General features: G+C 72.3%; 44 protein-coding genes (1 of these 44 running past the window's edge). 19 read left to right on the top strand and 25 right to left on the bottom strand.

Features of this window, described 5'->3' with window-relative positions; genetic code table 11:
- The 8 genes from eccE to ACZ7J0_RS32965 form a co-directional block, all read left to right on the top strand.
- Window positions 1–158, top strand: the end of a protein-coding gene (gene eccE, locus ACZ7J0_RS33000; RefSeq protein ID WP_470893631.1) for a type VII secretion protein EccE. It extends 1138 nt beyond the left edge of the window; only the last 158 of its 1296 coding nucleotides appear in the window; the start codon falls outside the window, past its left edge; its stop codon occupies window positions 156–158.
- Entirely contained in the window at window positions 158–889 is a 732-nt protein-coding gene (locus ACZ7J0_RS32995) for a hypothetical protein (RefSeq protein ID WP_470893629.1), read from the top strand. Before eccE ends, ACZ7J0_RS32995 begins: the two co-directional genes overlap by 1 nt.
- Window positions 890–1211: 322 nt before the next feature.
- A complete protein-coding gene (locus ACZ7J0_RS32990; protein WP_470893628.1) occupies window positions 1212–4505 on the top strand; it encodes an SCO5717 family growth-regulating ATPase in 3294 nt (1097 codons plus the stop codon).
- A gap of 174 nt (window positions 4506–4679) precedes the next feature.
- Window positions 4680–6527 (top strand): ABC transporter substrate-binding protein, encoded by a 1848-nt coding sequence (locus ACZ7J0_RS32985; RefSeq protein WP_470893627.1) that lies wholly within the window; start codon window positions 4680–4682, stop codon window positions 6525–6527.
- 3 nt (window positions 6528–6530) lie between these two features.
- Window positions 6531–7598 carry an ABC transporter permease gene (locus tag ACZ7J0_RS32980; protein WP_470893625.1) on the top strand — a complete coding sequence of 356 codons (1068 nt, stop codon included), beginning with the start codon at window positions 6531–6533 and terminating at the stop codon, window positions 7596–7598.
- Window positions 7595–8482, top strand: coding sequence for an ABC transporter permease (locus ACZ7J0_RS32975; protein ID WP_470893624.1), 888 nt, complete (start codon window positions 7595–7597; stop codon window positions 8480–8482). The genes ACZ7J0_RS32980 and ACZ7J0_RS32975 overlap by 4 nt, the downstream gene beginning before the upstream one ends.
- The gene (locus ACZ7J0_RS32970) at window positions 8479–9618 is read left to right on the top strand and encodes an ABC transporter ATP-binding protein (protein WP_470893622.1); all 1140 of its coding nucleotides are present in this window, start codon (window positions 8479–8481) and stop codon (window positions 9616–9618) included. Before ACZ7J0_RS32975 ends, ACZ7J0_RS32970 begins: the two co-directional genes overlap by 4 nt.
- Window positions 9615–10610, top strand: coding sequence for an oligopeptide/dipeptide ABC transporter ATP-binding protein (locus ACZ7J0_RS32965; RefSeq protein ID WP_470893620.1), 996 nt, complete (start codon window positions 9615–9617; stop codon window positions 10608–10610). Before ACZ7J0_RS32970 ends, ACZ7J0_RS32965 begins: the two co-directional genes overlap by 4 nt.
- 46 nt (window positions 10611–10656) lie before the next feature.
- On the opposite strand, the gene ACZ7J0_RS32960 is transcribed toward ACZ7J0_RS32965, so the two are convergent.
- Window positions 10657–11820, bottom strand: coding sequence for a type III polyketide synthase (locus tag ACZ7J0_RS32960; RefSeq protein WP_470893618.1), 1164 nt, complete (start codon window positions 11818–11820; stop codon window positions 10657–10659).
- Between the two features lie 306 nt (window positions 11821–12126).
- On the opposite strand from ACZ7J0_RS32960, the gene ACZ7J0_RS32955 reads away from it, so the two are divergent.
- The gene (locus ACZ7J0_RS32955) at window positions 12127–13344 is read left to right on the top strand and encodes a cytochrome P450 (RefSeq protein WP_470893616.1); all 1218 of its coding nucleotides are present in this window, start codon (window positions 12127–12129) and stop codon (window positions 13342–13344) included.
- 102 nt (window positions 13345–13446) lie between these two features.
- Here ACZ7J0_RS32955 and ACZ7J0_RS32950 read toward each other — a convergent pair whose 3' ends face one another.
- From ACZ7J0_RS32950 to rimP, 9 genes are all read right to left on the bottom strand, one after another.
- Window positions 13447–14400: a bifunctional riboflavin kinase/FAD synthetase gene (locus tag ACZ7J0_RS32950; RefSeq protein WP_470893614.1), complete on the bottom strand. Its 954-nt coding sequence runs from the start codon at window positions 14398–14400 to the stop codon at window positions 13447–13449.
- A gap of 41 nt (window positions 14401–14441) precedes the next feature.
- Window positions 14442–18164, bottom strand: a complete 3723-nt coding sequence (locus ACZ7J0_RS32945) for a serine protease (RefSeq protein WP_470893612.1) — start codon at window positions 18162–18164, stop codon at window positions 14442–14444.
- A gap of 234 nt (window positions 18165–18398) precedes the next feature.
- The gene (truB, locus tag ACZ7J0_RS32940; RefSeq protein ID WP_470893610.1) at window positions 18399–19331 is read right to left on the bottom strand and encodes a tRNA pseudouridine(55) synthase TruB; all 933 of its coding nucleotides are present in this window, start codon (window positions 19329–19331) and stop codon (window positions 18399–18401) included.
- Complete coding sequence (rbfA, locus tag ACZ7J0_RS32935) at window positions 19328–19780, bottom strand: 30S ribosome-binding factor RbfA (RefSeq protein WP_470893609.1); 453 nt, start codon at window positions 19778–19780, stop codon at window positions 19328–19330. Before rbfA ends, truB begins: the two co-directional genes overlap by 4 nt.
- Window positions 19781–19808: 28 nt before the next feature.
- Window positions 19809–20102 carry a DUF503 domain-containing protein gene (locus ACZ7J0_RS32930; protein WP_468706352.1) on the bottom strand — a complete coding sequence of 98 codons (294 nt, stop codon included), beginning with the start codon at window positions 20100–20102 and terminating at the stop codon, window positions 19809–19811.
- Between the two features lie 138 nt (window positions 20103–20240).
- Window positions 20241–23336, bottom strand: coding sequence for a translation initiation factor IF-2 (gene infB / locus ACZ7J0_RS32925; protein ID WP_470893607.1), 3096 nt, complete (start codon window positions 23334–23336; stop codon window positions 20241–20243).
- Window positions 23337–23482: 146 nt separating this feature from the next.
- Window positions 23483–23764, bottom strand: coding sequence for a YlxR family protein (locus ACZ7J0_RS32920; RefSeq protein WP_470893605.1), 282 nt, complete (start codon window positions 23762–23764; stop codon window positions 23483–23485).
- Window positions 23765–23864: 100 nt separating this feature from the next.
- Window positions 23865–24866, bottom strand: a complete 1002-nt coding sequence (gene nusA / locus ACZ7J0_RS32915; protein WP_470893603.1) for a transcription termination factor NusA — start codon at window positions 24864–24866, stop codon at window positions 23865–23867.
- A gap of 2 nt (window positions 24867–24868) precedes the next feature.
- A complete protein-coding gene (gene rimP, locus ACZ7J0_RS32910) occupies window positions 24869–25366 on the bottom strand; it encodes a ribosome maturation factor RimP (protein WP_469119544.1) in 498 nt (165 codons plus the stop codon).
- Window positions 25367–25541: 175 nt separating this feature from the next.
- Between rimP and ACZ7J0_RS32905 the strand changes: the two genes are divergently transcribed.
- The 4 genes from ACZ7J0_RS32905 (at window position 25542) to ACZ7J0_RS32890 (ending at window position 28872) form a co-directional block, all read left to right on the top strand.
- On the top strand, window positions 25542–26105 hold the full coding sequence (locus ACZ7J0_RS32905; RefSeq protein WP_470893601.1) for a hypothetical protein: 564 nt from the start codon (window positions 25542–25544) through the stop codon (window positions 26103–26105).
- Window positions 26106–26379: 274 nt separating this feature from the next.
- Complete coding sequence (locus tag ACZ7J0_RS32900) at window positions 26380–26796, top strand: DUF4439 domain-containing protein (RefSeq protein ID WP_470893599.1); 417 nt, start codon at window positions 26380–26382, stop codon at window positions 26794–26796.
- Window positions 26797–26838: 42 nt separating this feature from the next.
- On the top strand, window positions 26839–27747 hold the full coding sequence (locus ACZ7J0_RS32895) for an aminoglycoside phosphotransferase family protein (protein ID WP_470893597.1): 909 nt from the start codon (window positions 26839–26841) through the stop codon (window positions 27745–27747).
- Between the two features lie 126 nt (window positions 27748–27873).
- Window positions 27874–28872 (top strand): slipin family protein, encoded by a 999-nt coding sequence (locus ACZ7J0_RS32890; protein ID WP_470893595.1) that lies wholly within the window; start codon window positions 27874–27876, stop codon window positions 28870–28872.
- Here the strand turns inward: ACZ7J0_RS32890 and ACZ7J0_RS32885 are convergent, their stop codons facing one another.
- The 9 genes from ACZ7J0_RS32885 to ACZ7J0_RS32845 form a co-directional block, all read right to left on the bottom strand.
- A complete protein-coding gene (locus ACZ7J0_RS32885; RefSeq protein ID WP_470893593.1) occupies window positions 28873–30567 on the bottom strand; it encodes a proline--tRNA ligase in 1695 nt (564 codons plus the stop codon). It lies immediately after the preceding gene.
- Window positions 30568–30635: 68 nt separating this feature from the next.
- Complete coding sequence (locus ACZ7J0_RS32880) at window positions 30636–31175, bottom strand: GNAT family N-acetyltransferase (protein WP_470893592.1); 540 nt, start codon at window positions 31173–31175, stop codon at window positions 30636–30638.
- Between the two features lie 41 nt (window positions 31176–31216).
- Window positions 31217–32062: a GNAT family N-acetyltransferase gene (locus tag ACZ7J0_RS32875; RefSeq protein WP_470893591.1), complete on the bottom strand. Its 846-nt coding sequence runs from the start codon at window positions 32060–32062 to the stop codon at window positions 31217–31219.
- 121 nt (window positions 32063–32183) lie between these two features.
- The gene (gene ispG / locus ACZ7J0_RS32870) at window positions 32184–33341 is read right to left on the bottom strand and encodes a flavodoxin-dependent (E)-4-hydroxy-3-methylbut-2-enyl-diphosphate synthase (protein ID WP_470893589.1); all 1158 of its coding nucleotides are present in this window, start codon (window positions 33339–33341) and stop codon (window positions 32184–32186) included.
- Between the two features lie 150 nt (window positions 33342–33491).
- Window positions 33492–34796, bottom strand: coding sequence for a M50 family metallopeptidase (locus ACZ7J0_RS32865; protein WP_470893587.1), 1305 nt, complete (start codon window positions 34794–34796; stop codon window positions 33492–33494).
- The gene (gene dxr, locus ACZ7J0_RS32860) at window positions 34793–36049 is read right to left on the bottom strand and encodes a 1-deoxy-D-xylulose-5-phosphate reductoisomerase (protein WP_470893585.1); all 1257 of its coding nucleotides are present in this window, start codon (window positions 36047–36049) and stop codon (window positions 34793–34795) included. The genes ACZ7J0_RS32865 and dxr overlap by 4 nt, the downstream gene beginning before the upstream one ends.
- Before the next feature lie 91 nt (window positions 36050–36140).
- Window positions 36141–36890: a hypothetical protein gene (locus ACZ7J0_RS32855; RefSeq protein ID WP_470893584.1), complete on the bottom strand. Its 750-nt coding sequence runs from the start codon at window positions 36888–36890 to the stop codon at window positions 36141–36143.
- A gap of 49 nt (window positions 36891–36939) precedes the next feature.
- Complete coding sequence (aroA, locus tag ACZ7J0_RS32850) at window positions 36940–38184, bottom strand: 3-phosphoshikimate 1-carboxyvinyltransferase (RefSeq protein WP_470893582.1); 1245 nt, start codon at window positions 38182–38184, stop codon at window positions 36940–36942.
- Between the two features lie 152 nt (window positions 38185–38336).
- Window positions 38337–40343, bottom strand: coding sequence for an acyl-CoA dehydrogenase family protein (locus ACZ7J0_RS32845; protein WP_470893581.1), 2007 nt, complete (start codon window positions 40341–40343; stop codon window positions 38337–38339).
- A gap of 298 nt (window positions 40344–40641) precedes the next feature.
- Between ACZ7J0_RS32845 and ACZ7J0_RS32840 the strand changes: the two genes are divergently transcribed.
- Entirely contained in the window at window positions 40642–41817 is a 1176-nt protein-coding gene (locus ACZ7J0_RS32840; RefSeq protein WP_470893579.1) for a UDP-N-acetylglucosamine--N-acetylmuramyl-(pentapeptide) pyrophosphoryl-undecaprenol N-acetylglucosamine transferase, read from the top strand.
- A gap of 221 nt (window positions 41818–42038) precedes the next feature.
- Here ACZ7J0_RS32840 and ACZ7J0_RS32835 read toward each other — a convergent pair whose 3' ends face one another.
- Both ACZ7J0_RS32835 and ACZ7J0_RS32830 read right to left on the bottom strand, forming a co-directional pair.
- Window positions 42039–43484: an aldehyde dehydrogenase family protein gene (locus ACZ7J0_RS32835; RefSeq protein WP_470893577.1), complete on the bottom strand. Its 1446-nt coding sequence runs from the start codon at window positions 43482–43484 to the stop codon at window positions 42039–42041.
- Window positions 43485–43611: 127 nt separating this feature from the next.
- Window positions 43612–44568 carry an EamA family transporter gene (locus ACZ7J0_RS32830; protein WP_470893575.1) on the bottom strand — a complete coding sequence of 319 codons (957 nt, stop codon included), beginning with the start codon at window positions 44566–44568 and terminating at the stop codon, window positions 43612–43614.
- 302 nt (window positions 44569–44870) lie between these two features.
- Here ACZ7J0_RS32830 and ACZ7J0_RS32825 point away from each other — a divergent pair, with 302 nt between their 5' ends.
- The 3 genes from ACZ7J0_RS32825 to ACZ7J0_RS32815 all read left to right on the top strand — a co-directional run bounded on the left by ACZ7J0_RS32825 (window position 44871) and on the right by ACZ7J0_RS32815 (window position 48274).
- Window positions 44871–45296 carry a helix-turn-helix domain-containing protein gene (locus ACZ7J0_RS32825; protein WP_470893574.1) on the top strand — a complete coding sequence of 142 codons (426 nt, stop codon included), beginning with the start codon at window positions 44871–44873 and terminating at the stop codon, window positions 45294–45296.
- Between the two features lie 5 nt (window positions 45297–45301).
- Window positions 45302–45718 (top strand): VOC family protein, encoded by a 417-nt coding sequence (locus tag ACZ7J0_RS32820; protein WP_470893572.1) that lies wholly within the window; start codon window positions 45302–45304, stop codon window positions 45716–45718.
- A 144-nt stretch (window positions 45719–45862) separates the two neighbouring features.
- The gene (locus tag ACZ7J0_RS32815) at window positions 45863–48274 is read left to right on the top strand and encodes an ATP-binding cassette domain-containing protein (protein WP_470893570.1); all 2412 of its coding nucleotides are present in this window, start codon (window positions 45863–45865) and stop codon (window positions 48272–48274) included.
- 524 nt (window positions 48275–48798) lie between these two features.
- Here the strand turns inward: ACZ7J0_RS32815 and ACZ7J0_RS32810 are convergent.
- Window positions 48799–50361 (bottom strand): PucR family transcriptional regulator, encoded by a 1563-nt coding sequence (locus ACZ7J0_RS32810; RefSeq protein WP_470893568.1) that lies wholly within the window; start codon window positions 50359–50361, stop codon window positions 48799–48801.
- A gap of 96 nt (window positions 50362–50457) precedes the next feature.
- Window positions 50458–52548, bottom strand: coding sequence for a type IV secretory system conjugative DNA transfer family protein (locus ACZ7J0_RS32805; protein ID WP_470893566.1), 2091 nt, complete (start codon window positions 52546–52548; stop codon window positions 50458–50460).
- Window positions 52549–52853: 305 nt separating this feature from the next.
- On the opposite strand from ACZ7J0_RS32805, the gene gabT reads away from it, so the two are divergent.
- The gene (gene gabT, locus ACZ7J0_RS32800) at window positions 52854–54197 is read left to right on the top strand and encodes a 4-aminobutyrate--2-oxoglutarate transaminase (RefSeq protein ID WP_470893564.1); all 1344 of its coding nucleotides are present in this window, start codon (window positions 52854–52856) and stop codon (window positions 54195–54197) included.
- 88 nt (window positions 54198–54285) lie between these two features.
- Window positions 54286–55074 carry a phosphatase PAP2 family protein gene (locus tag ACZ7J0_RS32795; protein ID WP_470893562.1) on the top strand — a complete coding sequence of 263 codons (789 nt, stop codon included), beginning with the start codon at window positions 54286–54288 and terminating at the stop codon, window positions 55072–55074.
- On the opposite strand, the gene ACZ7J0_RS32790 is transcribed toward ACZ7J0_RS32795, so the two are convergent.
- Window positions 55025–56869, bottom strand: coding sequence for a chitinase (locus ACZ7J0_RS32790; protein ID WP_470893660.1), 1845 nt, complete (start codon window positions 56867–56869; stop codon window positions 55025–55027). The two genes, ACZ7J0_RS32795 and ACZ7J0_RS32790, sit on opposite strands and share 50 nt — an antisense overlap.
- A 37-nt stretch (window positions 56870–56906) precedes the next feature.
- Window positions 56907–57377 carry a bifunctional DNA primase/polymerase gene (locus ACZ7J0_RS32785; RefSeq protein WP_470893560.1) on the bottom strand — a complete coding sequence of 157 codons (471 nt, stop codon included), beginning with the start codon at window positions 57375–57377 and terminating at the stop codon, window positions 56907–56909.
- Window positions 57378–57671 lie beyond the last annotated feature (294 nt).

The following is a 57671-nucleotide window of genomic DNA, read 5'->3' as shown; positions in this document are numbered from 1 at the left end:
GGTACGTACGGGTCGTCGCGCGTGGCGCCGAGGAGTTGGTCGCCGCGCGTCATGAACTGGAGCGGACCGCCCGGGAGGCGGGGACGGGGCTGGTGCGGCTCGACCGCGAGCAACTGCCCGCGCTGCTCGCGACGCTTCCGCTCGGGGGTGCCCGCTGATGCCCTTCCTCCCGGTGCGCGCGCGCACGCTGTCGGCGGGCGGTCGCGGTCTGATCGGACCACGCCGTGAGCCCCACACGCTTCCCGTGGAGGACCTGGAGGCACTGGCGCTGCCCGTCGGCGACGACGGTGTGGTGATCGGCGTCGACGCGGCGGGGCAGCCCGCCGTCCTCGGCGTCAACCGCCCCGCTCCGTACGAGATCACACTGATCGGCGGCGTGTGGACCGCGCAGGTGCTGGCGCTGCGGGCCGCCGCCACGTGCGCCCGGATCGCCGTGGAGACCGGCCGCGCGCAGGCCTGGACGCCACTCGTTCACGCGGTGGGCGCCGACCGGCCGTGCGTCACGCTGCACGACGTCGGTCGGGTGCCGCCGCTGGGCGCCTCGGTCGGGAGTCCGGCGCTCGTGGTGCGGGACTGCGGGATGCGGCCGCCGCGCGGGCGTGTGGTGTCGGGCCCCTGGCAGTCTGTGGTCACCCTGCTCCCCTACCTGAGCCCGGTGGCACCCAGGCTGATGCGGAAGTCGGGCCTGGTCGGCGTGCAGCGGGTGTCCCCGGACGAGGCCGCGCGGATCGGCCGCATCATGAACCTGCCGCGCGGCGAGACCGAAGCGCTGTCGACGCTCGCCGACGGCGTGACGCTCTGGTGCACTCAGGGCGACCGCCGGTTCGTGATGACGCGGCCGACGGATGCCGAGACCGGATTGTTGGGCAGCGCGCGCCGGATGGACTGAGAGGCCCTCCTGCGAGGAACACCTCCGACGGACGGACTGATTCCGCACGAGATGGCCCGATTCGACCGGGCATCTCTCTCATGTTTCCGCACAGAGGCTTCACTTGGGCGTCTCATGTGGAGGGATACGTGACGAACGGGACAGGCGAGGGGACCGGCCGCCCTGACGTACGGCCGCCGTTGACGATTAGGGTGGGAAGAGCGCGGCGAGAACCTGTGAGCGGGATCGCGGCGTCACAAGGGGAGAGCCGGGCGGCTCGGACGACGGAACGGTCGCCCCGCCCACGACGGCACAAGGGTGCTCGACCACACCAGGAGGCAAAGTGAACGGCGATCGGGACGAGATCCGCGAGGGCTGGAACACGCCCGTCGATGATCAGTCCGACGCGGATCCCGCCGAGATGACGGGTGAGTTCACCATCGACTACACCCCGCCGGCCTGGTACACGCAGAACGCGTCGGGGGACGCTGCGGGGGCCGCGTCGCATGGTGCGGTGCCGCAAGGCACGGGACCGAACGGCGCGATCCCGAACGGCGCTGCGCCGGGGGCCGGTGACGTGAATCCGCCGCCGTCCGGGGCGCCCGTGGCTCTGCCGGGGCTTCCGGCGGGCAGTGGCTTCGAGCCCACCTGGACGCCGGGCGCGCAGGTGCCGCCGGCTCCTCCGGCGCCGGTGGCCCTGCCCGCGACCGTGCCTCCGCCCGCGCCCGACGCCGGCGTGTCCGCTCCGCCAACGGTCGCCGCGCAGTCGGCGGAGCCGTTCGGCGCCGGTGACGTGGAGAGCGGCGCGACCATGCGCTTCTCCCCCGCCGCCCTGAAGCGCGAGATGGCGGAGATCGCCGAGCGCGAGGCCGCGGAGGCGAAGGCGGCGGAGGCCGCCCAGCAGTCGGAGCCGGACACGTCGGCGGCCGGTCCGGTGGGCGGGACCGCCGAGGGCCCCGCCGAGGACGACGAGCCGGGCGAGAGCTCCCCGGCCCCGTCCGACGAGGCCACGGAGCCGGCCGACAGCGCGCCGGAAACCCCCGTGGCCGACGCTCCGGAGGCGGCTGACGAGGACTCCGACGCCGGGACCACGGACGGCGGTGCGGCCGAGGAGTCGGCCGACGCGCCGGAGGTGCCTGCGGACGAGGTTCCCGAGGACTCCGTCGTGGACGTCCGGGACGCCGTGGAGGTCGCGGACGGCACGGATACGGCTCCGAGTGACGCCGTGCCCATGGACGCTCCGGTGGCCGACACGCCCCAGGACGCCCCTCCCGTCGCCCCTCAGCCGTGGTCTCCCCCGCCGGTACCCCAGGGCAGTGGCCTGCCGCCGCTGCCCCCTGCCTTCCAGCCGGCCGCGCCCACCAACGCGCCTCAGTGGCCCGCGCCGACGGCCGACCAGTCCGCCCCGCCGCCGGCCACCGCGCCCGCGCCCGGGCAGCAGGGTGGGTACGGCTTCCCGCTGCCCGCCCCGAACCTGCCTGCGCCGCAGGGCAGCTACGGCTACCCCGACCCGGGCGGGCGCCAGCCGGGCCCGGCGCCCACGCCCGCCCCTGGCACCGACGCCCCCCAGGGCTACGGTTATCCCGCACCGGGCCGGCCCCAGCAGGGGCCGCCGCCGACGCCCCACCTGCCCGCCCCCGTGCAGCAGGCCGCCCCGATGCCGCCGCAGACAGCCCCGCCCCAGGGCTACGGCTACCCGAACCCCGGCCAGCCGCCGGTGGGTCAGAACGCGCCGGGTACCCCGCCGCAGGCCGTCCCGACGCCGAACCTCCCCGCGCCGACCGCGGGGCCCGACGCGCCGCCCCAGGGCTACGGTTATCCCGCCCCGGGCCAGCCGAGCCCCACGCCCAACCTGCCCGCGCCCACCGCGGGGCCCGACGCGCCGCCCCAGGGCTACGGTTATCCCGCCCCGGGCCAGCCCAGCCCCACGCCCAACCTGCCCGCGCCCACCGCGGGCCCCGACGCGCCCCAGGGCTACGGCTACCCCAACCCGGGCCAGCCGCAGCCGGGGCCCGCGCCCACGCCCAACCTGCCCGCCCCCGTGCAGCAGGCCGCCCCGATGCCGCCGCAGACAGCCGCGCCGGACGCCGGTGCCGCGCAGGGCGGGTACGGGTTCCCGCAGGGCGGGCAGCCGCAGGCGTACCCGCCGGCGAACGCGCACCCCGACCAGCCGCAGGCGTACCCGCCCGCGCCCGTCGACCCGCGCGCCGGGGCGGCCTGGCCCACTCCGGTCACGCACGACCAGCGTGAGCGTTCCGTTCCGGGAGCCCCGCTCGGGTACACCGCCGCCGTGGAGCTGTCCTCGGACCGGCTGCTGCGCAACAACAAGCAGAAGCCCAAGTCCAGCCGGAACCCCGGCGCCGCCACCCGCTTCAAGCTCGGCGGCAAGAAGGAGGAGGCCGAGCGGCAGCGCAAGCTCGACCTGATCCGGACCCCGGTGCTGTCCTGCTACCGGATAGCGGTGATCAGCCTCAAGGGCGGTGTCGGCAAGACCACGACGACCACCGCGCTGGGCGCGACCCTGGCCACCGAGCGGCAGGACAAGATCCTGGCGATCGACGCCAACCCGGACGCCGGTACGCTCGGCCGCCGGGTGCGTCGGGAGACCGGGGCCACGATCCGCGACCTGGTCCAGGCGATCCCGTACCTCAACTCGTACATGGACATCCGCCGCTTCACCTCGCAGGCGCCCTCCGGTCTGGAGATCATCGCCAACGACGTGGACCCGGCCGTCTCGACGACGTTCAACGACGAGGACTACCGGCGGGCGATCGACGTCCTGGGCAAGCAGTACCCGATCATCCTGACCGACTCGGGCACGGGTCTGCTGTACAGCGCGATGCGCGGGGTGCTGGACCTCGCCGACCAGCTGATCATCATCTCGACGCCGTCGGTCGACGGCGCGTCCAGCGCGTCGACGACACTGGACTGGCTCTCCGCGCACGGATACGCCGAGCTCGTGCAACGTTCGATCACCGTCATCTCGGGGGTCCGCGAGACCGGAAAGATGATCAAGGTCGACGACATCGTGCAGCACTTCCAGACCCGCTGCCGCGGTGTGGTCGTGGTGCCCTTCGACGAGCACCTCTCGGCCGGCGCCGAGGTGGACCTCGACATGATGCGGCCGAAGACCCGCGAGGCGTACTTCAACCTCTCGGCGATGGTGGCCGAGGACTTCTCGCGGGCGCAGCAGGCCCAGGGGCTGTGGACGGGTGACGGCCAGGGTGGTCTGCCCCCGCACATGGCGCCCCCGATGCCCGGTGGCGCCCAGCAGGCCCCGGGCGGTCAGCAGGCACCGGGCGGGGGACCGGTCCCCGGTCAGCAGCCGTACGCCCCGCAGCAGCCCGGCATGCCCGGCCAGCCCGGTCAGCCGTATCCGCCCCAGCAGCCCTACGGAGCCCAGCCCGGACAGCCCGGCGGCCAGCCAGGCCAGCCCCCGCAGCAGCCGTACGCGCCCCAGCAGCCCGGCATGCCCCCGCAGGGCTGGCAGCAGCCGCCCGCGCAGCCAGGCGCCCCGGGAGCACCCGCTCCGCAGCCCGGCCCGGCTGAGTTGCAGGGTCCGGTTCCTCCGGCCGGATGGCCCCAGCAGCAGCCGCCCCAGGGCCCGCCGCAGGCGCCGCCAGCCCCTCAGCAGTAAGGCGTCAGAGGACTGGACCAATGAGGGCCCGCACCGTCACCACGGTGCGGGCCCTCTTTGTATTCCCGCAGCCCACAAGGGGTTTGAGGGGTCGTTGACTCCACTCGTCCAGCGCTGATAGACCTTCGCTTCACCAGTTGGCGCCCCCAAGATCCATGACGCGAGGTCCGTCCTATGGTCACAAAGGTTCCGCCCCGCACTGTCCGGCAACGCCCCCTGATCCGACTGCTCCTCGCCGCCGGCGTCACCGCCTCCGCCGTGGTGGCCGTCCCCGCGCAGGCGGAGGCCCGGCCCGCCGCCGACGGGGACAAGGGCGGGAACAACGTCCTCACCATCGCCATCGCGCAGAGCATCGACTCGCTCAGCCCCTTCCTGGCCCAGCGACTGACCTCCACCACCGTCCACCGGCTGGCCTACGAGTACCTGACGAACTACGACGTCAAGGACGGGCACACGATCCCCGGTCTGGCCACCGCGTGGAAGTCGTCGCCGGACAAGCTGACCTGGACGTACACGATCCGCGACAACTCGAAGTGGTCCGACGGCAAGCAGGCCACGGCCGAGGACGCGGCGTGGACCTTCACCAAGATGATGACGGACCCGAACGCGGCCACCGCGGACGGCAGCTTCACGGCGAACTTCAAGAAGGTCACCGCTCCCGATCCCCGGACGCTGGTCATCGAGCTGAAGAAGCCTCAGGCCACCATGACGGCACTCGACGTGCCGATCGTGCCCAAGCACGTCTGGGAGAAGGTCGGCGACTTCTCGAAGTTCACCAACGACCAGCGGTTCCCGATCGTCGGCAACGGGCCCTTCGTCATCACCGACTACAAGGTCGACCAGTACCTCAAGCTCAAGCCCAACAAGGGCTTCTGGCGCGGCGCGCCGAGGTTCGACGAGCTGGTGCTCAAGTACTACAAGGACAACGACGCCGCCGTCGCGGCACTGCAGAAGGGCGAGGTGTCGTTCGTACCGAACCTGACGCCCGCCCAGGCCGCGGCACTGAAGTCGCAGAAGAACATCAAGGTCAACGACGCGCCCGGCCGGCGTTTCTTCGCGCTCGCCACCAACCCCGGCGCCCGCGCCAAGGACGGCAAGACCTTCGGCAGCGGCCATCCGGCCCTGCTCGACCCGGCCGTCCGCAAGGCGCTCTTCCTCGCGGTCGACCGCGGGACGGTCGTCGACAAGGTGTTCCAGGGCCACGCCGTCGAGGGCGAGGGGTACATTCCGCCCCGCTTCGGCCCGTACTTCTGGAAGCCGGGGTCCTCGCAGCGGCTGAGCTATGACCCGGCCAAGGCGGAGCAGCTCCTCGACCAGGCCGGATACCGGAAGAACGGCGCCGGGAAGCGGGCCGGCAAGGACGGCAGGCCGCTGGACTTCCGGATCCTGTGCCACGCCACGGACCCGAACGACAAGGCCGTCGGCAAGTACCTCCAGGAGTGGTGGGGCAAGCTGGGTGTCGGACTGAAGGTCGACTGTCTCGACAACGTCTCCGATCCGTGGGCCAAGGGTGACTACGATCTGGCGTTCGACGGCTGGTCGGTCAACCCGGACCCGGACTACGTCCTGTCGATCCACACCTGCGGCGCGCTCCCGGCCACGCCGAAGGACACCGGCGCCACGGACAACTTCATCTGCGACAAGCAGTTCGACGGGCTGTACGCGCAGCAGGCGGTGGAGTACGACGCCGCCAAGCGGGCGGACCTGGTCAAGCGGATGCAGTCCCGGCTGTACGACACGGGGTACATGAATGTCATGGTGTACCCGAACGCGGTCGAGGCGTATCGCACCGACCACATCAAGTCGATCACGACCATGCCGGAGGCCGCCGGCAATCTCTGGGGCCAGGACGGCTACTGGAGCTGGTGGTCCGCAGTACCGGCGGAGAGCGGCGGCCACGACACGGACAGCGGTACCTCGGCCGGAGCGGTCGTCGGGATCGGCGCGGCCGTGCTGGCCGTCGTCGGGATCGGGCTCTTCCTCGTGATGCGCCGGCGTTCCACCGCCGACGACCGCGAGTAGTCCATGACCACCGCGAGCACCTCTGCCGACGTGGCGCGGGCCCCGGGGGCCCGCGCCGCGGAGGGCGGCACCACCGGCAAGCGCACCCGCGACACCACCGCGTACCTCCGCTATGTGGCGGGCAAACTGGGCGGCGCGGCGGTCTCGCTGCTCGCCGTGCTCGTCACCAGCTTCTTCCTCTTCCGGATCATCCCCGGCGACCCGGTGAAGGCCATGACCCATGGCGTCCCGACGTCGGCCGAGCAACTGGCCACGCTGCGCAAGCAGTTCGGCCTCGACCTGCCGATGTGGCAGCAGTTCACGGACTACTGCGCCAAGGCGCTCACCGGCGATCTGGGCATGTCGTACCAGTTCCGCGCGCCGGTGGGCGAGCTGATCGTCCAGAAGCTCCCGGCGACGCTGCTGCTGACGGGGGTCGCCGTGGTGATCTACTCGGCGCTCGGACTCTGGCTCGGCACCCGCTCCGCCTGGCGCCACGGCAGCCCGGGCGACCGGCTCAACACGGGTGTGGCGCTCACCCTGTGGTCAGTGCCCTCCTTCTGGCTCGGCCTGCTGCTGATCATCGTCTTCTCGGTGGGCATGGGCCCCGTGCCCGGCCTGTTCCCCACCGGTGGCATGGAGTCCGGGGACACGGCCGGTTTCGCGTACGTCCTCGATGTGGCCCATCACATGGTGCTGCCGGTGATCACTCTGGTCGCCGTCGGCTATGCCCAGACCCTGCTGGTCATGCGTTCCTCGCTGCTGGACGAGATGGGCGGCGACTATCTGACGACGGCCCGCGCCAAGGGGCTCAGGGACGGCGCCGTGCGCCGCAGGCACGCCGTGCCCAACGCGCTGCTGCCGACCGTCACCATGGTCTTCATCAATCTGGGCCATGTGGCGGCCGGATCCATCCTCGTCGAGACGGTCTTCTCCTGGCCGGGCCTCGGCGGGCTCTTCTACCAGGCGCTGAGCGTGCCCGATCTGCCTCTGGTACAGGGACTCTTCGTGGTCTTCGCCGGCGCGATGATCCTGATGAACCTCCTCGCCGACCTGCTCTATCCGCTGCTCGACCCCCGGGTGGGCCGATGACGACCTCGATGACCCGGGTGCGCCGGAAGAACGCGGCGGCCCGCTTCTGGCGCCAGTACCGCGCCCACCGCGCCGGGCTCTACGGCCTGGCCGGGCTCTCCCTCATCGCCCTGCTCGCGCTCGCCGCGCCGCTCGTCGTCGGCGCCGACGTCCAGAGCGTCACCGGCGCGCCCGGAACCGCACTGGAACCGCCCAGCGGGCGGTTCCCGCTCGGCACCGACCAGTTCGGCCGGTCCCTGCTCGGGCTGCTGATCTGGGGCGCCAGGATCTCGCTCGCCGTCGGGCTGCTCGCGGCCTCGCTCTCCGTCGCCATCGGCACCCTGGTGGGGATCATCGCCGGGCACTACGGAGGCTGGTTCTCGACCGTCCTGATGCGGATCACCGACTGGTTCCTGGTGATGCCCGCCCTGGTCCTGGCGATCGTACTGGCGACGGTCATGTCCCGGTCGATGTGGACGGTGATCCTGGCGATCGGCATCACCAGCTGGCCCACCACCGCCCGGCTCGTACGCGCCCAGACGATCGCGGTCGAGTCCCGGCCCTACATCGAGCGCGCCCGGGCCCTCGGCGGCGGCCACGGCCACATCATGAGCCGGCATGTGCTGCCCAATGTGATGCCGCTGGTGCTGGCGCAGACCACGCTGGGCATCTCCACCGCCATCCTGACCGAGGCGACCCTCGCGTTCCTCGGGCTCGGCGACCCGACCGTGGTCTCCTGGGGCGGCATGCTCCAGGACGCCCGTGAGGCGGGCGCGGTCTCCGCGGGCCACTGGTGGTACCTGGCACCGCCCGGCATCGCCATCGCGCTGGTCGCTCTCGCGTTCACGCTGTGCGGCCGGGCCGTCGAGTCCGTGCTCAATCCGAAGCTGGGGGTCGGCCGGTGAGCCTTCTGGAGATCCAGGACCTCCATGTCACCTACGGGACCGGGGAGTCCGCCGTCCCGGCCGTACGCGGCGTCGATCTGACCCTGGAGGCCGGCCGGAAACTGGGCGTCGCGGGCGAGTCCGGATGCGGGAAGTCCACGCTGGCGCTCGCGCTGCTGCGGCTGCTGCCCGCGTCGGCCCGGATCGGCGGCCGGATCCTGCTCGACGGCGAGGACGTCCTCACCATGAAGTGGGGCAGACTGCGGGCCGTCCGCTGGGCCGGCGCGTCGATCGTCTTCCAGGGCGCGATGCACTCGCTCAACGCGGTCCACCGGATCGGCGACCAGATCGCCGAGCCCGTCCTCGTCCACGGACAGGCCACACCGGGCGCGGCACGCAAGCGGGTCGGCGCCCTCCTCGAACAGGTGGGGCTTCCGGCCGCCCGCGCGGAGGCCTATCCGCACGAGCTGTCCGGCGGGCAGCGCCAGCGGGTGATGATCGCGATGGCGCTCGCCTGCGATCCGCGGCTGATCGTCGCGGACGAGCCGACCACCGCGCTCGACGTCATGATCCAGGCGCAGATCCTGCGGCTCATCGAGCAGCTCGTCGCCGACCAGTCCATCTCGCTGCTGATGATCAGCCACGACCTGGCGGTGCTCGCCGACACCTGCGACCGGCTGGCGGTGATGTACGCGGGCCGGGTCGTCGAGGAGGGCCCGGCGCGTGCGGTGTACGACGCGGCGGAGCATCCGTACGGGCGGGCCCTGTCCGCCGCCTTCCCCCGGATCGGGGACCCGCTGTCCCGCCGCGCCCCGCGCGGCCTGCCTGGCGATCCCCCGGATCCGTCCGCCCTGCCGTCGGGCTGTACGTTCCACCCGCGCTGCGCGGTCGCGCTGGAGGGATGCGAGGAGGCGGACCAGGTCCTGCGGGAGGCGGGGGCCGGGCACCGGGCGGCCTGTGTCCATGTCGGCACGACCCTCTCGAAGACCCTGCCGGCCGAGCGGCTCCCGAGGGCCGCGGAGGCTTCGACGACTACGGCCGACATGAGCGGTACGGCGCGTTCGGGTGATCCGGCCGGCACAGGTGATCCGACGCGTTCGAGTGATCCGGCCGGCATGGGTGATCCGGCCGGCACGACGGTGAGGAACGACGTATGACGAGCACCCCGCTGCTGTCCGCCGCCGGACTGCGCGTGGCCTTTCCCGGCCGGCGCGGCGCGGCGACCGCCCGCGCGGTGGACGGTGTCGACCTCGACATCGGCGCCGGGGAGATCGTCGCCCTCGTCGGCGAGTCCGGCTGCGGCAAGACGACCCTGGCCCGGACGCTGCTGGGCCTGGTGCGGCCGACGGCGGGCCGGGTGACGTTCGGCGGGACAGCGCTCTCGTACACCTCACGGTCCCTCAAGGCGTACCGCAGGAGAGTGCAGCTGGTGTTGCAGGACCCGAGCGGTTCCCTCAACCCGCGCCACACCGTGTACGACGCGGTGGCCGAGGGGTTGAGGATCCACGGGTACGACGGCGACGAACGGGAGGCCGTCGCCGAAGCGCTCTCCCGGGCCGGGCTGCGGCCCCCCGAGCGGTTCTTCCTGCGCTATCCGCACGAGCTGTCGGGCGGCCAGCGCCAGCGGGTCGTCATCGCCGGCGCCCTGGTCCTGAACCCCGAACTGATCGTCGCCGATGAACCGGTGGCATCGCTGGACGCGTCGGTACGGGGCGAGATCCTGGCCCTCCTGCTGCGGCTGCGGGACGAACTGGGCCTGTCCGCCCTGGTGGTGACCCATGACCTGGGGCTCGCCTGGAACATCGCGGACCGGGTCGCGGTGATGTACCTGGGACGGATCGTGGAGACCGGGCCCGTGGAGTCGGTGCTGACCTCGCCCCAGCACCCGTACACACAGGCGCTGCTGTCGGTGCTTCCGGAGTCGTCGGGCCCGCCGGTGGTTCTGACGGGTGAGCCGCCGGACCCCTCCCGCGTCCCGGGCGGCTGCCGCTTCCACGCGCGCTGCCAGGTACTGGCGTCCGGCCGGGCGGCGGACGTGGCCGACCGGTGCCGGGGCGAGGAGCTGCCGGTGCTGTCGGGCGGGGCCGTGGGGCAGGTCGCCTGCCACTGGGCCGCGGCCGGGCAGGGCGTGAAGGGGCTCTCGGGATGACACGGCACCGCTCCGGTGCCAGGGTCGGTGGAGGTGCGCCGCTTTCTCAGGACCTCGGCAGCAGTTGGGGATCGCGCTCGGCGTAGCCGACCACCCGGCGGAGTTTCAGACCGGGCTCCCGGGGCGCGTCGGAGGTGGCCCAGGACCCCAGACCCATCTCGGCGGTGATGCCGGGGCCGAAGCCGGCGATGATGCCGCGCGCGCCGTCGGGGGTCTTCCCCTCGTCGAAGAGCCTTCGCACCGCGTCCAGGACCACGGCACTGGCGATGTTGCCGTACTCCGTGAGCGTGGCCCGGCTGAACCGGAAGGCCTCGGGCGGGACTTCGAGGAAGTGGCTGAGATCGTCCAGGATGCGCGGCCCGCCGGCGTGGATGATGTAGAAGTCGAGCCCCGCCGCGTCCCAGCCGTGCTCACCGGCGATTTCCTTGAGGGCGGGGGCCAGCGGTTCCATCGTCTTCGGTACCCGCTTGTCGAGCAGGAAGTGGAAACCGGTGGCGCGGACGCTGTAGGCGATCCAGTCCTCGGTGTCAGGAACGAGATAGGAGTCGTTGCGCTCCAGGGCGATGCCGGTGCCGCCGTGGCCGCGGACGACGGCCGCGGCCACGGCGTCGCCGAAGAGGCCGTTGGACAGCAGCGAGCCGACTCCCAGATCGGTGGGCTGGTAGCAGAGAGAGCAGAACTCGCACGCCACGATCAGCACATTGGCGTCCGGGTAGGCCGTGCAGAAGTCGTGGGCGCGGTTGATCGCGGCCCCTCCCGCGGCGCAGCCGAGCTGCGCGATGGGGAGCTGCCGGGTGTGGCTGGGGAAGCCCATCGTGTTGATCAGCCAGGCCGTCAGCGAGGGCATCATGAACCCGGTGCACGAGACGTAGACGATCATGTCGATGTCGGCGGGGCGCAGCTCGGCGTGGTGCAGGGCCTGCTTGACCACGTCGGGCACACGAGCCTTCGCCTCGGTCTCGTACAAGTCGTTCCGTTCCTGGAAGCCGGGGTGGCGCAGGGTCTCCTCGATCGGCTGGACGATGTGACGTCGCGTCACGCCCGTGTTCTCGATGAGTCTGAGCGCCAGCGGGAGCTGAGGGTGATCGGCATGGAGCGACCGAGCGAGAGCGAGCGTCTCCTCCATCGTGATCACGTGCTCGGGAACCGAAACGGCTGGCTTGCACAGAGTCGCCACGACGCTCTCTCCTTCGTTCGCGTTCGCTGTCAACTCCGGCCACCGTCATCCGGGCTGACGCCCCCCGCAACCGGGAAGCGCCACGTGGGACCGGGCGCCCCGTGCGCCCGGCGGGCGCCGGAACGGCCGCTGGGCCATGCGTTGACGCCTCCGGGACAGGCACCACGAACCCGGCGGCGGCCGCGGTGGGCGATCGGCCGTTCGGGGGCTGTCGCGCGTCGGCGCGTCAGGGTGACGGCGGATCGGGCAGGGATAGGGCGCGGACAGTCCGCACAGGGCGGCTCGGACACGGAGAGCGACCGCCGGGGCGCCATGACCCGACCACCGAGAGGTGAATCCATGACGTCCGAACCGACGACGGCGCCACGACCCGTGCACACCTGGGCCGTCGAGGACCTGCCGGCCCTGGACTTCGATCCCCTCCTCACCGAGCTGATGGCCGAGGAGCCGATCGCGCGGATCCGGCTGCCGTTCGGAGCCCAGCACGACGCGTGGCTGGTGACCCGCTACGAGGACGTGCGCGCGGTCACGTCGGACCCCCGGTTCAGCCGTACGGCGCTGCTGGAGAAGACGGTCACGGGTATGACGGGCCACATGGTCGCCTCCAAGGCGGCCCTGAACTACGCCGATCCGCCGTATCACACGCAGTTGCGCAAGGCGGTGACCAAGGCGTTCACCGGGCAGAACGCCAAGCGGCTGCGGCCGCTCGCGCAGCGCAGGACGGACGAGCTGCTGGACGCGATGGAGCGGCAGGGACGGCCGGCCGACCTCATGCGGCACCTGCACGGACCGCTGCCCCTGTCCGTGGTCTGCGACCTTCTGGGGATCCCCGAGGAGGATCGCGCCGAGCTGGCCTCCTGGCCGGACTTCATCCTGTCCTCGGGGCCGGGCCCGGAGAGCAGCAGGGCGGCGAAGGAGCAGATCCACACCTATATCTCGGCGCTGCTCGACAAGCGTCTGCGCGAGCCGCAGGACGACCTCGGCGGGGTGCTCGCCGAGTCGATGCGGGAGGAGCGGATCTCCATCGACGAGGCCGTCTCCCTCGCCATGGCGATCCTGATCAGCGGCGCGCACGCGGTCCGCAACAACAGCGCCAACATGGTCTACCTGCTGCTCACCCGGCCGGAGCTGATGCACCGGCTGCGCACCGAGCCGGAGGTGCTGCCCCAGGCGGTGGACGAGCTGCTGCGGTACATCCCGCACCGCAACGGCGTCGGGCTGCCGCGCGTCGCGACGGAGGACGTCGAGATCGGCGGGGTGGTGATCCGGGCGGGCGAGGCGGTGTACGCGTCGTACCTCGCGGCCAACCGTGACCCGGAGATGTTCGACGACCCGCACACCCTCGACATCGACCGGACGGGCGTGGCCCATCTGGCGTTCGGGCACGGACCGCACCACTGCATGGGCGCGATGCTCACCCGGATGGAGTCCGAGGTGATGCTCTCCACCCTGCTGCGCCGGTTCCCGGACCTGCGGCTCGCGGGTCCGGCCGAGGAGACGGTCTTCCAGTCGAAGGGGCTCATCCGGGGGCCGAAGGAGCTCGTCGTCACCTGGTAGCCCCGGGCCGGCGCACGGCGGCCTCCGGGGCAGCCCTGTCCCGGCGCCGGGCCGGCGCCCGGCGGCCTCCGGTGGACGGCGTCCGGGCCGGGCGGGGCCGGCTCAGGCCAGGTCGTACGCCTCGGTCAGCTCCCGCGAGCGCTTCACGTCCGCCGCGATCGCCTCCAGCAGGTCCTCGATCGAGTCGAACTTCTCCTGGCCGCGTACGTACGCCAGGAAGTCCACGGCCACGTGCATCCCGTACAGATCGAGGCCCACGCGGTCGATGGCGTAGGCCTCGACCGTCCGCTCCTTGCCGTCGAACTGCGGGTTGGTGCCCACCGAGATCGCGGCGGGCATCCGCTCACCGTCGGCCGTCAGCCATCCCGCGTACACGCCGTCCGCCGGGATCGCGGTGTGCGGCAGCGTCTCGACGTTGGCGGTCGGGTAGCCGAGCTCGCGGCCGCGCTGGGCGCCGCGCACGACCACGCCCTCGACGCGGTGCGGGCGGCCGAGGATCTCGGCCGCGCCCTGGACGTCGCCCTCGGCGACGAGCCGGCGGGTGAGGGTGGAGGAGAACGGCTCGCCGCCGCCGGCCTCGCCGCTCACCGAGAGGTCGATGACCTCGACCTCGTAGTCGTAGGTGGAGCCGAGCTCCGCGAGGAAGGCGACGTCGCCGGCGGCACGGTGGCCGAAGCGGAAGTTCGGGCCCTCGATGACCGCGCGGGCGTGCAGCTTGTCGACGAGTACCTTCACGATGAAGTCGGCCGGCGACAGCTGCGAGAACTCGGCGGTGAACGGCAGCACCAGCACCGCGTCGACCCCGAGGCCGGCCATCAGCTCCGCGCGGCGGTGGTGCGGAGCGAGCAGCGGGGGGTGGCTGCCGGGGCGGACGACCTCGCTGGGGTGGGGGTCGAAGGTGACGACCACCGAGGGCACGCCGAGGTCGCGGGCCCGCTGCACGGTCCGCCCGATGATCAACTGGTGCCCGCGGTGCACACCGTCGTAGGAGCCGATGGTGACGACGCTGCGCCCCCAGTCCTGGGGGATGTCCTCCAAGCCACGCCAGCGCTGCACTGTGACCGCTCCTCGCCCGAACCTGTGTACGTCATTGCCGGTTACGCAGGTCTAAGACTGCCATGCCCGAGGCTCTCGGTACGCATCGGCATGGGACTGCCGAGCGTCATGACGGTCCGGCGGGTGCTCGGACCGACGACCGTGGCCCAGTCCTGCTCTCGCGCGGCCAGCCATCCGGCGAGGAGGGAGGCGAATCCGGGCACCTCGCGGGCGAGTTCCACCAGGCGCCGGTCGAAGCGGGTCGCGCCCTCCGGGGTGCGGACGAAGAGGAGGCCGGTGCGGTGGACGAGTTCACGGGTCCGGGCCTCCGGGCGCAGCGCGCAGCCGAGGGCGGCGGCCCGCAGCAGCGCGTCCAGGACGGCCGGGTCGCGGGGCCCGCACGGCTCGGGCCGCGCGTGCTGCTCGTACTCGAGGAGGACGTCGAGGAGCTCGGCCCGCAGGGCGCGGGAGGCGCCGGAGCCGGGCGCGGCGAGGACGGGGGCCAGCGCGCGGCGGACCTGCGCGGGCTGGTCCCGCAGCAGGCCGGTGACCAGGGGGAAGAGGATCGCCCGGGCGGCGGGCCCGTGTTCCAGGCGCTGGTCGACGAAGGCGGCGGCGTGCGCGGCTCCCCCGGGGTGCCGGTCGACGTACTCGCGGACGAGGACGGCCGCGCGGCGGGCGAGCGCGGGGGTGGTGAGGGCGGCCAGCGCGTCCAGCACCTCGCCGGCGTCGTCGCCCGGCACGCGCAGCCGGGCCTGGAAGGCGCCGAACACGGGCTCGGGGTGGGTGGTGAGCGCGGCGGCGAGCGCCCGGACGGGCAGCCTGGGCTCCCCCACCCTGAAGGCGGCGAGGGCCCGGGGAAGGTACCGCGAGCGCGTCCGCGGGTCGCGGATCAGCAGCCCGAGGGCGGGCCCGTGCAGGGCGAGGTCCCCCGGGCGGGCGAGGAGGGCGAGGGCTGCGTAGCGGAGCAGGTCGCGGTCGGCGTCGGTGGTGGCGTGCGGGGCGACGAGCGTGCCGTACGCGGCGGCGGCCACGCGGCGCTCGGGGCGGCCGTCGTCGTGCGCCCAGCGGTCCACCGCCCGGCAGAGCGCGGAGGGCTCGTCCTCGGCGAGCGCGGTGAGCAGTTCGTCGGCGCGGGGGTGGGCGGTGGCGACGAGCGCTTCGCAGAGATCGTCGACGGCAAGGTCCCGCCGGGCGTACAGCAGCGCCTGCGCGGCCGCGGCCACGGTCGCGTCCGGTGTGGCCGGCAGCGGGGAGTCGTCCCCGAACCACCGGCACAGCAGCGGCTGTACGCCCCTCGGCTCGGCGGCGAGCCGCTCGGCGACGGTGTCGAGGTAGCGGGGGCCGCCCTTGCCGCCGGGCGGCCCGTCGGCGGTGACCAGCCGCCGCAGCAGATCGAGCCGGTCGTCCTCCCCGACCCGCACCCGCTCCCAGAACCAGGGCCCGAACTCCCCGAGCACCCCGCCCTCCACCCGCAGCCGCCCGACCCGGTCGGCGAGTCCCCGCAACACCCCGATGACCACCCGCCCGTCGGGCAGCGCGAGCAGCACGTCCCGCAACAGCCGCGCCGCCCACCAGACGGCGTCCTCGACACGGGACCGGGGGTCCCAGGGGTCGGTGGTGGCGGGTGTGGGGGGCGGGCACACGTCATCGCCGTCCGTGATGCCCGCGCCCCGGGCGCGCGCGGCCGGCGTCTCCGCGAGCCGGTGGCCGCCCCCGGCCGCCCCTTCCCGACCCCCGCGGGATTCCCGGCGCGGCGCCGGACTCTGGGCCGGGACCCTGGCGGCCGGGGCGGCGGGTACGGCCGGGGCCGGGGGTGAGAGGCGGTCCAGCGCGTCGAGCAGGCCCTCGAGACGGCGGGACAGGGCCTCCGGGCCCTGGTCGTGATGGAGGCGCAGGAGGGACTGGAGGACCGGGCCGATGCGGTGGCGGGGGATCGGGAGCGAGCGAGGGGTCGGTGAGGGCGTGACCGGGGGCTCGGGAGGGTCCTCGTGCCAGCGGTGGACCAGGGAGCGCAGGGCCGCGTCCAGGTCGAGGTGGGCCCCCTGCACCCAGTCGGCGAGTTCCTCGTGGGCGAAGCGGTACCCCCCGCCCGCCGGGACGAGCAGGCCCTCGGTGAGGACGGCCGACGCCCAGCCGGTGCGCCAGGGGAACACCTCCTCGAACGACTCCCGGTCCAGCTCCCCCTGTCCGGGGCCCAGACAGCGCCGGGCAGCCTCGTGGACCTGACCGGCGACCCGCGCGGCGAGGCGACGGACGGCGTCGCCCCGGAGGACGGGCCGTGCCTCCGCCGCGATCCTCACGGCGACGCGCAGGCACATCAGGTCCAGGTGGGCGGTGAAGATCTCCTCCCGTCCCGGGCTGCCGGGGACGGGCGCGTCACCGGTCAGCGCCGCGCGGACCTCGGCGAGCAGCCGCAGGGCCAGCGGATGCGCGGCGTCTTTCCGTGCCAGGGCGCCGTCGGGCAGCCCGTAGGCCTCCCTGGCGCGGGCTGCCTCCCGCTCGGGCAGATCGCCGATCCACAGCGCCGCGGGGAGCCGCTCGGCGGGCCGCGCGGGCCGGTGCAGCGAGCCGGGGTCGTAGAGCCGCCCGGCCTGCTCCCAGTGCTCGGGCCGGCAGCCGACGGCCATCCGCGCGCCGTGCAGCCGCAGCCAGCGCTCCGTGCCGGCGGTCCAGGTGGGCAGCCGGTGGGCGAGGGCCGGCGGCATCTCCTCGGGCCCGTCGAGGATGAGGAGCAGGGGCCGGCCGACCTCCCTGGCGAGGCGGGCGACACGTTCGGGCGTGGCGTCGGCCATGTCGCCCCGCGCTCCGGACGCCGAGGCGATCCGTCCGGCGCGGTGCAGCGCCCGGGCGGCCGCGTCGGCGACCGACGCGTCGTCGGCGCGCAGGTCGGCGCCGCGCAGCCAGATCGTGGGGGCGGGTTCGGCGCCGCCGCCGCGCCGGGTCCGCAGGGCGGAGAGTTCGGTGCTGCGGCCGGTCCCCGGCTCGCCGGTCAGCGCGAAGACCAGCGCGTCGGAGGCGGCGAAGAAGGTGAACTCCCGGGTGACCTCGGGCCGTTCGACCGGCTCGGGCCAGGCCCGGGGCCCGCCGCCCGTCCCCCCGGGCGGCCCACCGGACGTGGCGGTGAGCTCCAGCGCGCCGGCGAGGTTGAGGTCCTGCCCGTAGGCGGGGACGGTCGCGGTGTTGCGCCGCAGGAGCGCGGCGAGCGGCCCCCGCGGGTCCCGGACGGCGACGGCCGCCAGGGGCAGGGCGTAGCCGGCCGCCGTGCGGGCACCGTGCAGCGCGGTGCCGAGGACGGCCAGTACGGCGCCGGAGGTGGCGTCCATGACGGGCCCGCCGGCCGCTTCCCCGCCGAGCCGGAGCGCCTCGCTTCCGTCCCAGCCGATCGCCAGCTCGATGGCTTCGCCGAGCAGGTGGAACCGGTCGGTCGCGGTGTAGGTGACGGGCGACGCGCCGAGGACCCGTGCCTCGCGCCAACCGTCCGCCCACAGGCGTACGTAGCCGCCGGCGCCGACGGCCGTCCGCGTGGCGACCGGCAGCGGCGCCACTCCGAGCCCCTCGGTCCGCACGAGCGCGAGTCCGGCCTCCGGCAGGGCGGTGACGGCGTCGGCCTCCGCGAGCCAGGTGCGGTCCCCCGGCGCGTGTACGACGACCCGTACGAGCCCGTCGACGACCTCGTGCCCGGTCACGACCGTACCGAGATCGTCCGCGACGAAGCCGGTCCCGCGCGGCCGTCCCGCCAGATCACAGATCCGTACCAGCGTCGCCCGGTCCCCGCGTCCCATGCTGCGACGGTAGGTCGGTGATGATCAGCGGGAGAAGGACGCGTGCCCAAAGCGCCCCCGTCTGCCCCCGTCCTTCACTCCGAGCGCCTGGCCATTGGGGTGAATCCCGGGAGCGGAGTGGATAGACCCTCCGCGAGGGGGATCGTGGAGCGGGCAGAACAACCCCGCCCGCTCCACGGTGGCCGCAGGCCCGGCCGCGGTGACGCCCCGGCCTGAGCGGCCAGGGGCCCGGCCTCAGCCGAAGACGGCGAGGCTCTTGGCCTTGCCCTTGTGCTCCTCGACGAGCGCGACGAAGGTGCCGTCGGGCGAGAAGACCGCCACGGGGCCCTCGCCGTACGCCGGCATGTCCAGCCGTACACCGTTGAGCAGCAGCTTGGCGCGCTTCTCGTCCACGTCCCAGCGCGGGAACGCCGCTGCCGCCGCCTCGGCGACCGGCATTACCGTCAGCTCCTCCTGGAGCTGGTCGAGGGTGCGGGCCGCGTCGAGCTTGTACGGGCCGACCCGGGTGCGGCGCAGCGCCGTCAGGTGTCCGCCGACGCCGAGACCGGCACCGAGGTCCCGGGCGAGCGCCCGGATGTACGTACCCGAGGAGCAGACGACCGAGACGACGAGATCGACGACGGCGGTGCCGTCCTCGGCGACGGCCTCACGGACGTCGTACACCGTGAACTGCGACACCGTCACCGGACGGGCCGGGATCTCGAACTCCTCGCCACCGCGCACCCGCGCGTACGACCGCTTGCCGTCGATCTTGATGGCGGAGACCTTGGACGGCACCTGCATGATCGCGCCGGTCAGCTCGGCCACGCCCGCGTCTATGCCCTCGCGGGTCACCTTGGAGGCGTCGGTGGACGAGGTGATCTCGCCCTCGGCGTCGTCCGTGATCGTGTTCTGGCCGAGGCGGATCGTGCCGAGGTACTCCTTCTCGGTGAGCGCGAGATGTCCCAGCAGCTTGGTCGCCCGCTCCACGCCGAGGACGAGGACACCGGTCGCCATGGGGTCGAGCGTGCCGGCATGGCCGACACGGCGGGTCCGGGCGATACCGCGCATCTTGGCCACGACGTCGTGCGAAGTGAAGCCCGACGGCTTGTCGACGATGACAAGGCCGTCGGGCGTCACCGGCTGGTCCGGGCGGCCCGGCCTGTGGTGCTTGTTCTGCGTGCTCATTCGGCGGCGTCGCCAGCCTCGTCCTCGGCACCGGGCTTGCGGTACGGGTCGGCCTCGCCGGCGTACCGGGCGCCCGAGGAGGCCTCGCGCACCTTCGCGTCCGAGGCCCGCGCCTTGTCGAGGAGGTCCTCGATCGTCTTGGCGTTCTCGGGGAGCGCGTCCGCGACGAACGTCAGGGTGGGGGTGAACTTGGTCCCCGCCGCCGAGCCCACCGCCGAGCGCAGGATGCCCTTGGCGCTCTCCAGACCGGCTGCCGCGCTCGCCCGGTCCTCGTCGTCGCCGTAGACCGTGTAGAAGACCGTGGCCTCCCGCAGGTCACCGGTGACGCGGGTGTCCGTGATCGTCACGTGGGTACCCAGGCGCGGGTCCTTGATGCCGCGCTGCAGCTTCTCGGCGACCACCTCCCGGATGAGGTCTGCCAGCTTCTTCGCCCGCGCGTTGTCGGCCACTGGTCCTTCTCCTTTTTGCCTTGCACATTCAGTCTTCATCAGTGTGGAGCCGGCGTCGCACCGACAACAGCTCCACTTCGGGCCGGGCGGCGACGAGGCGCTCGCACCGGTCCAGTACGTCTGTGAGGTGCCCCGTGTCCCCGGAGACCACAGCGAGGCCGATCTCGGCCCTGCGGTGGAGATCCTGGCCGCCGACCTCTGCCACGCTCACCGCGTACTTGCGCTGGAGCTCGGCGACGATCGGCCGGACGACGGAGCGTTTTTCCTTCAGCGACCGTACGTCGCCGAGGAGCAGATCAAAGGACAGTGTCCCCACATACATGTATGTCCGGATGTCCCGCCGGTACGGGTTCGAGGGCCCCGCCAAAGTGTTGGCAGGGACACAGGAACCGTACACGCAACGGCCGGGGCCGATCGACGGAATAACTTCCGCCGACCGGCCCCGGATCAACGCTGGAGATCAGCCGCGGGGCTTCTCCCGCATCTCGTACGTCGCGATGACGTCGTCGATCTTGATGTCGTTGAAGTTTCCGAGGTTGATACCACCCTCGAAGCCCTCGCGGATCTCGGTGACGTCGTCCTTGAAGCGGCGCAGACCCTGGATGTTGAGGTCCTCCGCGATGACCTTGCCGTCGCGGACGAGGCGGGCCTTCGTGTTGCGCTTGACCTCGCCGGAACGGATGAGGACACCCGCGATGTTGCCCAGCTTGGACGAGCGGAAGACCTCGCGGATCTCCGCCGTACCGAGCTCGACCTCTTCGTACTCCGGCTTGAGCATGCCCTTGAGGGCCGCCTCGATCTCCTCGATGGCCTGGTAGATCACCGAGTAGTAGCGGACGTCGACGCCCTCGCGGTCCGCCATCTGCGCGGCGCGGCCGGCAGCACGGACGTTGAAGCCGATGACGATGGCGTCGGAGCCCATCGCCAGGTCGATGTCCGACTCGGTGACCGCACCCACACCGCGGTGCAGCACCCGGATGTCGACCTCTTCGCCGACGTCGAGCTGGAGCAGCGAGGACTCGAGAGCCTCCACCGAACCGGACGCGTCGCCCTTGATGATGAGGTTGAGCTGCTGGATCTCGCCGGCCTTGAGCACCTTGTCCAGGTCCTCGAGGGAGACGCGGCGGACCCGCTTGGCGAACGCGGCGTTGCGCTCACGGGCGGCACGCTTCTCGGCGATCTGACGGGCCGTACGGTCCTCGTCGACCACCAGGAAGTTGTCGCCGGCGCCCGGGACGTTGGTGAGACCGAGGACGAGGACCGGGGTCGACGGACCCGCCTCTTCCACGTTCTCGCCCTTGTCGTCGAGCATGGCGCGCACGCGGCCGTAGGCGTCGCCCGCGACCATCGTGTCGCCGACCCGCAGGGTGCCTCGCTGCACCAGGACGGTCGCGACGGCGCCGCGGCCACGGTCCAGGTGGGCCTCGATGGCAATACCCTGCGCGTCCTGCTCCGGGTTGGCCCGCAGGTCGAGCGAGGCGTCCGCGGTGAGGACCACGGCCTCCAGCAGGGAGTCGATGTTCAGACCCTGCTTGGCGGAGATGTCGACGAACATCGTGTCGCCGCCGTACTCCTCGGCCACCAGACCGAACTCGGTCAGCTGACCGCGCACCTTCGTCGGGTCCGCGCCCTCGACGTCGATCTTGTTGACCGCGACCACGATCGGCACGTCGGCCGCCTTGGCGTGGTTCAGCGCCTCGATCGTCTGGGGCATCACACCGTCATTGGCCGCGACCACGAGGATCGCGATGTCGGTGGACTTGGCACCACGGGCACGCATGGCGGTGAACGCCTCGTGACCGGGGGTGTCGATGAAGGTGATACGGCGGTCCTCGCCGTTGACCTCGGTGGCGACCTGGTACGCACCGATGTGCTGCGTGATGCCACCGGCCTCGCCCGCGACGACGTTCGTCTTGCGGATCGCGTCCAGCAGTCGGGTCTTACCGTGGTCGACGTGACCCATGACGGTCACGACCGGCGGACGGGACACGAGGTACTCCTCGCCGCCCTCGTCCTCGCCGAACTCGATGTCGAAGGACTCGAGAAGCTCGCGGTCCTCCTCCTCCGGGCTCACGATCTGGACCGTGTAGTTCATCTCCGACGCCAGCATTTCCAGCGTGTCGTCCGAGACGGACTGGGTCGCGGTGACCATTTCGCCGAGGTTCATCATGACCGCGACGAGCGACGCCGGGTTGGCGTTGATCTTCTCCGCGAAGTCGGTGAGGGACGCACCGCGCGACAGGCGAACGGTCTCGCCGTTGCCGCGAGGCAGCATCACGCCGCCGACCGACGGGGCCTGCATGGCCTCGTACTCCTGGCGCCTCTGCCGCTTCGACTTGCGACCGCGACGCGCGGGACCGCCGGGACGACCGAAGGCGCCCTGCGTGCCACCACGGCCACCGGGGCCACCGGGACGGCCACCGAAGCCGGGACGACCGCCGAAGCCGCCGCCACCGCCCGGAGCACCACCGGGACGACCGCCGCCGCCACCGCCGCCGGGACGACCGGCGAAGCCGCCGCCACCGCCACCGGGACCGGCCGGACGACCGGCGAAGCCGCCGCCGCCACCGGGACGACCGCCGCCGCCACCCGGACGGCCACCGGGGCCACCGGGACCACGGCCACCGCCGCCGGGACCGCCACCAGGACGGGGACCGGCAGCCGGACGCTGCGGCATCATGCCGGGGTTCGGACGGTTACCACCGGGGGCACCGCCGGGACGCGGAGCGCCGCCCTGCGGGCGGGGCATGCCGCCGGGAGAGGGACGGGCGCCGCCCTGACCCTGCGGACGCGGGGCGCCGCCGGGACCACCCTGCGGACGCGGGGCGCCACCAGGGGCACCCGGACCGCCGGGACGGGGAGCGCCGCCGCCGGGACGGGGCGCCTGGGGGCGCGCCATTCCGGTGGAGCCACCCGAGGTGAAGGGGTTGTTGCCGGGACGGGGACCCGCGGGACGGGCACCGCCCGGACGCGGGGCACCCTGGCCCTGCGGGCGCGGGGCGCGCTCGCCACCGCGGCCGCCGTCGCGCTGACCGCCGGCCGGAGCCGGACGGCCGCCTGCGGGGCGGGGACCGGGCGTGGCGCCGGCCGGACGCGGCGCCTGGGGCGCTGCGGGCTGGGCCGGAGCCGGAGCCGAGAACTCGGCCGCGGGGACCGGAGTGGCCGGGGCCGGCTTGGCCGGCGCGGGCTTCGGGCCCGGACGCGGTCCGGCGGAGGGGGTGCTGCTCACCGGGGCGGCCGGAGCCGCGGGCTCGGCAGCGGCCGGCTTGGGGGCCGGGGCGCCGGGCTTGGGAGCAGCGGGACGTGCCGCAGCGGCCGGGGAGGGCGCTGCGGGCTTTGCGGGCGCGGCCTTGCGGGGCGCGCCGGGCTTGGCAGCGGACTTGCCGGCGTTGCCGCCGGGCCCCTGCAGTGCGTCAGTCAACTTGCGTACAACCGGCGCCTCGATCGTCGAGGATGCCGATCGGACGAATTCACCGAGTTCTTGGAGCTTGGCCATGACGACCTTGCTCTCCACCCCGAACTCCTTGGCGAGTTCGTATACCCGGACCTTAGCCACTTCGCTCCTTTTAGGTCCGGTTACCGCCGGACCGTCGCTACTTCATGGGCGTACTCATCGCGTACTCATCGAGTGCTCATCGCAATCTCGACCTACTTCCAACTCGCGAGGTACCTGACCGCACGGGGTCCCGTGCCGTTCTCTTCTTACGACGCTGCCGGCGTCTCGACGACCTGCCGCAGTTCCGCGGTGTCGAGCGGTCCCTGGACCTTGAAGGCCCGTGGGAACGCACGGCGGCGGACCGCCAGGTCGAGACAGACCGATGCGGGATGCAGATACGCACCCCGGCCGGGCAGCGTACCGCGATGATCGGGGGCACAGACGCCCTCGACCGCCACGATGCGCAGCAGTTCGCTCTTGGCCGCTCGCTCCCGGCATCCCACACAGGTTCGCTCAGGGCATGCGCGGGCATGCGTCCGGCCAGACACGCTTAAGTCTACCTCCCCGTACCGACCCCACCCGGTTGGGGCAAGAATCGAACGGTTGTTGTCGTGATCCTGTCGTGGCAGAACGTAACCAGGACGGGATCTATTCCTCGCCGCCGTCCGAGCTCTGCTCGGTGTCGGGGCGGATGTCGATGCGCCAGCCGGTGAGACGGGCGGCCAGACGGGCGTTCTGCCCCTCCTTGCCGATCGCCAGCGACAGCTGGTAGTCGGGGACGGTCACCCGCGCGGAGCGGGTGGAGAGGTCCACGATCTCGACCTTGGAGACCCGCGCCGGGGACAGCGCGTTGGCCACCATCTCGGCCGGGTCGTCGGACCAGTCGACGATGTCGATCTTCTCGCCCAGCAGCTCGGCCATGACATTGCGCACACGGCTGCCCATCGGGCCGATGCAGGCGCCCTTGGGGTTGAGGCCGGAGCGGGTGGCCCGGACGGCGATCTTGGTGCGGTGTCCGGCCTCGCGCGCGATCGCCGCGATCTCGACGCTGCCGTCCGCGATCTCCGGAACCTCGAGCGCGAAGAGCTTCTTCACCAGATTGGGGTGGGTGCGCGAAAGGGTGACGGACGGGCCGCGGACACCCTTGGCGACGCGGACGACGTACGTACGCAGCCGCAGACCGTGCGCGTAGTCCTCGCCCGGCACCTGCTCCTGCACCGGCAGGATCGCTTCGAGCTTGTCGTCCAGACGGACCAGGACGTTCTTGGGGTCCTTGCCCTGCTGCACCATGCCGGCGACGATGTCGCCCTCGCGGCGGGCGTACTCGCCGAAGGTGACGTCGTTCTCGGCGTCCCGCAGCCGCTGCTGGATGACCTGGCGGGCGGTGGTCGCGGCGATGCGGCCGAAGTCGGACGGGGTGTCGTCGAACTCCTTGGGCTCCTGGCCCTCTTCGAGGTCGGCGGCCTCTTCCTTCGCCCACACGGTCACATGGCCGGTCTGCCGGTCCAGCACGACACGGGCGTGACGGCGCGCGCCCTCGGTGCGGTGGTACGCGATGAGGAGGGCCGACTCGATCGCCTCGACCAGCAGGTCGAAGGGGATCTCCTTCTCTTGTGCCAAGCCCTTCAGGAGCTTCACGTCGATGTCCACGGCTACGCCTCCTCTTCCTTCTTGTCCTTGCGGTTGAACTCGATCTCGACACGCGCCTTGGCGATCTCCGGGAACTCGACTCGGCGGGCGGTGGGCTTGCGCCCCTTCACGCCGGGCACTTCGAGATCGATTCCCTCGTCGTCGACGGTGAGGATGCGGGCCACCAGCTCTTCACCCGCGTGCAGCTGGAACTTGGCCAGACGGCCGGTGGCGCGTACGTAGTGGCGGTGCTCGGTGAGCGGGCGGTCGGCGCCCGGGGAGCTGACTTCGAGGACGTACTCCTCGTCGCCCATCGCGTCCGTCTCGTCGAGCTTCTCGGAGAGGGAGCGGCTCAGCTCGGCACAGGCGTCCAGCTCCACGCCCTCGTCCGAGTCGACGACGATCCTCAGCACACGGCGCCTGCCTGCCCGGGACACCTCGATCTCTTCCAGATCCAGGTCCTTCGCGCTGACGAGCGGTTCCAGCAGTTCGCGCAGCCTGTCGCTCTGGGTGGTGCTCATCCGGGTGACTCCTCGGCCGCGTGTGCTGTTGTGGGTTCGTCGCGTGTCAGATCAAAGGGTATCCGGTCCCGAGGGGTGTTGCCGTCCACCCGGAACCGACCGCGGGTACGCTCGCCTGCGGTGATCTTCGTCCGAGGGGCGGACAGCACCGGGGGCCGGACCTGAGGAGGGACACGTGGGGCGCACCGGGACGACGCGCAGGCGTGCGCTGCTGGCGACGGGCGCGGTCGCCGCGTCCGGGCTGCTGGCGGGGTGTTCGTCGCAGGACGGCCCGGGCGGCACGGCGGGCCCGTCGGCGGCCGAACGGGCGGCCCTCGCGGAGGCCGCGCTGCGCCGCCGCGCGACGGCGGCCGGCGCGGCGCTGCTCGCCCGGTACGACGCGGTCGCCACCCGGCACCCCGCGCTCGCCCCCCGGCTGACCGCGCTGCGCGCGTCCGTGGCGCTGCACGGGGCGGCGCTGGGCGAGGGCGCGAGCGGTCCGACGGCGTCCCCGAAGGCCACGGCCCCGGCCACCCCCACGCCCTCCGCCTCCTCCGCTTCCTCCGCTTCCTCCGTGCCCTCCGTGCCGGGGGACCCGGCCGCCGCCCTCGAAGCGCTCGCGAAGGCCGCCCGGCGCACCGCGGACACCTACACGGACGCCCTCCTCTCGGCCCCGCCCGAGTACGCCCGCCTGCTCGCCTCGGTCGCCGCGTCATGCGCGGCCCAGGCGTACCTGCTGACCGAGGGCGGCCCCCGGTGAACGCCCCCGGTCCGGCCCCGGGCGGGCACGATCGCCACTCCGCGCGGGCCATGACCGCCCACGGCGCGGCGGGCCCGAACCGGGCAAGCCGGCCGTCCTTGGTGGTGACCGCCCCGTGCGGGCACCGCCGTCGGCCCGCGCCCGCCACGGCCACCGGTGGCGTCACGTCCTCCAGCCGGGGCAGCCGCCCCGCCACCCCGCCCGCGCCCCGCGCGGCCCCCGTCGGCAACCCGCGCACCCGCCGCCGAACCCGAACCGTCGAAGGAGGGCCGCGATGAGTGTTCTCGAAGCCGTGCAGGCGGCCCTCGCGGCCGAGCACGCCGCCGTCTATGGCTATGGAGTCGTCGGCGGACGGGTCGGGGAATCGCGGCGAGGGGAGGCCGTCACCGCGTATGACGCGCACCGGGCGCGTCGTGACGTGCTGCGGCGGATCGTGCGGGACCTGGGGGGCGAGCCCGTCGCGGCCGCCGCCGGGTACGCGCTGCCCTTTCCGGTGCCGGACGCGGTTGCCGCCGTGGCGCTGGCGGCCGTGCTGGAGGACCGTGTCGCGGGCGTCTACTCCGATCTCGTACGGGCCGCCGGGGGCCCGCTGCGACGGGACGCCGCGGCGGCGCTGCGCGAGGCGGCGGTACGGTCCGTGCGGTGGCGCGGCAGCGGCGTAGCCTTTCCTGGGCTCGCCGAGCGACGGTGAGCCCGGGCTCCGGCACAGGCAGTGAAAGGGAATCACGCACGCATGGGTTTTGAACCGCCGCAGCGATTGGCGCGGGCGCTCGGCGAGACGTACGGGGAGACGGTCGCGGCCGAATGGCTCGGACGGTTGCCCGACATCGCCCGGAAGGCCCTGTCCCAGGGCTCGTTGGACGCCGAGCGGGTGATCGCGCCGGGCGGCCGGAGCAGCCTGGTCGTGCTCTCCCGCACGCCGGAGGGGGACCCCACCGCGCTGAAGGTCGCCCCGCCGTTCGCCGCGCCGGACCGGGAGCGCGACGCGCTGACGCACTGGAACGGCTGGGGGGCCGTCCAGCTCCTGGACGCCCAGCACGTCACGGACTCGGGCGCACTGCTCCTGGAGCGGCTGCACCCGGACGTGTCGCTGCGGTCGCTGCCGGAGGCGAAGGCGCTGCTGGAGGCGGCCGGAACGGTACGGCGGTTGTGGGTGGAGCCGCCGGCGGGCCACGCCTTCGAGTCGGTCGCGGAGCGCACGGCCCGCCAGGCGACGGCGATGGAGCCGCACGCGGCGGACACGGCCGCCGGCGCGCTGGTCACGGCGGCTCTGGCGGTGCGCGAGGAGCTGACCTCGCACTCCCCCGAGACGCTTCTGCTGCACGGCTGTTTCCGGCAGGGCAAGGTACTGGCCGCGGACCGGGTCCCCTGGCTGGCCGTCGGACCCGAGCCGCTGGTGGGGGAACGGGCCTACGACCTCGCGCGGCTCGTCCGGGACCGGGTGGAGGATCTCGTCGCCTCGTCGGCGGGGGCTTCGTCGGCCCGGCGCCGGGTGAACCGGCTGGCGGACTCGCTGGATGTGGACCGGGAGCGGCTGCGCGGCTGGACGCTGTTCCGGGCCGTCGAGTCGGGTACGCGCGCGCTGGCGGCCGGCCGCCGACAGGACGGCGAGCTGCTGCTGGAGTTCGCGAGCTGGCTGTAGGTCCGCGGGGCCGCCGGAGGACCGTTGGCGCCGCAGCCGACTCGGGCCGCTCTCGCAGGATCGACCGGGCGGCATTGCGGGCATACCGTAGGTGTATCGCTCGGCTTGTGAGCTCAGGGGGCCGTGATGGTCGAGGAGCTGTTGTCAGCGGCGGCGGGCGTCGGAATCGCCGGTGCGGTGTATCTCGGAGCGGCCGCGCGCGTCGTCAGGCAGTACGAACGGGGCGTGGTGTTCCGCTTCGGCCGACTGGTCAACGACGTCCGCAAGCCCGGATTCACCATGATCGTCCCGGTGATGGACCGGCTGCACAAGGTGAACATGCAGATCGTCACCATGCCGGTGCCCGCCCAGGACGGCATCACCCGGGACAACGTCACGGTCCGGGTCGACGCGGTGATCTACTTCAAGGTGGTCGACGCGGCCGAGGCGCTGGTGCGTGTGGAGGACTACAAGTTCGCCGTCTCCCAGATGGCCCAGACGTCGTTGCGCTCGATCATCGGTAAGAGCGACCTGGACGATCTGCTCTCCAACCGCGAGAAGCTCAACCAGGGGCTCGAACTCATGCTGGACTCCCCCGCCATCGGCTGGGGCGTGCAGATCGACCGCGTCGAGATCAAGGACGTGTCGCTGCCGGAGACGATGAAGCGGTCGATGGCCCGGCAGGCCGAGGCGGACCGGGAGCGCAGGGCCCGGGTCATCAACGCCGACGCGGAGCTGCAGGCGTCCAAGAAGCTGGCGGAGGCGGCGGCGGAGATGTCCACCCAGCCGGCCGCGCTGCAGCTGCGGCTGCTCCAGACGGTGGTGGCGGTGGCGGCCGAGAAGAACTCGACGCTGGTGCTGCCGTTCCCCGTGGAGCTGCTGCGGTTCCTGGAGCGTGCCGCACAGCAGCAACCGAACCAGCCCGCTCCGGCGCCGGCCCCCCAGCAGCCGGTGGCTCCTGGCCAGGAGGCGCCGACGGCGCTGCCCGGCGAGCCCCAGGGTCCACCGCCCGGGGAGGCGCCGCTCGAACCGGACGACGCGCCCCTGCCGGACGTCCTGGGCCTGCCCGAGGTGCCGCTCATCACGGAACCGGCGCCCGCCTCCCCTGACGAGGAGGCCGACGCCGGTTCGGGACGGGACCGCTGACTAGGCGCTGAGGCGGGCGATCGCCTCGTCCACGGTCAGCTCCTCGCGCTCGCCGGTGCGGCGGTCCTTGAGTTCCAGGACGCCCTCGGCCGAGCGGCGGCCCGCGACAAGGATCTTGGGCACACCGATCAGCTCGGCGTCCGTGAACTTCACGCCCGGCGAGACGCCGGCGCGGTCGTCGACCAGCACACGCAATCCGGCCGCCTTCAGCTTCTCCGAGACGTCCAGGGCCAACTCGGTCTGGAGCGCCTTGCCGGCGGCGACGACATGGACGTCGGCCGGGGCGATCTCGCGGGGCCAGCACAGGCCCTGCTCGTCGGCGGTCTGCTCGGCCAGGGCCGCGACCGCGCGGGAGACGCCGATGCCGTAGGAGCCCATGGTGACGCGGACCGGCTTGCCGTTCTGGCCCAGCACGTCGAGCTGGAAGGCGTCGGCGTACTTGCGGCCGAGCTGGAAGATGTGGCCGATCTCGATGGCCCGGTCCAGCTTGAGGCCGGTGCCGCAGTTCGGGCACGGGTCGCCGTCCTCGACCACGACGACGTCCAGGTAGTCGTCGACCTCGAAGTCGCGGCCCGCGACGACGTTCTTCGCGTGGGTGTCGGGCTTGTTGGCGCCGGTGATCCAGGCGGTCCCGGCGGCGACGCGCGGGTCGGCGATGTAGCGGACCTTGTCGAGCCCCTGCGGGCCGACGTAGCCGCGCACCAGGTCGGTGCGGCCCTCGAAGTCCTCGGCGGTGACCATCTCGACCACGGCCGGGGCGAGGTGGTCCTCCAGCTTGCCCAGGTCGACCTCGCGGTCACCGGGCACGCCCACGGCGACGATCTCGCCGTCGACCTTCACCAGCAGGTTCTTCAGCGTGGCGGAGGCCGGGACGCCGAGGTGCTCGGCGAGCGACTCGATGGTCGGGGTGTCGGGGGTGTCCAGCTCCTCGACCGGCCCGTGCGCCGCACCGTCGGCCGGGGTGGCCTTGAAGGTCACGGCCTCGGTGTTGGCGGCGTAGTCGCAGCTCGGGCAGTACACGAAGGTGTCCTCGCCGGCGGCGGCCGGGGCCAGGAACTCCTCGGAGGCCGAACCGCCCATGGCGCCGGAGATCGCCGAAACGATCTTGTGCTCGAGGCCGAGGCGGCGGAAGATCCGGATGTACGCCTCGCGGTGCAGCGCGTACGACTCCGCCAGGCCCTCGTCGGTGGTGTCGAAGGAGTACGAGTCCTTCATCTGGAACTCGCGGCCGCGCAGGATGCCCGAGCGGGGACGCGCCTCGTCGCGGTACTTCGTCTGGATCTGGTAGAGGATCACCGGCAGGTCCTTGTAGGACGTGCACTGGTCCTTGACCAGCTGGGTGAAGATCTCCTCGTGGGTGGGACCGAGGAGGTAGTCGCCGCCCTTGCGGTCCTGGAGGCGGAACAGCTCGGCGCCGTACTCCTCCCAGCGGCCGCTCGCCTCGTACGGCTCCTTGGGCAGCAGCGCGGGCAGCAGGACCTCCTGCGCGCCGATCTCGTCCATCTCCTCGCGCACCACGCGCGTGACGTTCTCCAGGACCTTCTTGCCGAGCGGCAGCCAGGACCAGATGCCCGCGGCGTTGCGGCGGACGTATCCGGCGCGGACGAGGAGCTTGTGGCTGAGCGTCTCGGCGTCCGCCGGGTCGTCGCGCAGTGTCTTGACCATCAGCTTGGACATGCGCTGGACCTGGGCCATGGGGAACTCTCCTGCGGTCAAAAGTGTGATGGCCCCGAGGTTAGCCGGGTGGCGCCCGCGGGCGGAAATCAGTTGTGCCGCCGCAGCGGCAGCGGCGCCCCCATCACGGCGTACGGCCTCGGCGCGCTTGGGAAGTGCACCTGGCGGGCCAGGTCGCTGTAGCCGAGGGAGCGGTAGAGGCCGCGGGCGGGGCTCTCCGTGTCGATGGCGGAGAGGATCGAGCGGGACTGGGTGGCCGTGTCGGTGATGGTGGTGATCAGCTCACGGCCGAGGCCCCTGCCCTGGTGGTCGGGGTGGACGTGCAGCTCGGTGACGACGAAGGCGTCGTCGAGCCACTCCTCGGTGCCGGTGGCCCGCAGATACGGCTCCACGACGCTGGACCACCAGTAGCCGCGCTCGTTGGGCATGCCGTAGACGAATCCGACGAGACTGCCCTCCGCGGTCGTCGCCCCGTACGCGCACGCCCCGGGGCTCATCAGATGCCGCAGCACGATGTGGCGCCGGATGAGGACCTCCTCCTCACTCAGCCCGAAAGCGAGGGCCTGCACCGCGAGGGCGTCGTCCACCCGAGCGGAGAGATCGACCGGACCGACCACGACGTCATCCATGCGCGCACCTTACGTTCGGCGGTCGGGACCTCGGTAGTCGCTCAGAACAGCACGCTCATGAAGGCGCCCACTTCGCGGAAGCCGACGCGACGGTAGGAGGCTCTGGCGGCGGTGTTGTAGTCGTTCACGTACAGGCTGACGACGGGCGCGACATCGGCGAGGGCGAAGTCGAGCACCGCCGCCATGCCGGACTCGGAAAGGCCGCGGCCCCGGTACTCGGGGGCGACCCAGACGCCCTGGATCTGGCAGGCCCGGTCGGTCGCCGCGCCGATCTCCGCCTTGAAGACCACCTTGCCGTCCTCGATGCGGGCGAACGAGCGGCCGGTGCCGACCAGTTCGGCCACCCGCGCCTGGTAGAGCAGTCCGCCGTCGCCGGCCATCGGCGAGATGCCGACCTCCTCGGTGAACATCGCCACGCAGGCCGGCATGATCACGTCCATCTCGTCCTTGCGGACCCGGCGCACGCGGGGGTCGGGTGCCACGCTCGCCGACGACTGCTCGGTGACCATCAGCGGCTGCTGGGCGCGCACGTCCCTGGCCGGGCCCCAGCTGGGCTCCAGGAGCCGCCAGAGCTGGGAGGTGGGCCCGGCGGGGCCGACGATCGACGAGCAGCGCCGGCCGGCTCTGCGGGCGCGGTCGGCGAAGGCGCGTACGGCGTCGGGGGTGGCGCAGATGGGGACGAGATTGGCCCCCGAGTAGCACAGGGAGCGGAGCCGTCCGTCCGCGTACCAACCCCACATCTCGCCGCCGAGTCGCCACGGGTCGAGCCCGGCGACCTGGACGCGGGAGGTGACGAAGGCGTTCTCGACGGGGGCGCTGTCCAGGATGGCGAGCGCGGCGCCGAGATCGCCGGGCTCGAGCACCCGGGTGGTGGTCTGCGTCAACACGAGGGGGCCTCACCATGCGGTCTGCTGATCTCCGCACTGTACCTGGCGTGTCCAGGAGGTGTCCGGCCGAGCGCGGGAAGCCCCGCCGCGTGACGCGACGGGGCTCCTGAAGCGCTGGAAATCAGCCGACCGTGACGACCTCGGGCTCGCCCGACATGACGCCGTCCTTCTCCATCTGCTCGGCGATCTTCATCGCCTCCTCGATCAGCGTCTCGACGATCTTCGACTCGGGGACGGTCTTGATGACCTCGCCCTTGACGAAGATCTGGCCCTTGCCGTTGCCGGAGGCGACGCCGAGGTCGGCCTCGCGGGCCTCGCCGGGGCCGTTGACGACACAGCCCATGACGGCGACGCGCAGCGGCACCTCCATGCCCTCGAGGCCGGCGGTGACCTCCTCGGCGAGCTTGTAGACGTCGACCTGGGCCCGCCCGCAGGACGGGCAGGAGACGATCTCCAGACGGCGCTGGCGGAGGTTGAGGGACTCCAGGATCTGGATGCCGACCTTGATCTCCTCGGCCGGCGGGGCCGACAGGGAGACGCGGATCGTGTCGCCGATGCCCTCGGAGAGCAGCGCGCCGAAGGCGACGGCCGACTTGATCGTGCCCTGGAAGGCGGGACCGGCCTCGGTGACGCCCAGGTGCAGCGGGTAGTCGCACTGGGCGGCGAGCTGACGGTAGGCGTTGACCATCACGACCGGGTCGTTGTGCTTGACCGAGATCTTGATGTCGCGGAAGCCGTGCTCCTCGAAGAGGGACGCCTCCCAGAGGGCGGACTCGACGAGGGCCTCGGGGGTCGCCTTGCCGTACTTCTTCAGCAGCCGGGCGTCGAGCGAGCCGGCGTTGACGCCGATCCGGATCGGGGTGCCCGCCTCGGAGGCCGCCTTGGCGATCTCCTTGACCTTGTCGTCGAACTGCTTGATGTTGCCGGGGTTGACGCGGACGGCCGCACAGCCGGCATCGATCGCCGCGAACACGTACTTCGGCTGGAAGTGGATGTCGGCGATGACCGGGATCTGCGACTTCCTCGCGATGGTGGCGAGGGCGTCGGCGTCGTCCTGCGTGGGGCAGGCGACCCGGACGATCTGGCAGCCGGAGGCGGTCAGCTCGGCGATCTGCTGCAGCGTGGCGCCGATGTCCGAGGTACGGGTCGTCGTCATCGACTGCACCGAGACCGGCGCGTCGCCGCCGACGGCCACCGAGCCGACCTGGATCTTCCGGCTGACCCTGCGGTCGGCGAGCTTCGTCGGAACGGACGGGATACCGAGAGAAATCGCGGTCATCTGCTGTGCAACCCCAAGGTGTGGCCAAGATGCGGATCGAGGTCCCGTACATGGGCGGGCTCAGGTATTCGAGGTTACAGCCCCGGGGTGGAGCGGCCGGACACCCAGGGGGGTCCGGCCGCCGTGGTCACCTCGTTGCCACTCGTCCGGCTAGGAGATCTTCACCGGGTTGACGATGTCCGCCACCAGCACGAGCAGCGTGAAGCAGACGAAGACCCCGGCCACCACATAGGCCACCGGCATCAGCTTCGCCACGTCGAACGGGCCCGGGTCGGGACGCCTGAGGACCCGGGCGAGATTCCGGCGCACGGACTCCCACAGCGCTCCCGCGATGTGCCCGCCGTCCAGCGGCAGCAGCGGCAGCATGTTGAAGAGGAACAGGGAGACGTTGAACATCACCAGCAGCCCGAGGAACCAGGAGAGGATCCGCTCCGGCGGGGCGTCGACGTTCATCAGCTCGCCGCTGATCCGGGCGGCGCCGACGACGCCGACCGGGGAGTCGGCCTTGCGCTCGCCGTCGCTGAAGGCCGCGTTCCACAGGTCCGGGATCTTGCTGGGCAGCGCGATGACCGACTCCACGCCCGTCTGCATCAGGTCGCCCATGCGGTCCACGGACTGCCCGAAGGTGAGCGGGAGCACCTCGGGCTTCGCGGCGAAGCCCAGGTAGCCGGCGTCGACGTACTGCAGGGGCCGGACGACCTGTCCGTTCTCGTCCTTCTTCAGCACCTGGTTCCGCGCGAGGGTCGGATGCAGGTCCAGCTCCTTGCCGCCGCGCTCGACGGTGATGGTGGCCGGTCCGATCGTCTCGCGGATGTGGTCCGAGAGGGTGTTCCAGTCGTCGACGCGCTTCCCGTTGAAGGCGACGATCTTGTCGCCCTCGCGCAGGCCGGCGGCGAAGGCGGGCGAGACCGGGTCCTTCTTGTCGCAGGTCTCGCGCTTCTCGCTCTGGTCGATGACGCACTTCTGGACGCCGGCGACCTTGGTCGTGTTGGTCTCGTAGCCGAAGTACATCGACGTGCCGAAGAACAGCGCAGCGGCCAGGACCAGGTTCATGAACGGGCCGGCGAACATCACGATGACGCGCTTCCACGGCTTGCGCGTGTAGAACAGCCGCGTCTCGTCGCCGGACTCGATCTCCTCGAAGGAGGCCTCGCGGGCGTCTTCTATCATGCTGCGCCACGGCGAGGTGGACCGTGCCTCGATGCGCCCGTCCGGGCCCGGCGGGAACATCCCGATCATGCGGATGTAGCCGCCTGCCGGGATCGCCTTGATTCCGTACTCCGTCTCGCCCTTGCGCCGCGACCAGATGGTCGGCCCGAAGCCGACCATGTACTGCGGCACACGGATGCCGAAGAGCTTGGCCGTGGAGAGGTGGCCGAGCTCGTGCCAGGCGATGGAGACGAGCAGCCCCACGGCGAACAGCGCTATGCCGAGGACCGTCAACAGAATCGTCATGCGTGCGCCTCCGCCGTTGTCTTCGCTGCCAGTTCACGGGCCCGGGCGCGTGCCCAGGTCTCCGCTTCCAGGACGTCCGCCACCGTGAGTGAGGTTCCCTGTCCGGGCACTCCGTGTTCGGTGACGACCGCAGTGACCGTATCCATGATTCCGTTGAACGGCAGCCGGCCGTCGAGGAAAGCGGTCACGCATTCCTCGTTCGCGGCGTTGAACACCGCCGGCGCGGTGCCGCCCAGCTCGCCGACGTGACGGGCGAGTGCCACGGACGGGAACGCCTCGTTGTCCAGCGGGAAGAACTCCCAGGTGGAGGCCTTGGACCAGTCGAAGGCCGGGGCCGCGTCCGGGACGCGCTCGGGCCATCCGATGCCGAGGGCGATGGGGCCGCGCATGTCGGGCGGGGTGGCCTGGGCGAGCGTGGAGCCGTCGATGAACTCCACCATCGAGTGCACGTACGACTGGGGGTGGACGACGACCTCGATGCGGTCGAAGGGGATGTCGTAGAGCAGATGGGCCTCGATCACCTCCAGGCCCTTGTTGACCAGCGTGGCGCTGTTCACCGTGATGACCGGGCCCATGGCCCAGGTGGGGTGCGCCAGGGCGTCCTCGCGGGTGACGCCGGACAGCTCGGCCCGCGTACGGCCGCGGAAGGGGCCGCCGGACGCGGTGACGACCAGCTTGCGGACCTCGGCGCGGGTACCGGCGGCGAGGGCCTGGAACAGCGCGGCGTGCTCGGAGTCGACGGGGATGATCTGGCCGGGCTTGGCCAGCTCCTTCACCAGCGGGCCGCCGACGATCAGCGACTCCTTGTTGGCGAGGGCGAGCGTACGGCCCGCCTCCAGGGCGGCGAGGGTGGGCGCGAGGCCGATGGAGCCGGTGATGCCGTTGAGTACGGTGTGGCAGTCGGACGCGGCGAGCTCGGTGGCCGCGCCGGGCCCCGCCAGCACCTCGGGCAGCGGCTCGGAGCCGTACTGCTCCTGCAGGGCCTCGCGGAGCGCGGGCACCATGTCCTCGCGGGCCACCGCGACCGTACGGACCCGGAGCCGGCGCGCCTGCTCGGCGAGCAGCGCGACCCGGCCGCCGGCGGCGGACAGGGCCGTGACGCGGAAGCGGTCCGGGTTGCGCAGGACCAGGTCGATCGCCTGGGTGCCGATGGACCCGGTGGAGCCGAGGACGACGATGTCCCGGCGGCTCGCGCCCTCATCGGGGGCGAAGACGATACGTGGGTCGGCGAGGGGTGATGGGCTGTCGCTCATGCCCCCCATTCTTGCGTGATTGCCGGCGCGTCCGGACAGCGCTCCCCGGGATCACCCGCGGGGACGGCCGCGGGGGTGGTCCCGGAGGGCGTCAGGCGCCGTTCCCGGTGGCGTCCTGGAACTTCTTCCACTGGGCGGTGATGATCTCGGCCGGTACTCCGCCGACGTCCTTGGTGTCGGTGATCTCGGCGCGGAAGGCGAGGGTCGAGGACCCGGAGCGGACGACCGTGAGGTACTCGTACAGCTTCTCCACGCCCTTCACGTCGAGGATGGTGAAGCGGTACGCCTTCGCCTCGTCGCCGATCGCCGGCGCCTTCGCGGGCTCGACCTTCAGGTACTTCGCCCTGGCGACGGCGCGCTCCTCGGTGAAGCCGCCCGCGCACGTGGTGCCGGCGGTGGCGAGGTTCTTGAGGACGGTGGCGGCGCCGTCGCCCGCGTACGAGCGCAGCTGGACGCCGACGTTGATGCCGATCATCTCGTCGGGGACGTCGATCTGGCGCTGGACCTCGGCCGCGGGGTCGGGGTCGGCGACCTCCTTGGCGAGGCTGACCAGGGGCTGGCAGACGGCGGGCGCGGCGGTGTAGCTCTCGCTGTGGGGCACTCCGAGGGCGTACTCGGAGGCGGTGTACGCGCCGACCTTCTCCCCGTCGGCGAAGGCGGCGGCCTTCAGCTGCGCCTCGGTCAGGGGCGCCGGGCCACCGCCGGGGGCCGGGGTGCTCGCGGAGGGCTTGGGGTCGGCCTTGCCTCCGGGCTCCTTGTCCTCGCCGGAGCATCCGGCGGCGCCCACGAGCACCGTGCCGACGAGCGCGACGGCGGCCGTGCGCCGAAGCCCTGCGAACATCGCTTCCCCCTGTGTGGTGTTGATCGTGATCGAGGCTCGATTATGGCGCTCAGGCGGCGCCGTGACGAAACTCCTCGAACACATGATGGAAGTCGGGGAACGTCTTCCGTACGCAGCCGGGGTCGTCGAAGGTGATGCCGGGGGCGCGCAGAGACGTCACCGCGAAGGACATCACGATGCGGTGGTCGCCGTGGGTGGCGATCTCCGCGGCGCGGGGCGTGCCGGGGTGGATCTCGATCCAGTCCGGGCCGGTGTCCACCGTGACGCCGAGCCGTCGGAGGTTCTCGGCGCAGGCGTCGAGACGGTCGCACTCCTTGACGCGCGTGTTGGCGACGTCCTCGATGCGCACCGGGCCGTCGGCGAAGGGCGCGAGGGCCGCGAGGGTCGGCATCGTGTCGGAGATGTCGCGCATGTTCACGGTCAGGCCGCGCAGCCCTCCGGTGCCCCGGACGGTCGTCCCGGCCGGGGTGACGTCGACATCGGCGCCCATCCGGCGCAGGACGTCCACGAAGGCGAGATCGCCCTGGAGCGCGCCGGTGCCGAGGCCGGGGACGGTGACCTCACGGCCGGTGAGGGCCGCCGCCGCGAAGAAGTAGCTCGACGTCGACGCGTCGGGCTCGACGGCGTAGGTGGTGGCCGTGTAGCCGCCGGGCGGGACGGAGTAGATCGCGCCCCGGGCCGTCGCCTCCCGGGTCACCTCCACGCCGAAGGAGCGCATCATCGCGCGGGTGATCTCCACGTACGGCTCCGACACCAGATCGGTGACCGTGATCCGCAGGCCCTCGGCGGTGAGCGGGCCGAGCATCAGCAGCGCGGTGAGGTACTGGGAGGACTGACCGGCGTCCAGGGTGAGCGCGCCGCCCTTGATGCCGTGCGCCTCGATGGTGAGCGGGTGGTGGCCCTCGGCCTCCTCGTGGCGCAGGTCCACGCCGAGGGTGCGCAGCGCCTCTGTCAGCGGCGCGAGCGGACGGCGGCGCATCTGGGGCGACGCGTCGAAGCGGAAGGCGCCGTGGCCGGCGGCGGCGAGGGTGGGCAGGAACCGGGCCGTCGTGGCGCCGTCGCGGCAGTACACGTCGGCGATCCCCTCGGCCGGCCCGGCCGGGCGCCCTTCGATCCGCCAGCCGTCCGCGCCGCGCTCGACGCGGTATCCGAGCCGGCTGAGCCCCTCGGCGAAGCCCTCCGTGTCGTCGGAGACGAGGGGCCGCTGGAGGGTGGTCGTGCCGTGCGCGGCGGCGGCGAGGAAGAGGGCGCGGGCGGTGACGGACTTGGAGCCGGGGATGTGGAGGAGGGTCACGCAGGCATGGTGCCGTGCGGGGCGAAGCCATGACGCGGCCGTCCGGACGGTGGACGGGCGGGGGAGGTTGTCGGGTCCGTCCGTTCCGCCCCGTACAGGGCGGAACGGACGGGCACCGGTCCTGCCGGCGTGTGCCGGTGCTCCGCCGGACGTCAGTCGATCTTGCGGTGGACGTTCTCGTGGGTCGCCGGGCCCGGGGTCGCGTCCGCGATCCACGGGCCGTCGCCGCTCGGGTCGACGATGCCCTCTTCCAGCCAGGTGTACGTACCGGCCAGGACCCCGTCCACCACCTTGCGGTCGAGGTCGTCCGTGTTGGCCCAGAGGCGGCCGAAGAGCTCCTCGACCCGCAGCCGGGACTGGCGGCAGAAGGCGTCCGCCAGCTGGTGGGCCTCGCGGCCGTGGTCCCCGTTCGCACGGAGCAGTTCCGCCCGAACGCAGGCCGCGCTCATCGCGAAGAGTTCCGCGCCGATGTCGACGATCCGGCCGAGGAAGCCCTGCTTGGTCTCCATGCGGCCCTGCCAGCGCGACATCGCGTAGAACGTGGACCTGGCCAGCTTGCGCGAGGACCGTTCGACATAGCGCAGATGGGTGGCCAGCTCACCGAACTCCGCGTACGAGCGCGGCAGTTGACCGGGCCCGGCGACGAGCTTCGGCAGCCAGCGGGCGTAGAACCCGCCCGCCTTCGCGCCGGCCCTCGCCTTGTCGGAGAGGGTCTTGTCGGGGTCGATGATGTCGCCGGCGACCGCCAGATGCGCGTCCACGGCCTCGCGGGCGATCAGCAGATGCATGATCTCGGTGGAGCCCTCGAAGATCCGGTTGATGCGCAGATCGCGCAGCATCTGCTCGGCGGGGACCGCGCGTTCGCCGCGGGCGGCCAGGGAGTCGGCGGTCTCGAAGCCGCGCCCGCCCCGGATCTGGACCAGTTCGTCGGCCATCAGACAGCCCATCTCGGAGCCGTACAGCTTGGCCAGGGCGGCTTCGATACGGATGTCGTTGCGGTCCTCGTCGGCCATCTGGGAGGCCAGGTCCACCACGGCTTCGAGGGCGAAGGTGGTCGCGGCGATGAAGGAAATCTTGGCACCGACGGCCTCGTGGCGGGCGACCGGCTTGCCCCACTGCTCACGGACCGAGGACCATTCGCGGGCGATCTTCAGGCACCACTTGCCGGCGCCGACGCACATGGCGGGCAGGGAGAGCCGACCGGTGTTGAGCGTGGTGAGGGCGATCTTGAGGCCGGCGCCCTCGGGACCGATGCGATGGGCGGCGGGGACCCGGACCTGGTGGAAGCGGGTCACGCCGTTCTCGAGACCGCGCAGTCCCATGAAGGCGTTGCGGTGCTCCACGGTGATGCCCTCGGAGTCCGCCTCGACGACGAAGGCGGTGATGCCGCCCTTGTGGCCCTCCGAGCGCGGCACGCGGGCCATCACGACGAGGAGGTCGGCGACGACGCCGTTGGTGGTCCAGAGCTTGACGCCGTCGAGGACGTAGTCGTCGCCGTCCGGGACGGCGAGGGTCGCGAGCCGGGCCGGGTCGGAGCCGACATCGGGCTCGGTGAGCAGAAAGGCGGAGATGTCGGTACGGGCGAGGCGGGGCAGGAAGGTGTCCTTCTGCTCCTGGGTGCCGAAAATCTTCAGCGGCTGCGGTACGCCGATCGACTGATGCGCGGAGAGCAGGGCGCCCAGGGACGGGCTGGCGGAGCCCACCAGGGCCAGGGCCTTGTTGTAGTACACCTGGGTGAGGCCCAGGCCGCCGTACTTCGGGTCGATCTTCATGCCGAGGGCGCCGAGTTCCTTCAGCCCCCTGACCGTCTCGTCGGGGATGCGGGCCTCGCGCTCGATGCGCGCGCCGTCGATCTCGTTCTCGCAGAACACCCTCAGCCTGGCGAGGAACTCCTCGCCGCGGCGCGCGTCCTCGCCGGAGGGCATCGGATGGGGATGGATGAGGTCCAGGCGAAAGCGGCCGAGGAACAGCTCCTTGGCGAAGCTGGGCTTGCGCCAGTCCTGCTCGCGGGCGGCCTCGGCGACCCGCCGGGCCTCGCGTTCGGTGACCTTGGGCGCGCCCGGAACGGCCGCGTGGGAGGGGGACGGGACGGCCTGCAGGGCGTCCGCTTCGGGGGCGTCGGCCTTGGGCGGGTCGTGCGGAGTGGATGGGGCGGACATGAGGGCTCACCTCGCCGCGAGTCGGGGGACCGGACGGTTGTGTACCGAGCGGTGCTACTCGTCCGTACTACCCGATACCAGCGCGTACGGAAAGACGGCCGGAGCCCCCGCACAGATCCTCACAGCGCCTCTGACCTGCGATCTTTCTCTCACCTGCGCGAACGCCCGGTGGCTTCAGCCCACATCTTCACTCATCTGCCTTAATCTCCGCGCATCCTCGATCACCCGTGTCCCGTTGGGAACACGGGTGAGACCGGAACATGAACCGGATGGGGGTGTGGCCAGTAGGGTGCGCCGAGTGAATAGTGCTTCTCGCCTCCCGGCCAGCTTCCGCCTGATCGTCACGGGGGGAGGAACCGGGGGGCACACCTATCCCGCATTGACCGCGATCCGCGCGCTCCAGCATCGGCTGGCGGCGGACGGCAGGGCGGTCGAGGTCCTGTGGATCGGCACGGCGGACGGCTTGGAGGCTCGGGTGGCACCAGCCGAAGGCATCGCCTTCACGACCGTGGCCACGGGCAAGATTCGCCGCTCCAGCAACCCGCTCAAGATGGTGAGCCCGGCGAACATGAAGGACATGGCGCGCGTGCCGCTCGGCGTGGCGCAGGCACGGAAGATCGTCGCCGACTTCCGGCCGGATGTAGTGCTCGCCACGGGCGGATACGTGGCTGTCCCCGCCGGCCTGGCCGCCCGCATGTGCCGCCGCCCGCTGGTCCTCCACGAGCAGACCGTGCGGCTGGGACTGGCCAACCGGAAGCTCGCGAGCTCGGCGACGAGGATCGCGGTGTCGTCGGAGTCGTCGCTGACGCTTCTGCCGGAGTCGGTTCGGGGCGCTGCGGTCGTCACCGGCAATCCGATCCGCCCCGAGGTGCTGACCGGGCACGCCGACAACGCGGTGGAGGCTCTGGCCCTGCATGGCTTCGACCGGCGTCTGCCGACCGTGTACGTCACCGGCGGTGCGCAGGGCTCTCAGCAGATCAACGACGTCGTACGGGACGCACTGCCGTGGCTGTTGGAGCGGGCGAACGTGATTCACCAGTGCGGGCCGGCCAACGTCGAAGGCCTGCGGCAGCGCGCGGCGGCTCTGCCTGTGGAGGTGTCGGGCCGGTACTACCTGGCCGGGTTCGTCGGCACGGAGCTCCCCGACGTGCTGGCGCTGGCGGACGTCGTGATCTCCCGGAGCGGCGCCGGGACGCTCGCCGAGCTGACCGCGCTGGGCAAGCCCGCGGTGTTCGTACCGCTCGCTTCCTCGGCCGGGAACGAGCAGGCGCACAACGCGCGGCACCTGGAGGACGCCGGGGCCGCCATTGCGCTGCTCGGTGAGGTGACGGCGGGGAGCCTGCGGGACGCGGTGGGCCCGCTCCTCATCGATCCCGCACGGCGGGAGGCGATGGCGCAGCGGGCCCGGGCGCACGGAAGGCCGGACGCGGCGAACAGGCTCGTGGACGTCATCCTGTCCGCCGCGTCCGGCTGACTGGCGCGGGTTCTACGGAAGGTGCCGGGCGGCGCCGGCCTCGACGAGGGTGACGACGTCGGCGAACGCGGCGGCGTCCTTGCCCCACGGGTCGGGGACGTGCGCCACGGGAACCAGCCAAGATCCGACTGTTTCCGCAGGTCAGAGGGGGTAGAAAGGGGGACGGCCGGAGCCCCCGCACAGTGGGCTCCGGCCGTCGGTCTCGGGTACCGCGGGCGGTACTAGAGCGCCAGTCCGGTGAGGACCAGCACGCGCTCGTAGGTGTAGTCGTCCATGGCGTAGCGGACGCCCTCGCGGCCGACGCCGGACTGCTTGGCTCCGCCGTACGGCATCTGGTCGGCGCGGTAGGACGGGACGTCGCCGACGATCACTCCGCCGACCTCCAGCGCGCGGTGGGCGCGGAAGGCGGTCTGCAGGTCGTGGGTGAAGACACCGGCCTGGAGGCCGTACTTGGAGTCGTTGACCGCGGCGAACGCCTCGGCCTCGCCGTCGACCTTCCTGACGGTCAGGACCGGTCCGAAGACCTCCTCGCAGGCGAGGGTGACATCGGCGGGGACGTCGGCCAGCACGGTCGGCGCGTAGCTGGCGCCCTCGCGCTTGCCGCCGGCGAGCAGGCTCGCGCCGGCGGCGACGGCCTCGTCGACCCAGGCCTCGACGCGCTTGGCCGCGTCCTCGTTGACGAGCGGGCCGACGTCGGTGGCGGAGTCGGACGGGTCACCGGTGACCTGTGCTTCGACGGCCGCGACGATCCTGGGGAGCAGGCGGTCGTAGACGGAGGCGTCGGCGATCACGCGCTGCACGGAGATGCAGGACTGCCCGCCCTGGTAGTTGGAGAAGGTGGCGATACGGGTCGCCGCCCAGTCCAGGTCCGCCTCGCTCGCCCAGTCGGCGAGGACGACGGCCGCGGCGTTGCCGCCGAGTTCCAGGGTGCAGTGCTTGCGCGGCACCGAGTCCTGGATGGCGAAGCCGACCTTGTCGGAGCCGGTGAAGGAGATGACCGGGAGGCGCTCGTCCTGGACGAGGGCGGGCATCCGCTCGTTCGGGACGGTGAGGACCGACCAGGAACCGGCGGGCAGGTCGGTCTCGGCCAGCAGCTCGCCCAGGACGAGGGCGGAGATCGGCGTGGCGGGGGCCGGCTTGAGGATGATCGGGGCGCCGACGGCGATGGCCGGGGCGACCTTGTGGGCGCTCAGGTTCAGCGGGAAGTTGAACGGCGCGATGCCGAGGACGACACCCTTGGGCATCCGGCGGGTGAGCGCGAGCCGGCCGGTGCCGCCCGCGTCGGTGTCGAGGCGCTGAGCCTCGCCACCGTTGAAGCGGCGGGCCTCCTCGGCCGCGAAGCGGAAAACGGAGACGGCACGGCCGACCTCACCGCGCGCCCACTTGATCGGCTTGCCGTTCTCGGCGGAGATCAGCTCGGCGATCTCCTCGGTGCGCTCGACGAGCCGCTTCGACACGTGGTCGAGGGCGGCGGCGCGGACGTGGGCGGGGGTCGCGGCGAACTCGTCCACGACGGCGTGGGCGGCGGCCACGGCCTCTTCGACCTGAGCCTCGGAGGGCACGCTGACCTTGCCGACGAGACGGCCGTCCCAGGGGGAGGTGACGTCGAAGGTGCTCTCGCCGGTCGCCTCGCGGCCGGCGAGCCAGAAGCCGTGGGTGACAGTCATCGCGTGTCCCGGCCCTTTCCGCAGTGGTGGGGTTCTTCCTCTCACACGGTAGGGCCGAGGGGCCGGACCGTCGTTTGTCCGTGATGGAGAAGTCCGGGGCCGCGCCCCTCCGCTTTGGCGGATGCGCTCAGCGCCGGCGCTCGGTGGAGACGATGAGACAGACGCCGGCGACGACCACGGCGCCGCCGATCGCGATGGGCCAGGTAAGTGCCTCGTCGAGGACGAGGGCGCCCAGGAGGACGGCGACGACCGGGTTGACGTAGGCGTAGGTGGCGACCAGGGAGAGCGGGGCGGTCTGCAGTAGCCAGGCGTACGCGGTGAAGGCGAGGAGCGACCCGAAGAGCACCAGATAGGCGAGGGCGGTCCAGGAACGGGCGGAGAAGGCGGTGACGTCGAGGCCGTGCTGCTCGCCGCGCAGGAACCCGACGGCGAGGCAGCCGAGGCCGCCGGCGACCATCTCGTAGGCGCTGGCGGAGAAGGGGTTCTTCGGCATCGGGACCCTGGACGGGGCGAAGGAGCCGACGGACCACAGGACGGTCGCCACGATCACGGTGAGGACGCCGCTGAGCCGCACGTCGCCACTGAGCCCCGGCAGGGTCAGCACGCCGAGTCCGGCGAGCCCGAGGAGCACCCCGCAGACGGCCCCCAGCCCGGGCCGCTCCCCGAACCCGGTCCGCAGCAGTACGACCCAGGCGGGCACGACGGCGATGAGCAGCGCGGCCAGCCCGGAGGGCACGGAGGTCTCGGCGAGCACGACGAGCCCGTTTCCGCCGAGAAGGAGCAGCAGCCCGACGACCGAGGTGGAGAGCAGCTGGGCGCGGGTCACCTTGAGCACCGCGACCCCGTGCCGCCATGCGAGCAGCCCGGCGAGCAGCAGGCCGGCGACGACGAAGCGGGCGCCGGCGGAGAGGAAGGGCGGCATGGTCTCGACGACGACGCGGATGCCGAGGTAGGTGGATCCCCAGACGATGTAGACGATGAGCAGGGCGGCCCAGACGGCACCGGATATCCGGCGGGGGCCGGGGGCGTGGGGGACGGAGTCCCGCAGGGTGTCGGATGCGGGATCGACGGCGCGCCTTGTCATGCCCAGGAGATTAGGCAGAGCGGAGCCTCATCGCCAACAATTTTGCCCGAGTTCGGGCACAGGGGCGGGGGTTGGGGTGCGCGGCCGGGGGCCCGGGGCGGGGGCCGGCTCGCCGCCGGCCTCCGGCAGCAGTCCACGGATCGCGTTCCGCGGCGCCCGGGCGTCGGCGCTATGTGGTGTCGAGCGCCCGGGTGCCGGCGCTCTGTGCTGTCGGGCAGTCGGGCATCGGCGCTCTGCGCTGTCGGGCGGCCGGGCCTCGTGATCGCCGACGCCGGCGCCGGGCGCTGTGGGATGGTGGTCGGGTGACGTTGGAGGACCTGGTCCGGCTGCGCCGGGCACGTGACCTGATGGATCGCGACTACGCGAAGCCGCTCGACGTTCCGGCGCTGGCGCGGACCGCTCTCATGTCGCCGGGCCACTTCTCCCGCAGCTTCCGTGCCGCCTTCGGGGAGACGCCGTACAGCTATCTGATGACGCGCCGGATCGAGCGGGCCAAGGCGCTGCTGCGGCGGGGCGACCTGTCGGTGACGGAGGTCTGCTTCGCGGTCGGCTCCACATCGCTGGGGTCGTTCAGCTCGCGGTTCACCGAACTGGTCGGCGAGAGCCCGAGCGCGTACCGGGCCCGCGGCCATGACGAGGGGGCGGCCGTCCCGGCCTGCGTCGCCAAGGTTCACACGCGACCGGTCAGGAATGGAGAAGCCAAACCGGCGCCCCCGACCGTAGCGTGAAACGCATGGACATCAAGCTCTCACAGTGCTTCATCGCCGTTGACGACCATGACAAGGCACTCGTCTTCTACCGCGACGTGCTCGGTCTCGACGTGCGCAACGACGTCGGCTTCGAGGGGATGCGCTGGGTGACCGTCGGCTCGCCCTCACAGCCGGACGTGGAGATCGTGCTCGAGCCGCCGCTCGCGGACCCGAACGCCTCGGCCGCCGACAAGGAAGCCATGGCGGAACTGCTGGCGAAGGGGCTGCTGCGCGGCGTCATCTTCAGGACCGACGACTGCGACGCCACCTTCGAGCGCATCCGCGCCGCCGGTGGCGAGGTCCTGCAGGAGCCGATCGACCAGCCGTACGGCGTCCGCGACTGCGCCTTCCGCGACCCCTCCGGCAACATGCTGCGCTTCAGCCAGCCCCGCAGTCGGTGAGCTCGGGTCCCGCCGGCCGGGCGCTGCCCCGCCGGTGAACCCGCCCCGCGCGCGACGCGAGTGAACGAGATGCCCGGCCGCGAGCTGATGCGCGACGCCGACGCCAGGCCGCGAACGCGGTCCCACCTCACAGATGGAGACACGATGAGCAAGGCCGCGAGGACGGACCGGCAGTCGCCCGAGCCGCAGGGTGCCGACAGCCACGATCTGATCCGCGTGCACGGGGCGCGCGTGAACAACCTCAAGGACGTGAAGGTCGAGATCCCGAAGCGCCGGCTGACGGTGTTCACCGGCGTCTCCGGCTCGGGCAAGAGCTCGCTGGTGTTCGGCACGATCGCCGCGGAGTCGCAGCGGCTGATCAACGAGACCTACAGCGCGTTCGTGCAGGGCTTCATGCCGACGCTGGCGCGGCCCGAGGTCGACGTACTGGAAGGGCTGACGACCGCGATCATCGTCGACCAGCAGCGGATGGGCGCCGACCCGCGCTCCACGGTCGGCACCGTCACCGACGCCCACGCGATGCTGCGCATCCTCTTCAGCCGGCTGGGCGAGCCGCACATCGGCTCGCCCCAGGCGTTCTCCTTCAACGTCGCCTCGGTCCAGGCGAGCGGTGCGTTCAAGGTCGACCGCGGGGCCGACAAGACCAAGACCGTCAAGCGGACCTTCACCCGCACCGGCGGCATGTGTACGCGCTGCGAAGGCCGGGGCACGGTCTCGGACATCGATCTCTCCCAGCTCTACGACGACTCCAAGTCGCTCGCCGAGGGCGCGTTCACCATCCCCGGCTGGAAGTCGGACAGCTTCTGGACCGTGCGGGTCTACGCCGAGTCGGGCCTCCTCGACCCGGACAAGCCGATCCGCGAGTACACCAAGAGGGAGATGCAGGACTTCCTCTACCGGGAGCCGACCAAGGTGAAGGTCGAGGGCGTGAACCTCACCTATGAGGGGCTGATCCCCAAGATCCAGAAGTCCTTCCTGTCCAAGGACCGGGCGGCGATGCAGCCGCACATCCGTGAGTTCGTGGACCGGGCGGTCACCTTCACCACCTGCCCGGAGTGCGAGGGCACCCGGCTCAGCGAGGCCGCCCGCTCGTCACGGATCGGCAGGATCAACATCGCCGACGCGTGCGCGATGCAGATCAGCGACCTGGCGGAGTGGGTCCGCGGCCTCGACGAGCCGTCCGTGGCACCGCTGCTCGGCGCGCTGCGGCAGACGCTCGACTCGTTCGTGGAGATCGGCCTCGGCTATCTCTCCCTCGACCGGCCGTCGGGCACGCTGTCGGGCGGCGAGGCGCAGCGCGTCAAGATGATCCGCCACCTCGGTTCCTCGCTCACCGACGTCACCTACGTCTTCGACGAGCCCACCATCGGGCTGCACCCCCATGACATCCAGCGGATGAACGACCTGCTGCTGAGGCTGCGGGACAAGGGCAACACCGTGCTCGTCGTGGAGCACAAGCCGGAGACGATCGCGATCGCCGACCATGTCGTCGACCTCGGCCCCGGCGCCGGTACGGCCGGCGGCACCGTCTGCTTCGAGGGCACCGTCGAGGGGCTGCGGACCGGCGGCACCGTCACCGGCCGGCATTTCGACGACCGGGCAGCCGTCAAGGAGACGGTGCGCGAGTCCACCGGCACGCTGGAGATCCGCGGCGCGACCACGCACAACCTGCGCGACGTCGACGTCGACATCCCGCTCGGAGTGCTCGTCGTCGTCACCGGCGTCGCCGGCTCCGGCAAGAGCTCGCTCGTGCACGGATCGCTGGTCAACGGTTCAGGGGCCGCCGGCGCGGAGGTGGTGTCGGTCGACCAGGGCGCGATCCGTGGCTCGCGGCGGAGCAACCCGGCGACGTACACCGGGCTGCTCGACCCGATCCGCAAGGCGTTCGCCAAGGCCAACGGCGTGAAGCCGGCGCTGTTCAGCGCCAACTCGGAGGGCGCCTGCCCCACCTGCAACGGCGCCGGAGTCATCTACACCGACCTGGCGATGATGGCGGGCGTGGCCACCACCTGCGAGGAGTGCGAGGGGAAGCGGTTCGAGGCCTCGGTACTCGACCATCACCTCGGCGGCCGCGACATCAGCGAGGTGCTCGCGATGTCGGTGACCGAGGCCGAGGAGTTCTTCGGCGCCGGCGAGGCGCGTACGCCCGCGGCCCACCGCATCCTCGGCCGGCTCGCCGACGTCGGGCTCGGCTACCTCACCCTCGGCCAGCCGCTGACCACGCTGTCCGGCGGGGAGCGGCAGCGGCTCAAGCTGGCCACGCACATGGCCGAGAAGGGCGGCGTCTACGTCCTGGACGAGCCGACCGCGGGTCTGCACCTCGCGGACGTGGAGCAATTGCTCGGCCTGCTCGACCGGCTCGTCGAGTCCGGCAAGTCGGTCATCGTCGTCGAGCACCACCAGGCGGTCATGGCCCACGCCGATTGGATCATCGACCTCGGCCCGGGCGCCGGCCACGACGGCGGCCGAGTCGTCTTCCAAGGCACACCCTCCGACCTCGTCGCCGCCCGCTCCACGCTGACGGGCGAGCACCTCGCGGCGTACGTGGGGAGCTGACCGCAGAGGACAGCGACGAGCGGGCGCGGGCTGCGGTGGCATGTGTGGGGGGGCGGATCGGCCGCACGCCCGCTCACGCGAGCCGAGGACCCTGCGGCCCGGCTGGGCTTCCGCCCCGCCCGCCGGGCATGTGCGGGGGGCGGATCGGCCGCACGCCCGCTCACGCGAGCCGAGGGCTCCACGGCCCGGCAGGGCTTCCCCCACCCGCCGGGCGTGTGCGGGGCCTCGCCCGCGGGCCGAGGGCCCCACGGCCCGCCTGGGCTCCCGCCCCGCCTGCCGGGCATCTGCCGGGCGCGGATCGGCCGCACGCACGCCCGCGGGCCGAGGCCCACGGGCCGCCTGGGCTTCCGCCCCGCCCGCCGGGCACAGCCCGCCGGGGCGCCCGGGCACGGTCGCGTGTCCGGGAACGTACGGAGAGGGCCGCGGGGACGTCCCGCGCGTCGCTCCCGAGCCAGGCACGCCGGGCGGCCCGTACCGACGACCGGTCGTCGACGAGAGGCTGTTCACCGCCTACGACCACCTCCTTACTCCCGCTCCCGCCCCTCCCCCGTCGCCTTCAGTGCCAGCCACAGCTCCATCCGGACGTCCGGGTCGTCCAGGGAGCGGCCCAGGATCTCCTCCACCCGGCGCATGCGGTAGCGCAGTGTGTGGCGGTGGACGCCGAGGTCGGCGGCCGCCGCGTCCCACTGGCCGTGGCGGGAGAGCCAGGCGCGCAGGGAGGCGACCAGGTCGCCGCGGCCCGTGGCGTCGTGTTCGTGGAGGGCGCGGAGCATCCCGTCCGCGAAGGCGCGGACCGCGTCGTCGGCGAGGAGGGGGAGGACCGAGCCGGCGGCCAGTTCCTCGTGCTCGACCAGGGCGCGGCCCCTGCGGCGGGCCACCGAGAGCGACTGTTCGGCCTGCTTGTACGCGGCCGCCGTCGCGATGGGGCCGGCCGGGGCGGAGAGGCCGATCACCACGCCCGCCTCCTCCGCCTCCTGCTCGGCGTAGGCGTCGCACGCGGTGACCACAGCGCCCCCGTCGCCCGCGAGGACGACCAGGCGTTCGTCGCCCTCCGGCACGGCCAGTACCGCTTCCCCAGCGCGCGCCGCCGCCGTCTCCAGGGACTCGGCCAGCGTCGGCAGGGGCGCCTCGGCCGACGGGTCCCGTTCGCCGGCGGCCTCGGCGATCAGCAGCCGGAACGGCGCGTCGAGCAGCTCGCCGTAGAGGTCGCCCGCCACCGCCCGGGCGTGGTCCGGCTGGCCGGAGAGCATCATCCGCAGGACCGCCGCGCCGAGCCGCTGTTCGGCCGCCTGCAGGGAGCGGGAGCGTTCCGTGGTGAGCGTGAGCAGCGCGATCGCGGAGTGCACGGCGTACCGCTCGGCCGTGCCCAGCGGCGCGCCGGTGCCGACCGCGAGGGCGCCGCGCACCCGCCGCCCCGTGCCCAGGGACTGCAGCTCGACCCGGTCCTCCGTGCCGCCGACGACCGCGCTGGCCGGGGCGGGCCGCTCGCGCAGCCGTTCCACGTCACTGGTGAGCCGGGCCGCCCGCCGCGCCGCCCATTCCGGTGACGCCGCGAGGACCGCGCCGGAGGTGTCGTACAGCGCCGCCCAGCCGTCGACGTGCGCGGCCAGCCGGGCGACCACCGCGTCCGGTCCCTCCGCCAGCGCCGCCCGGGTCATTTCGCGCTGGGCCTCGAACCCGGCGGTCACTGCCCGGTACTGGTCGGCGGCGATCGCCGCCGACACGGCCTTGCTGATCGCCAGGAACGGTGTGCGCCGGGGCACCTCGAGCAGCGGCATGTCCTGCTCGCGCGCCGCGTCGACGAGCGCCTGCGGGATCGCGTCGTAGTTGACGCCGATGGCGAAGCCGAGGCCGACGACCCCGGCGCCGGCGAGCCGCCGGACGTAGCGGCGCATCGCCTCGGGGTCCTCGGCATGGAGCTTCATGGCGGTGACGAGGAGGAGCTCGCCGCCCTCCATGTACGGGGTGGGGTCCTCGAGCTCGCTCACATGCGCCCAGCGGACGGCGGTGCCGAGGCGGTCCTCACCCGCGCGCACGGTGAGTTTGAGCGCGGAGTGCTGGACGAGCGAGGCGAGCGTGGGCGGCATGGCACCGTCGGACCTTTGGCTGGGGATTTCGCCGTCCCGTATGAACGGCGTACCCCGATTCTGCCAGGGCGTACGGGTCGGTGGCGCGGCAGGCGCTCAGCCCCGCAGGTCCACCAGCAGCGGCGGGGTGTGCTCGCCCCGGACGTTCGTCAGCGACAGCACGGCGTGACCGGCGGGGACGTGGTGGGCCAGGTCGGAGGCCGACCAGCGCTGGCGCTCCACCTCCCGGACGGTGACCGCCTCCGCGGTCGCCGCCTTGCCGGTGACCAGGCGCCGCATGAAGTGCAGCGCCTTGGTGAGGGGCTCGTCGGAGATGATCTGCCGGTTGGTGACGTCCCGGGTCTGCACCCACTCGGTCCCCCAGGTCTCGGCGAACCTGCCGCCGTCCCACGGGGCGAGCCCGGCGAACGCCATCCGGCAGCCGACCGCGCCGAGCAGCGGCCCCCGCAGCGCCTCCGGTACGTCCTCCAGGCTGCGCAGGGCGAGGACGACCCCGGCGTGGACGGAGCGCAGACGCTGGAGGGCGCGTACGGAGTCGGCGGTGACGGTGTACGTCGCGTCGTCCAGGACCAGACAGGCGAAGAGGGAGCGGTCGCCGCGGGTGAGGGCGGCCTCGGCGAACTGCGCGAGGAGGAGGCGGGAGACGATCCGGGACGCCTCGGCGTGACCGCGCTCGGGCAGGTCGATCCGGACCCGCAGCGGGTGGGCGATGGTGCGCAGCGAGAACTGGCCCTCGGGGGCGTCCGTGCGGAAGAACCGGGCGAAGGCGGGCCGGTCCAGGAAGGCGATGCGCTCGGCGAGCAGTACCCCAATGTCGTCGCCGCGGTCCGACTGCCGTGCGCGGGCGTCGAGTTCGCGCAGCTGGGCGGGGTCGTCGGCGACGGCGGCGCGGAGCTGGGCGAGGGCGTCGGGCGACCCGCCGAGCAGCTCCCGCAGCTCGGGCACGGCCGGGAAGCGGCCGTGGGCGGCGCGGTGGGGGCCGATGAGCTGGGCGAGCGCGGTGGCGGCCCGGCGGCTGTCGGTGACGAGATCGCCCACGAGCGCCTCGGCGAGGATCCGGGCGGCCTCGTCGGGGTCGTCGGCGCCGCCGTACAGATCGAGGTCGTGGGTGGAGTCGGCGCGGCCGACGGACACGACCACGTCGAAGGCGGCGTCGGGGGCGAGGGCGGTGCCCTGGGCGGTGACGGCGATGACGGCGGCGCGGTTGGCGAGCGCCTGGAGGCAGAGCGACTCGACCACGGGCCGCACGAGCCGCACGGTCTTCCCGGACCCGGCGGGCCCGACGGCGAGCAGCGAGGTCCCGAGCAGAGAGGGCTCGAGGGCGACGCCGGTGGTGCGGCGGGCGTAGGGGTTGCGTTCGCCTGCGGCAGCGGTCCCGATCTTCACTTGGTGGACGACCAGGTCGTGGCGGGCCGTACGGACGGGCAGATCCCGTTCACCCGAGGGGTGAGCGAACGCTGCTGCGCCATGGCGCAGGGCCGCGTCGACGAACGCGCCCAGTCGGGAGGGGTTCGCTTGCACCGAGTGCCACGCACGACGGATCCGTGCGAAGTCGACATCGTTCATCCGGCCGGAGCGCGCTTCCTTGGCCAGCCGGTCGGCGACGGCCAGCTGACCCGCCGCACGCAGTTCCGGCCACTCCGCGCGGTCGGTGGCCGAGCCGGCCTGGACGGAAGGCTCCGCCCGGGGTGGCTTGTGGCCCGGACGGCCGTAGCCGATCAAGGGCAGCAGGTACCTGCGACCCACATCCACCCATCGGCCGAGGCGACCGAAGAAAACGAGAAGCCCGACGACCATCAGCACATCGACAATCCCGCCGATGATGCCCTTGCCGACGGCGCTGTCGGTCAGCATGACCAGCGCGCCCGTCCAGAAGTGCGGGTCCAGCCAGTACGGGATGTAGTAGTTGACGTAGAGCGACCAGATCAGCCACGCGGCGAGAAAGGAGATCAGCGCACCGCTCAGCAGCTGCCGCCCGGGCACTTGTTCGGGCTCCTCCACCGGTCGCGGCACATACCCCTGGCGCCAGGTGCCCGGCTCCGCCTCCGGCCGGGAGATGCGCAGCCAGTCCACGAGCGAAGCCCCGTGCGAAGGGGCCGGCGCATGGGTGGGCACAGGTGGCGCCGCAGGGCGCGGCACGGGATTGGCGCGCGTGCTGTGCGATTCGTACATGCCGTCGGTGTCCATGAACCCCTGCCCCCTGACCTGCCGGGTCGCGCGTCTGTGCCTCGGTCAATCTAGTGCGGTTCCGCGCGCGTGGGCCCTATTTGGCGGCGTCGCGGTCAGGTCCGTCCCGGCTGCCGCCGCCGACTGCCGCGCCCGCGCCACGCCGCTCCACGCCCGCGCGGGCCCCGCTCCCCACCCCCTCTATGTCCGCCGCGGACAACGACACACCCGCACCACTCCCGAACGGAGCATGCCCACCCCCCACCGGCGGACCTAACCTGCGAAAAGAATCCCTGAAAGCGTCCGGAAACACCCCAGGAGCCCTCATGAGCGCAATTCCGCAGGAGCGCCGCGTCGTCACCGCCATTCCCGGCCCGAAGTCGCAGGAGCTTCAGGCCCGTCGTCTGTCCACGGTCGCGGGCGGCGTCGGCTCCGTGCTCCCCGTCTTCACGGCGCGCGCCGGCGGCGGCGTCATCGAGGACGTGGACGGCAACCGCCTCATCGACTTCGGCTCCGGCATCGCCGTGACCTCCGTGGGCGCCTCGGCCGAGGCCGTCGTGCGCCGGGCCTCCGCCCAGCTGCAGGACTTCACCCACACCTGTTTCATGGTCACGCCGTACGAGGGCTACGTCGAGGTCTGTGAGGCGCTCGCCGAGCTGACCCCGGGCGACCACGCCAAGAAGTCCGCGCTGTTCAACTCGGGCGCCGAGGCCGTGGAGAACGCGGTCAAGATCGCCCGTTCGTACACCAAGCGCCAGGCCGTCGTCGTCTTCGACCACGGCTACCACGGCCGTACGAACCTCACGATGGCTCTGACCTCGAAGAACATGCCGTACAAGCAGGGCTTCGGGCCGTTCGCGCCCGAGGTCTACCGCGTCCCGGTGGCGTACGGCTACCGCTGGCCCACCGGCGCCGACAACTGCGGCCCCGAGGCCGCCGCGCAGGCGATCGACAACATCACCAAGCAGATCGGCGCCGAGAACGTCGCCGCGATCATCATCGAGCCGGTCCTCGGCGAGGGCGGCTTCATCGAGCCGGCCAAGGGCTTCCTGCCGGCGATCGTGAAGTTCGCCAACGACAACGGCATCGTCTTCGTCGCGGACGAGATCCAGTCCGGCTTCTGCCGCACCGGCCAGTGGTTCGCGTGCGAGGACGAGGGCATCGTCCCGGACCTGATCACCACCGCCAAGGGCATCGCGGGCGGTCTGCCGCTCGCCGCCGTGACCGGCCGCGCCGAGATCATGGACTCCGTGCACGGTGGCGGCCTGGGCGGCACCTACGGCGGCAACCCGGTGGCGTGCGCCGGTGCCCTCGGCTCCATCGAGACGATGCGGGAGCTCGACCTCAACGGCAAGGCCAAGCGTATCGAGGAGGTCATGAAGGGCCGCCTCACGGAGATGCAGAAGAACCTGCCGAACGGCTCGATCATCGGTGACATCCGCGGCCGCGGCGCCATGATCGCGATCGAGCTGGTGAAGGACCCGGCGACCAAGGAGCCGAACCCGGAGGCCGCCGGCGCGCTGGCGAAGGCCTGCCACGCCGAGGGCGTGCTGGTCCTGACCTGTGGCACCTACGGCAACGTGCTGCGCTTCCTGCCGCCGCTGGTCATCGGCGAGGACCTGCTGAACGAGGGCCTGGACGTCATCGAGAGCGCGTTCGCCACGATCTGACGCCCTGTGTGAAGAAGCTGTGGGGGGCCGATGGCGGGATGGAGATCCGGCTGTCGGTCCCCCTTTCTCTGCCGTACGGTTTTCGCAGATGAGAGAAACACCCCGCTCGCAGGAGACTGCGGGCGAACCCAGGCCGGAGCATCCCCAGCCCCGTCCTGACCGTGCCCTCGCGCACACCACCGGGGCCCTGGGCTCCGGAACTCCTCACCGATCGGATGGCCGCCCGCCCCACACCCCCCGGGGCGCGCGGCAAACCGGTCAAGCCGGCCGTCCCGGAACCTCCCCCCCTGTTCCGGGACGGCCGGCTTACTTCCCGGTCCTTCTCGGTCTCTGTGCCGTCCTCTTCGCGCTCACGACCTGGCAGGTCGTCGCCGAGGGACCTCTCGCCCGGCTGGACGAACGCCTCGGTCACGCCCTCGTCGGCCGCGTTCCGGACCGGCTCACCGAACTCGGCGCCGACCTCGGCAGTATGGCCGTCGCCCTTCCCGTGCTGGCGGCCGCTCTCGGCTACGCGGTGTGGCGCGGGCGCCGTCTCCAGGCGCTGTACGCGGCCCTCGCGATGGCTCTCGTCCCGGCTCTGGTCGTCCCACTCAAGCTGCTGACCGACCGGACGGGCCCGCTCACGGCCGAGACCGGCTACTACCCGTCGGGCCACACGGCCACCGCGATGGTGGCGTACGTCGGCGCGGCGCTCCTGGTCGACAGACGCCTGATGCCCGTCGCCGCGTTCCTGACGGCGGCGACGGGCATCGGCCTGGTTCTGCGCGGCTACCACTGGCCGCTGGACGTGCTGGGGAGCCTGCTCCTGTTCGGGGCGGTGCTGCTGGTCAGCTCCAGGGGTATGCGTCGAAGTTCCTGGAGAACTCCCAGGCGTTGAACCGGTCCCAGTTGATGGACCAGGTCATCAGTCCGCGCAGCCCGGGCCAGGTGCCGTGCGTCCGGTACGAGCCGCAGTTCGTCCCCCTCGTCAGGCAGTCCAGCGCCTTGGTGACCTCGGCCGGGGCCGTGTGCCCGTTGCCCGCCTGGGTCGAGGCCGGCAGGCCGATCGCCACCTGGTCGGGGCGCAGGGCGGGGAAGACCCTGTCGGTGTTGCCGGCGACGGGGAAGCCGGTGAGCAGCATGTCCGTCATGGCGATGTGGAAGTCGGCGCCGCCCATGGAGTGGTACTGGTCGTCCAGTCCCATGATCGGGCCGGAGTTGTAGTCCTGGACGTGCAGCAGGGTGAGGTCGTCGCGCAGGGCGTGGATGACCGGGAGGTAGGCGCCGGCGCGCGGGTCCTGACCGCCCCAGGGGCCCGAGCCGTAGTACTGGTGGCCGAGCTGGACGAAGAAGGTCTCGGGGGCCATGGTCAGCACGAAGCCGGGGCCGTATCTGGCCTTGAGGGTCTTCACTGCCGAGATCAGGTTGACGATCACGGGGCTGGTGGGGCTGCGGAAGTCCGTGTCACCTGTGTTCAGGGACAGGGAGTGGCCCTCGAAGTCGATGTCGAGGCCGTCGAGACCGTACTCGTCGATGATCTTCGCGACGGATGAGACGAAGGTGTCGCGGGCGGTCGTGCCGGCGAGCTGGACCTGGCCGTTCTGGCCGCCGATGGAGATAAGGACCTTCTTGCCGGCGGCCTGCTTGGCCTTGATGGCGGCCTTGAAGTCGGCGGCGGACTCGACGCCCGGGCATTCGGTGGCGGGGCAGAGGCGGAAGCGGATGTCCCCGGAGGTCACCGAGGTGGGCTCGCCGAAGGCGAGGTTGATGACGTCCCAGGAGTCGGGGACGTCGGCCATCCGGGTGTAGCCGGAGCCGTTGGCGAAGCTCGCGTGCAGATAGCCGACGAGCGCGTGGGCGGGCAGGCCCGGCGTCGGGGTGCCGCCGCTCTTGGTCGTGGCCGTGACGGCGGCGGACTTCGGGGATTCGCCGGCGCTGTTGGTGGCGGTGACCTGGAAGACGTACGAGGTCGCGGGGGTCAGTCCGGTGACGGTCGCCGAAGTCCCGGTCACGTTCAGGGCCTTGGCGCCGCCCTGGTGGACGGTGTAGCCGGTGGCGCCGGGGACGGCCGACCAGGAGAGCGGGACGGACGTGGAGGTGGGAGTGCCCGCGGTCAGTCCGGTGGGGGCGGCCGGTATCCCGACCGGGTCGCCCCCGGGGCCCACCAGGGTGAGGTCGTCGGCGTGATAGGCCGAGGTGCCGTACCAGCCATGGGTGTAGATCGTCACCGTGGTCGTCGCGGCGCCCGTGGTGAAGGTGGTCGTCAGCCGCTGCCAGTCGGGGGCGGACTGGGTCCAGGTGGAGACGTCGGTGGTGCCGGTGCCGGAGGCTCCGAGGTACACATAGTCGCCACGCACCCAACCGCTCAGTTGATAGGCCGAGTTGGGCTTCACGGTGACGGTCTGGGAGCACTTGGCGTTGTCGCTGCCCGCCGGGGTCGCCCGGAGCGCCTTGGTCCCGCCGTGCACCGGCGTGGAGACGACGGCACCACTGCCCGCCGTACAACTCCAGCCGTCCAGGCCGGATTCGAAGCCGCCGTTGCGGGCCAGGTCGGTGTCGGCGGCGTGCGCGCCCTGGGTCGAGGCGACGAGTCCGCCCGCGGCGAGGACGGCCGCCACGGCGACGGCGAGAGGTCTGGTGCGGTCCACAACTGCCTCCGGGAGTGGGGGAATCGGGGGAGCGCGGCACAGCATGGTCCAGACCAATCAGGTGGTCAATACCTCTGGTGGTTCACCTGCCTCCCTCGCCCCTTTCCTGGCGGGCCAGTTGGCCCGCGGCCTCGTGCATCGCGAGCTCCAGCAGCGCGGCGTCGGTAAGGGTCCCGGTGCCGTCCGGCGGCACCAGCCAGCGCACTCCGCCGGTGGCCCGGCCGGGGTAGGGGACGACGATCCAGGTCCCCCGGCCGGCGCTGCGCACGCCGGTGCCGAGCCAGCGCGCGGCCGTGCCCGGGGGGACGAAGAAGCCCGTGCGGGCGTCGCCGAGGTCGGCGAGGACGGGGCCCGGCCGGTCGACGAGCCGTGCCAGCACGTCGAGCGTCGGACAGCCGAGCTCGCCCGGCAGGATGAGCACGTCCCAGCGCCGGCCGGCGGGCAGCAGCGCCACCCCGAGGGGGTTGCGCTCCCATTCCCACCGGCAGGCGTCGGGATCCGGCGCCGCCGAGACGAGCCATTCCACTGCGGTCTTGGCCCCCGAACCAGTCATTGCCAACGGCCTCCATTCCATGTGCGGACGGATGCGTCCACACGGAGAGAGCGGGGTCGGCGTCGATCATTACGCGGGTTGGGGCCACGCGTTGGGGGTGAACCGGGTCACATCAAGATCAGCGGGTGTACGCCCCCGGCGCACACCCGGCTCGACGGGCTGGGCCTCATGGGCCGGCCCGCGGCACGATCCGGAGGACACGACCTAGCTGTATTGACCCGGAGGGTTGTTGACGCGGTTGATGGGTGGGTGTCCGTCGAGTGCGGTGTGGCTGCGGTGGTGGTTGTAGGTGTG

Source organism: Streptomyces sp. NPDC038280 (genome assembly GCF_055600045.1).
The sequence above is the reverse complement of the archived record's forward strand: the minus strand, read 5'-3'. Positions and strand labels throughout refer to the sequence as shown.

What these genes read in the sequence shown, in the direction of transcription:
- ACZ7J0_RS32995 (WP_470893629.1), top strand. Translation starts at nt 158, where the DNA reads ATGCCCTTCCTCCCGGTGCGCGCGCGCACGCTGTCGGCGGGCGGTCGC.
- ACZ7J0_RS32985 (WP_470893627.1), top strand. Translation starts at nt 4,680, where the DNA reads ATGGTCACAAAGGTTCCGCCCCGCACTGTCCGGCAACGCCCCCTGATC.
- ACZ7J0_RS32980 (WP_470893625.1), top strand. Translation starts at nt 6,531, where the DNA reads ATGACCACCGCGAGCACCTCTGCCGACGTGGCGCGGGCCCCGGGGGCC.
- ACZ7J0_RS32975 (WP_470893624.1), top strand. Translation starts at nt 7,595, where the DNA reads ATGACGACCTCGATGACCCGGGTGCGCCGGAAGAACGCGGCGGCCCGC.
- ACZ7J0_RS32965 (WP_470893620.1), top strand. Translation starts at nt 9,615, where the DNA reads ATGACGAGCACCCCGCTGCTGTCCGCCGCCGGACTGCGCGTGGCCTTT.
- ACZ7J0_RS32955 (WP_470893616.1), top strand. Translation starts at nt 12,127, where the DNA reads ATGACGTCCGAACCGACGACGGCGCCACGACCCGTGCACACCTGGGCC.
- ACZ7J0_RS32945 (WP_470893612.1), bottom strand. Translation starts at nt 18,164, where the DNA reads ATGGGACGCGGGGACCGGGCGACGCTGGTACGGATCTGTGATCTGGCG.
- truB (WP_470893610.1), bottom strand. Translation starts at nt 19,331, where the DNA reads ATGAGCACGCAGAACAAGCACCACAGGCCGGGCCGCCCGGACCAGCCG.
- ACZ7J0_RS32930 (WP_468706352.1), bottom strand. Translation starts at nt 20,102, where the DNA reads ATGTATGTGGGGACACTGTCCTTTGATCTGCTCCTCGGCGACGTACGG.
- rimP (WP_469119544.1), bottom strand. Translation starts at nt 25,366, where the DNA reads ATGAGCACCACCCAGAGCGACAGGCTGCGCGAACTGCTGGAACCGCTC.
- ACZ7J0_RS32900 (WP_470893599.1), top strand. Translation starts at nt 26,380, where the DNA reads ATGAGTGTTCTCGAAGCCGTGCAGGCGGCCCTCGCGGCCGAGCACGCC.
- ACZ7J0_RS32895 (WP_470893597.1), top strand. Translation starts at nt 26,839, where the DNA reads ATGGGTTTTGAACCGCCGCAGCGATTGGCGCGGGCGCTCGGCGAGACG.
- ACZ7J0_RS32890 (WP_470893595.1), top strand. Translation starts at nt 27,874, where the DNA reads ATGGTCGAGGAGCTGTTGTCAGCGGCGGCGGGCGTCGGAATCGCCGGT.
- ACZ7J0_RS32885 (WP_470893593.1), bottom strand. Translation starts at nt 30,567, where the DNA reads ATGGCCCAGGTCCAGCGCATGTCCAAGCTGATGGTCAAGACACTGCGC.
- ACZ7J0_RS32880 (WP_470893592.1), bottom strand. Translation starts at nt 31,175, where the DNA reads ATGGATGACGTCGTGGTCGGTCCGGTCGATCTCTCCGCTCGGGTGGAC.
- ispG (WP_470893589.1), bottom strand. Translation starts at nt 33,341, where the DNA reads ATGACCGCGATTTCTCTCGGTATCCCGTCCGTTCCGACGAAGCTCGCC.
- ACZ7J0_RS32865 (WP_470893587.1), bottom strand. Translation starts at nt 34,796, where the DNA reads ATGACGATTCTGTTGACGGTCCTCGGCATAGCGCTGTTCGCCGTGGGG.
- dxr (WP_470893585.1), bottom strand. Translation starts at nt 36,049, where the DNA reads ATGAGCGACAGCCCATCACCCCTCGCCGACCCACGTATCGTCTTCGCC.
- ACZ7J0_RS32855 (WP_470893584.1), bottom strand. Translation starts at nt 36,890, where the DNA reads ATGTTCGCAGGGCTTCGGCGCACGGCCGCCGTCGCGCTCGTCGGCACG.
- ACZ7J0_RS32845 (WP_470893581.1), bottom strand. Translation starts at nt 40,343, where the DNA reads ATGTCCGCCCCATCCACTCCGCACGACCCGCCCAAGGCCGACGCCCCC.
- ACZ7J0_RS32835 (WP_470893577.1), bottom strand. Translation starts at nt 43,484, where the DNA reads ATGACTGTCACCCACGGCTTCTGGCTCGCCGGCCGCGAGGCGACCGGC.
- ACZ7J0_RS32830 (WP_470893575.1), bottom strand. Translation starts at nt 44,568, where the DNA reads ATGACAAGGCGCGCCGTCGATCCCGCATCCGACACCCTGCGGGACTCC.
- ACZ7J0_RS32820 (WP_470893572.1), top strand. Translation starts at nt 45,302, where the DNA reads ATGGACATCAAGCTCTCACAGTGCTTCATCGCCGTTGACGACCATGAC.
- ACZ7J0_RS32815 (WP_470893570.1), top strand. Translation starts at nt 45,863, where the DNA reads ATGAGCAAGGCCGCGAGGACGGACCGGCAGTCGCCCGAGCCGCAGGGT.
- ACZ7J0_RS32810 (WP_470893568.1), bottom strand. Translation starts at nt 50,361, where the DNA reads ATGCCGCCCACGCTCGCCTCGCTCGTCCAGCACTCCGCGCTCAAACTC.
- ACZ7J0_RS32805 (WP_470893566.1), bottom strand. Translation starts at nt 52,548, where the DNA reads ATGGACACCGACGGCATGTACGAATCGCACAGCACGCGCGCCAATCCC.
- gabT (WP_470893564.1), top strand. Translation starts at nt 52,854, where the DNA reads ATGAGCGCAATTCCGCAGGAGCGCCGCGTCGTCACCGCCATTCCCGGC.
- ACZ7J0_RS32795 (WP_470893562.1), top strand. Translation starts at nt 54,286, where the DNA reads ATGAGAGAAACACCCCGCTCGCAGGAGACTGCGGGCGAACCCAGGCCG.
- ACZ7J0_RS32790 (WP_470893660.1), bottom strand. Translation starts at nt 56,869, where the DNA reads ATGCTGTGCCGCGCTCCCCCGATTCCCCCACTCCCGGAGGCAGTTGTG.
- ACZ7J0_RS32785 (WP_470893560.1), bottom strand. Translation starts at nt 57,377, where the DNA reads ATGACTGGTTCGGGGGCCAAGACCGCAGTGGAATGGCTCGTCTCGGCG.